The following is a 56,230-nucleotide window of genomic DNA, read 5'->3' on the forward strand; positions in this document are numbered from 1 at the left end:
CAGCGACCGTCCATAGGGACCGAAAGCTGGAGATTGCCGCGTCGCCTGCGGCTCCTCGCAATGACGAACAAGCGGATAGGAGATAGTTTATGGCGCTTCCCGACTATGAAGGCTGGGCCTGTTTCGTCGCCGTGGCCGATGGCGGCAGCTTTACCGCGGCGGCGGCCGCGCTCGGCCTGTCGAAGGCGAGCGTGTCGAAGGCGGTGACGCGGCTCGAGGCATCGCTCGGCATCACCCTGCTGCACAGGAGCTCGCGCGTCGTCGCCGTGTCGACCGCGGGCGCGGGGCTGCTCGACGAGGCGCGCGCGATGGTCGCGGCGGCGACCGCCGCGACCGAAGCGGCGCGCGGCGACCGCGTCGATCTCGCGGGCCCGATCCGTCTTGCGGCGCCGATGAGCTTCGGAATCAAGGTGCTCGGCCCGCCGCTCGCGGCCTTCCTCGACCGCCATCCCGCGGTCGAGATCGAGGTGCTGCTGAGCGACGCGCGCAATGACCCCGTCGCCGAAGGCATCGACCTCACTTTGCGCATTTCGCCGCTTGCCGATTCGAGCCTGCTCGCGCGCACGATCGCGCCGGTCGCGGCCTCGGTGATCGCGAGCCCCGCCTATCTGGAGCGGCACGGCACGCCCAGGCACCCGCTCGACCTCGCGGGCCACCGCCTGATCGGTTACGGTCACCGCCAGCGCGCGTTGCCGCTCCATTTCCATCGCAAGGGCGAGGAGGCGACGGTGCTGCCGACCGGGCCGCTCTTCGCGAACAATGGCGATGTCGCGGTACCGCTCGTTGTTGCGGGCGTCGGGATTGCGGCGCTCCCCGACTTCATCGCGGCCGACGCGCTGGCGTCGGGTGCGGTCGTGCCGATCCTGACCGACTGGTCGCTGCCGCAGTCGCACCTGCACCTGCTGTCGCCGCCGTCGCGGCTGCGTCCGGCGCGCGTGCGCGCGCTTTCGGACCATCTGGTCGATACGCTCAAGATGTCCTGCACCGGCGCGCACGAGCAGTATCTGGCGCTTCACCATGATGGAAAAGCGGGCTGAGCGACTGTTGCAAATAGAGCGCGACTCGTGGACTTCTGCGGGTTAAATCAAAATTAACCTTTTCCCTTCATTAGTTTCGTGGTTAATGTTCCGGCAGTCCTGCAACGGGGGTTGATCGGGTGACATCCTTGATGGTCATGCGATCGGTTCGCGGGATTATCGTGGGAAACAGTCAAGGGGTGCCTAATGCGCGTACTGCTGATCGAGGACGAGCCGACGACCGCGAAAGCGATCGACACGATGCTCACGACCGAAGGCTTCAACGTCTACACCACCGACTTGGGGGAAGAGGGCTTGGACCTGGGCAAGCTCTATGATTACGACATCATCCTGCTCGACCTGAACCTGCCCGACATGCACGGCTATGACGTGCTGAAAAAGCTGCGCACCGCGAAGGTGCAGACGCCGGTGCTGATCCTGTCGGGCATTTCGGAAATGGATTCGAAGGTGCGCTCGTTCGGCTTCGGCGCCGACGATTATGTCACCAAGCCGTTCCACCGCGACGAACTGGTCGCGCGCATTCATGCGGTCGTCCGCCGGTCGAAAGGCCACAGCCAGAGCGTCATCAAAACGGGCAAGCTCGCCGTCAATCTCGACACCAAGACGGTCGAGGTCGACAGCGTTCGCGTGCATCTGACCGGCAAGGAATATCAGATGCTCGAGCTGCTCAGCTTGCGCAAGGGCACGACGCTGACGAAGGAAATGTTCCTGAATCACCTTTATGGCGGCATGGACGAGCCCGAGCTGAAGATCATCGACGTCTTCATCTGCAAGCTCAGGAAGAAACTCGCGCTCGCCTGCGGCGGCGAAAATTATATCGAGACGGTCTGGGGCCGCGGTTATGTCCTTCGCGACATCGACGACGAAGGCAATGAGGTGCGCCGCGTCGCCTGACGCATGGCGCTTCGAAAGTTACCCGAGGGAACCCGGCGCGGAGCGATCCGCGCCGGTTTTCTTTTGCTCCGAATCAGCGTGACCCGGACTTGACCCCGGGCTCCCTCTTTCTGAAATTGTCTAGAAGCTCAGTTCGTCGTAGATTTTCGAAAGATCGTGGTGCCACGGCCCCTCATAGCGATCGAGCAGGTCGTGTGCGGGCGATTTGCCGCTCTTGGCAATACGGCGGAGCGGTTCGAGGAAGCCCACCTCATTATCGCCCATCGAATTGACCTCGCCGCGTGCCGCGAGGCCCGACGCCGCGATGTCGAGCACGCGGTGCGCCAGATCGCCGACATTGCCGCCGCCGGGCGCCGGGGCCTCGAGGCCTTCACTCGGCACCGCGTCGCGCAGCGCCTGCTGCTCCTCGATGCTCCAGTCCTTGACGAGGTCCCACGCCGCGTCGAGCGCGCCCTGATCGTAGAGCAGGCCGACCCACAGCGCCGGCAGTGCGCAGATGCGGTTCCACGGACCGCCGTCGGCACCGCGCATTTCGAGGAAGCTTTTGAGCCGCACTTCGGGAAACGCGGTCGACAAATGGTCGTTCCAGTCGGAGAGGTAGGGCTTCTCGCCGGGAAGCGCGGGCAGCTCGCCCTTCAGAAAGTCGCGGAAACTTTGCCCCGCGGCGTCGATATATTTGCCGTCGCGAAAGACGAAATACATCGGCACGTCGAGCATGTAGTCGACATAGCGTTCATAGCCGAAGCCGTCTTCGAACACGAAGGGCAGCATGCCGGTGCGTGCGGGGTCGGTGTCGGTCCAGATATGGCTGCGGTACGACATATAGCCGTTGGGCCGCCCCTCGGTGAAGGGTGACGAAGCGAAAAGCGCCGTAGCGAGCGGCTGGAGGGCGAGGCTGACGCGGAATTTCTGCACCATGTCGGCCTCGCTCGCATAGTCGAGGTTGGTCTGGATCGTGCAGGTGCGCAACATCATGTCGAGGCCGAGACTGCCGACGCGCGGCATATGCTCGAGCATGATCTTGTAGCGCCCCTTGGGCATGATCGGCAGCTCGGCGCGCGTCTTGTCGGGCCACATGCCAAGCCCGAGGAAGCCGAGACCGAGTTCGGCGCCGACTTCCTTCACCTGCTTCAAATGCCGGCCGGTCTCGGCGCAGGTCTGATGCAGATTTTCGAGCGGGGCGCCAGAGAGTTCCAACTGACCCGCCGGCTCCAGGCTGACCGTGCCGTCGCTGCCCGCCAGAGCGATGACCTTCCCGCCCTCGATCACCGGTTCCCAGCCGAAGCGCGTGAGCGCCATCAAAAGATCGTGGATGCCGCCGGGTTCGTCATAGGATGGGGCACGGTGGTCGGCGGTGCGATAGACGAATTTTTCGTGCTCGGTGCCGATGCGCCAGCGGTCCCTGGGCTTTTCGCCCTTGATCATGGGGTCCGCAAGTTGATCGCGGTTTTCGACGATGGGATCGTTGCTGTCGGAGGCGGTGCGCGTGCTCATGTCGCGCATTTAGACTATCCGGTATAGAATGCAATCGGGGCCGGTCGTCAGTTGATCGCGACGTCGAACAGGGTCGCCATCGACCCGCCGGGCAGCAGCGTCGCGGTGGTCGCGGCGACAGTCGTCCCTGCTGCCGACGCGCCGAACGGGTCGCCTTCGTCGGCGCCGCTCGCATTGTCGTCCTCGATCGTCGCCGCGCCCGCGCAGCTCGTGCCGCTGCGCAGCGATCCGGCGATGAAGCTGGTTCCGGGGGGCAGCGGATCGGCGACGCTGATGCCCGTCGCGGTGCCGCTGCCATTGTTGGTGACGAGGATGCAGTAGCGCATCCTCGCGCCGGGGATCGCTTTCGGATTGGCCGTGCCGTTCACCGGGTCGCTGACGATGCTGCTCGTCTTCGCGATCGTCAGATTGGCGGTCGGGCGGCAGAAGATGATGTCGTGGAGCGCCATGCCCTGTTGCCCCGGGTTGGCGGGGGCGAGGCCGTGGCTGCCATATTCGATCGTGATGCTGTCGACGGGTGTGTTGAAGGTCACGGTGACCGTGCCGTCGGCGCTGCCATCGGTCGACAGCACGTCGCCATAGGCGCTGTTCCCGATCACATAATTGGCGGAGCCGTTGGTGAGTATGGGGGTGACGGCGGCGCCGTTATAGATGCCGATGACGGTCACGCGGTCAGCGAACTGGCCCGATGCATAATCGACGTCGAACAGCCGGAATTGTGCGCCCGGCACCGCGGTCGGCAGCGTGATCGTAGTGGTGACGGTCCCCGCCTGGCTGGTGAAATCGACAAGCTCGAAAATCGAATATTGCGCCGGATTCAGCCCGCCGGTGACGACATTCTGCCGCGTCGGCGACTGGCCGCCATAGGTCGCGTTGCTCAGAAAGCTGCCGCCGTTGATCGCAATGTTGACATTCGCGCTGCCGATCGCCGTCAACGTCGCGCCGGCGCTCGTCGTGCCCGCCGGCCAGCTGACGCTGTCCCAGTCGTGCACCGTCGTGCCGACCGGGCAGACGAGCGCCGGCGGCGTCCCGGCGACGCGCGTCCCCGACACGGTAAAGCTCGCGCTGTCATAATCATCCTCTCCCGCCGCGCCGTTGCCGGGCGTCGAATCGAAGTCGAGGGCGGAGGAGGCGCTGATCTCGGCGATGTTGGTGACGCTCGCGCCCGCCGTCGCCGCGACGGTGCCGCTGATCGTCAACGTCCGCGTTGTCCCCGCGGGTATGCTCCCTACCGTCCACACGCCGGTCACGCTGTTATAGCTGCCAAAGCCCGACGCGCCCGTGAAATTGAAGCCCGGTGGCAGATTGTCCTGCACCGTCACGCCGCTGGCGGTCAGCGTCGACCCGCTCGCATTGGTGACGCTCAGCACATAGTTGATGCTCGCCCCGAACGCCGGCGCCGCGTTGCTGACCGATTTGGTCAGCGACAGGTCGGCGAAGTTCGACGGCACGCTGGTCAGGTAGAGATCGGCTCGCACGAAATTGCCATTGTCGGCCGATGGATATTGGTCGCAAATCTCGAGCCGCCAGGTCCCGGCGCTGTTCTGGCCGTTGAAGGCCGATAGCGGCGAGTTCGGGCCGAAGACATTCTGATAGGGGGGCGCGCTGGTCGAATGATTGGTGCCGTTGCCGTCGCTGTTGACGGCCTGCGCGGCGTCATCGTCGAGGTGGACGTTGAAATTATTGCCGTCGATCGAACCGGTATCGCCATCGACCAGCTGGACGCGCGTCCCGGCCGGCGATTGCAGCGTGACGCGCAGGTCGCCGCGCCAGCTGTGCGTCGCGAGCAGGCCGAGATCGACGTCGCCGACGGTATAGCCGGTACCGACGGTGAAATTGCGCACCAGCGGCGCGGTGCAGGTCGTCGCGGCATTGATCGTGCCGGTAGTGGTGTTGCTATAGGTTGTGGTGGTCTGCGCGGCGACGGGATTTGCGACAAGCGTCAACGCCAGCCAGACGAGCATGATACAGGCTCGCGCAGACTGCAAACACTGGCCCCCACGCCAGCGGTATCGGCTCTGGTCCCGCCGTTGCATGGCGCCGCTATGGAGGCGGGATAGCTAATATCGGGTTAAAATGAGCACGCTGGCGTCGATTCTGTCCGGTCGCGGGACAGTTTGTCGGATTGGTCACCCGGTCTTTATCCGGGGTCCATGCGGAGTGGGAGGAATGGATCCCGGATCAAATCCGGCATGACGAAATAAGCGAATGACCGCCCAAAGCAGCCTGCTGCAAGAAAAAGGGCGGCCGTCCCATCGGACGCCGCCCTTGATCTATTAACGAAGAGGCGAAGCTCAGGCTTCGGCCATGTCCTCGTCATATTGTTCCACAGGACCCGAATCCTGGCCCTTGGCGTCGACGTCGCGGTCGACGAATTCGATGACGGCCATCGGCGCCGCGTCCGAGGCGCGGATGCCGGCCTTGATCACGCGGGTGTAGCCGCCGTTGCGGTCCTTGTAGCGTTCGGCCAGCACGTCGAAGAGCTTCTTGAGCTGCGTGTCGTCGAGCAGGCGGCTGTTCGCGAGGCGGCGGTTGGCAAGGCCTCCGCGCTTGGCGAGCGTGACCAGCTTTTCGATATAGGGACGCAGTTCCTTCGCCTTGGCGACGGTCGTCGTGATCTGCTCATGCTTGATGAGCGAAGCCGACATATTGCGGAACAGGGCCGTGCGGTGCGCGCTCGTGCGCTGCAGCTTCCGGCCACCCGATTTATGACGCATAATTCTTTCCTTTGTTTGTCAGAGGGGCCGTGTGAGGTACCCCAAGCCAGGTCGATTGCGGGCCGACCCCTTCCCGTTGTTGGCCCCGGCCGAAGCCGGGGCGCAAAATCAGCCGAGAAGTTCCTGTTCGAGCTTCTTGGCCATTTCTTCGATGTTCTCCGGCGGCCAGCCGGGGATGTCCATGCCGAGGCGCAGGCCCATCGACGACAGCACTTCCTTGATTTCGTTCAAGGACTTGCGGCCGAAGTTCGGCGTGCGCAGCATTTCGGCTTCGGTCTTCTGAACGAGGTCACCGATATAAATGATGTTGTCGTTCTTGAGGCAGTTGGCCGAACGGACCGACAGTTCGAGCTCATCGACCTTCTTGAGAAGGAAGCGGTTGAGCTGGTTGACGTCCGACTCGTCGGCGGTGGTCGGCGACGCCGCCATGCCGATGAGGCCGCTGTCGTTCATCGCTTCTTCGAAGTGGACGAAGACCTGGAGCTGGTCCTGGAGGATGCGCGCGGCGTAAGCGACGGCGTCTTCCGGGGTGATCGTGCCGTCGGTTTCGACGGTCAGGTTCAGCTTGTCATAGTCCAGTTCCTGGCCGATGCGGGCATTGTCGACCTTGTAGGCGACCTGGCGCACCGGCGAGTAGAGCGAGTCGACCGGGATCAGGCCGATCGGCGCATCGACCGGACGGTTGGCGGTCGCGGGGACGTAACCCTTGCCGGTGTCGGCAACGAGTTCCATGTTCAGCGTCGCACCGTCGTCGAGGTGGCAGATGACGTGGTTCGGGTTCATCACCTTGATGTCGCCCGACACCATGATGTCGCCGGCCTTGACGGTCGCGGGACCGGTCGCCGAAAGCTGAAGCCGCTTCGGGCCTTCGCCTTCCATCTTGAGCGCGATCTGCTTCACGTTGAGGACGATGTCGGTGACGTCTTCACGCACGCCGGCCAGGCTCGAGAATTCGTGGAGCACATTCTCGATCTTGATCGACGTGATGGCCGCACCCTGGAGCGACGAGAGCAGCACGCGACGCAGCGCGTTGCCGAGCGTCAGGCCGAAACCGCGCTCGAGCGGTTCGGCGACGAAGGTCGCCTTGCGCTTGCCGTCGCTGCCAGCCTTGATTTCCAGGTTGCTGGGCTTCTTCAATTCCTGCCAGTTCCGGATATTGACAGTCATGGATTTCCCTTTGCTTTGGGCGGGACGGGCGGGGGTCGACCACCTGTCCAGCGAGGATTTTTGTACGGGCAACGCTCCGGCGGAGCGTGCCCGAAAGACGTCAGACGCGGCGGCGCTTGGCCGGGCGGACGCCATTGTGCGGGATCGGCGTCACGTCGCGGATCGACGTGATGTGAAAGCCCACAGCCTGCAGCGCGCGGAGCGCCGATTCACGGCCGGCACCCGGTCCCTTGACTTCGACTTCGAGCGTGCGGACGCCATGTTCAGCGGCCTTCTTGCCCGCGTCTTCGGCGCAGACCTGCGCCGCATAGGGAGTCGATTTGCGGCTACCCTTGAAGCCCATCATGCCGGCGCTCGACCAGGCAATCGCATTGCCCTGCGCGTCGGTGATGGTGATCATCGTGTTGTTGAAGGTCGCGTTGACGTGGGCGACGCCCGACGAGATGTTTTTGCGTTCGCGCCGACGAAGGCGCTGCGGTTCACGAGCCATGATGAAATCCTAACCTAAATCCTGAATGGCCGGTGGCGGACGGATCGCCGCTGTCCGGCAGGGAAAGCAAGGAAGCGCGCCGCGGGGGCGCGCTCGACCTTACTTCTTCTTGCCGGCGATCGGCTTTGCCTTGCCCTTGCGGGTGCGCGCATTGGTGTGCGTGCGCTGGCCGCGGACGGGAAGGCCCTTGCGATGACGCAGGCCGCGATAGCAGGCGAGGTCCATCAGGCGTTTGATGTTCATCGCCGTGTTGCGGCGAAGGTCGCCCTCGACCGTGTGGTCGGCGTCCAGCGTTTCGCGGATCTGCAGGACTTCGGCGTCCGACAGGTCCTGAACGCGGCGGCTGTGGTCGATGCCCAGCTTGTCGGCGATGTCGACGGCGGTCTTGCGACCGATGCCGTGGATATAGGTGAGCGCGATGATCACGCGCTTGTTGGTGGGCAGGTTGACGCCCGCGATACGTGCCATTGGTAACTTTCTCCTGCTCCACAGGGCGCGCTGGCAATCGGCCCCATCTCAAAGCGTCTGAATTTCCAACGCAAAAAACGGACCACGATGCGCACGAAGACGCTTCGCCGTCCGGTCAGGCTGTCGGAATGTTCGCGCAGTTAGGGTGAGTCGCCCCGAAAGTCAAGCAGACTGCGGTGAATGGCTTGTCCGAAGATGCGATCACGAAGGGGATGTAAGCGCGACCGCGCGATCGTTCAAGCGGGAGACGACCGCCCGATGAATCCCGGGAGCGCAGGCGATGACGCCAAAGGCCTGCGCGCGCGGGGTGTTGAACCTCAGCGTCTCGCCGAAGGCATCGGTGACGGCCGCGCCCGCCTCGGCCGCGATCAGTGCCGCGGCGGCGACATCCCACTCGAATCCCCAGCGCAAGGTCGCGACGAGGTCGGCACGGTCGTCGGCGACGAGCGCCATGCGGAGCGCAATGCTGTTCGGCTTGGTCACCATGATCAGGTCGCGGTCGATCCTGGGCAGGCTGTCGGCGGGAACGCGCGACCCGTCGAAGATCATGCGGCGGCTGGCGCGCAGCGTTTCGCCGTTCAATGTCGCGCCCTTGCCCTTTTGCGCGACCCACAGCTCGTCGAGCGCGGGGGCGTAGAGCACCCCGAGTTCGGGCGCCCCATCGACCACCAGCGCGACCGACACGCACCAGCCGGGGCGGCCACGGATGAAATCGCGCGTGCCGTCGATCGGATCGACGCACCACATCGCGCGGCACGCCAGCCGGTCTTCATTGTCGGCCGTCTCCTCGGACAGCCACCCTGCCTCGGGCACCATGGCGCCGAGCACCGCCTTCAGCCGCGCGTCGACCGCCAGGTCGACGTCGCTCACGGGATTGTCGTGCGATTTGTGCCACACGTCGACCGCCTTGCCCTCGCCGCGCCAGCGCGCCATCGCCATGTCGCCAACCTCGCGGGTCGCGGCGATCATCGCTTCGAGGTTGCGCGCGGGCATCGGCTGACGGTCCTTAGCTGCTCGCGACGGTCATGCCGTCGATGCGCAGCGTCGGCGCATTGGTGCCGTGGCGGAACTCGAGGTCGTTCGCGGGGATCAGCGCGGCGAACATGTCGATCAGATTGCCCGCGATCGTGAATTCGGCGATCGGCCCCGCGATCTGCCCCTCGCGGATCAGGAAGCCCGACGCCCCGCGGCTGTAATCGCCGGTCACCGGGTTGACGCCCTGGCCGATCAGTTCGGTGATATAGACGCCCTCGGCGATATCTTCCATCAGCGCTGCCGGGGTCACGCTGCCGGGTGCAAGGTGGAGATTGCTAGCGCCGACCCCCGATGCACCGCCGCCGCGGCTCGCATGGCCGGTCGGCGCCAGGCCGAGTTGCTTCGCCGACGCGGTGTCGAGCAGCCAGCCCGTGATTTTGCCGTCCGCGACGATGTCGCGTGCTGCGGTGGGCAGGCCTTCGCCGTCAAAGGCGCGGCTGCGCAGCCCGCGCGGTCGGTGCGGCTCGTCGCGGATGACGATGCCGCTGTCGAACAACATCCGCTCTTCCTTGCCGAGCAGGAAGCTCGTCCCGCGCGCGATCGCCGGACCGGCGATCGCGCCGAGCAGATGGCTGACGATGCTGCTGCTGATCCGGGGATCGAGGATGACCGGCAGCTTGCCGACGGGCGCCTTGCCGGGGTTCAGTCGCGCAACGGCGCGGGTGCCGGCGCGGGTCCCGATGTCGGCGACGCTTTCAAGGTCGGCCAGATGATGCGCGCTATGCCAGCCGTAATCGCGTTGCATCGCGGCGCCTTCGCCCGCGATGACGCTCGCCGACAGGCTGTGCCCGCTCGCTCCATAGCCGCCGGCAAAGCCGTGGCTCGTCGCGAGCGCGAAGCGCGTGCGGCTGTGGCTCGCGGAGCCGCCTTCGCTATTCGTGACTCCGGCGACCGCGCGCGCGGCTTCTTCGACCGCGAGCGCGGCTTCGCGCAAGGATTGCGGGTCGGCTTCGCTGCCGTCGTCAAGGTCGAGATCGGGGATTGGGCCCTTGAAGAGAAGTTCTTCGGGCGCGAGGCCCGCATAGGGGTCCTCGGGCGCTTCGCGCGCCATCGCGACGCAGCGGGTGACGAGCTTCGCCAGCTCGTCCGCGTCCATGTCGGCGGTCGACACGCTCGCGCTACGCTGCCCGACGAAGACGCGCAGCGAAATATCCTGCCCCTCCGACCGCTCGACATCTTCGAGCGTGCCGAGACGCATAGAAACCGAGGTCGCGGCGTTGCAATAATAGAGCGCGTCGGCGGCATCGGCGCCGGCTTTGGTCGCGGCGTCGCACAGCATCTGCGCGCGATCGAGGGCTTCGGAAACGGTCAGCATTGCCGCGCCCTATACGGCAGGCGGGCCAGCGTCAAACCTGGCTGCGGGCGATTAGCCGGTGATCGCGGCGATCGCGTCGGTCGCGGCGATCGCGCCGCTGATCCACAGGAAGGGCAAAGTCAGCGCGGCGAACCACAAGCGGCGAACGTCGCGGCGGAAGCGCGCGTGAAGGCCCCAGCTTGCGAGCGCCTGGCGGCTCAGATGATACCAGTGCCGTTCGGTCGATCGCGCGACCGGAAGCGCGAGCGCGAGCAGGATGATCAGCGCGACGACGATGAAGGCGGACGGCGCCCCGGCGGCGACGACGCTCATGACGAGCCAGATCTGCAGCGCGGCGAAGGCGAGGAGGGCGGTGGCGGCATGCCAGGTCATTCGGCGACCGAGGCTCCGTGCCGGTGGCACACTGACTGCCGTGCGCCTCCACAGGCGCGGTCCGAATGTTGATGCCATATTACAGCCCCCTAGGCTGGCGATTCCCAGAACCGCACGATTTGCCCCAAAAATTCCCAAGTCAAGACAGCTTGCCAGCGATTCGTTAATTTTTGCACTCGATTCGGCGCGCATTCGCAACCAAATCGCGGCGGATCGCAAAAAAAGCTGCAATATTGGCAATATGGGCCGCCGGCGGACCGGCGCGCAGGGGTTTCAGCGGCTCGCGATCAAGGTTGCGGCGGGACCGGCAGCGGCTCCGCATCGGCTTCATCGGGCGCGGCCGGGGCGGGACCCTCGCCATTGGCCTGTCGTTCGAGTTCCGCGGCCGCCTTCTGCCGCTCGGCGAGCGCGCGCTCCTCGGCGACGACCGCAGCTTCGACCTCTTCGGCCGCGGCGTCGATCCCCGCGAGGCGCTTGGCGCGCTCGTCGGCGATCATCGCCTGCCAATCGGTCTTGTCGGCCGCCTTTTCTTCGGCGCGTGCGCCCGCGAGCAGCGCCTGCGTGCAGCCGGTGAAGCCGCCGAGGCCGGTCGGCGAGCAGCTGTCGGTGCCGAAGCGGCCGACGCGTTCGAGCGCGACAACCTTGTTCGCCCACGCCTCGTTGCGGGGATCGAGCGGGTTGCCGCGCAGCATCGGCGGTACGCGATAGCGTTCGGTTTCGGGCAGGCGGTTACACACGACGATTTCGTCGGGGCTCGATTGTTCGCACTTGTCGTCGCCGTAAACGATGACCTGATTGATCTTCTCGGCCTCGACCGTGGCCTCTTGGGCCGCGACGGGCAAGGCGGCGGCGCTGCCGGCGAGGATCAGCGCGAACAGGGGGAGGCGGGTCATCTCGATCTTCCTTTGTCGTTTCGGGCGGCATGACAGCCGCTACCTGCATCCGTTATGAACGGCGCTGGCGGTTATTCTATCAGATACGTTTCGACAGCGCGATGGCTGCACGGCAACCGGCGCGAATGGCAAGGCTGAGGATCGGGTAGCCGGGGGCGCTTTCGGCGCCCGCCGCCAGTGCGGCTTCCTTATGCTCAAGCTCCTCGGCGCGAAAATCCTCGACCGCGGCGCTGAGTTCGGGGTCGCTGTCGCCCAATTCTGCGAGTTGTTGCTGGTAATGCCGGTCGATCTCGGTCTCGACCGCGGCGGTGCACGCCATGGCCGCCTTCGGCCCCATCGCAGCGGTCACCGCGCCCAGCGCGAAACCCGCGACGTTCCAGATCGGCTGGAGCGCGGTCGGGCGCACTCCGCGCCGCGCGATCATCGTGTCGAAATATTTGCGGTGCCGCTCTTCCTGCTCGGCCATATGCGCGATCTCGCGCGCCATCGGGTGGCGGTCGCCCATCACCGCGAGCTGGCCGGCATAGATGCGCGTTGCGCCATATTCGCCCGCCTGGTCGACGCGGATCATCGATGCGGTGCGTTCATTCGTCATGCCGCCGATGTGCGCCCCCGGCGCAGCAACGTCAAGACGAGCGCGGCGGCGGCGAACGAGAAGATCGCGTTGAAACCCGCAAGCGAAATGCCGAACAGCGACCATTGCACCGCATCGCAGCGGATCAGCGGCGCGTTCATGATCGAATCGAGCGTGACGGGGCCGGCGCCACCGGTCGCACAGGTCGTGATGCCTTCCCAGAATCCATATTCGACCCCGGCGTGAAAGACGCCGATCGCCCCGCTGATGGCAATAGCGACCGCGGCGAGCAGCGTTAGCGCGCGCATCGCCTTATCGTTTCGGCGCAGCAACAGTGCAAGCAGCGCGAGCAGGATCGCCGCCTGGTGCGGCCAGCGCTGCCAATAACACATCTCGCACGGGTGGAGGCCAAAGCCATATTGCGACACGAGCGCACCGCCATAGAGCAAGAGCGGCGCCGCGAACGCGGCGAGGGGCGCGGCGAGGCGCGATTTCCGCATGTCCGAAACGCCCTTAGTTGCGGCGCGCGGGCTTGGCGCCGGCTTTGCCGGCTTGCGCCATGCGCGCCGTGCCCGGTCCGATCCGCCCGATCGTCTGCAGCGCATAGTGGAGCTGGAAATCCTCGATGCCCTTTTCCTTGAGCTCCTCCGCGGTCGCAGTGAAGCGCGGATCGGCCTTTTCATCCTTTTCGATCAGGCCGTCGTCCACCTTCTTCTCGTTGATCAGATGGCGGCGCAGATCGCTTTCGCGGAACTTGGGGCGCGAGGCATAATCGGGATCGCTGAGCTGGGGCACCTGGATGTCGGGGTCGATCCCGCCTTCCTGCACGCTGCGGCCCGAGGGCGTGTAGTAACGCGCGGTGGTCAGGCGAAGCGCCGTGGTGTCGGTCAGCGGCAGCACCGTTTGCACCGATCCCTTGCCGAAGCTGCGTTCGCCCATCACGACCGCGCGGTGCTGATCCTGCAGCGCGCCCGCGACGATCTCGGAGGCCGAGGCCGATCCCGAATCGATCAGGACGACGACCGGTGCACCCCCGGCCGCGTCGCCGGGCTCGGCGAAATAGCGCTCGATGTCGCCCTTCTTGCGGCCGCGCTGCGACACGATTTCGCCGCGTTCGAGGAACAGATCGCTGATCCCGACGGCTTCGTCGAGCAGCCCGCCGGGGTTCGAACGCAGGTCGAGGATCCAGCCGCGCGGTTTTTTGCCCAGCGATTTTTCGACCGCCATCATCGCGGCCTTGAGGTCGGCCGTCGCGTCGGCCGAGAAGCTGGCGACGGTGAGCACGCCGACGTCGCCGCTGACTTCCCATTTCACGGGCTTCAGGTCGATGATCTCGCGCGTCAGCGTCATTTCGATCGGCTTATCCTGGCCCTCGCGCACGACGGTGACCTCGATCTGCGTGCCCGGGCGTCCGCGCATCTGCTCGACAGCCTCGTCGAGCGTCATGCCGAAGATCAGCTCCTTGTTGATGTGGGTGATATAATCGCCCGCCTTGATTCCCGCCTTGTCGGCCGGGGTGTCGGCGGTCGGCGCGATCACCTTGACGACGCCGTCCTCCATCGTCACCGACAGGCCCAGCCCGCCATATTCGCCGTCGGTCTGGGTGCGCAGGTTCGAAAAGCCGCGCGCGTCGAGATAGCCCGAATGCGGATCAAGGCTGGCGAGCATGCCGTTGATCGCACCTTCGATCAGCTTCGAATCCTCGACCGGTTCGACATAGTTCGATTTCACTTCGAGATAGACGTCCATGAAGCGCGCGATTTCTTCCTGTGTCTTCGAATCGACGGTCGCCATCGCGCCGGTCGCGAGCGGGACGAGCGCCAGCGTCGAAAGCGCGGCGGCCCCTTGCCACAAGGCGAAGCGGCGCTTCGGGGACGCGGTGGTTTTGGTCGAGTCGGTCATGTCAGTCTTTCACTCGGGCGAGAGCCATCCCGCCTTATAATCCCCGGCGCGCCATCATCCTATGCAAATCTGCACGGGTCAAGCGGGGCATCCCTGTGCGGGACAGCGGCCGGATGGGCGACGAACCGCTCACTCAGCCGATCATCGCGACGACATCGACGGGGCGCCCCGCCCTGCGAAGTTCGACGGTGATGCGGCTGTCGTCCGACCCGGCGCGTCCGACCGGCGCGCCGGCGTCCACGGTGTCGCCGACCCCGACCGACAGCGCGATCATCCCGGTCAGCAGCGAGACCCAGCCGCCGCCATGGTCGATGATCACGATCTTGCCATAGCCGCGATAGTCGCCGGCAAAGCCGACACGGCCGGGCGCGGGGGCGACGACCTGCCCGCCGGGACGCGCCGCGATCGTGATGCCGCGCGATCGCACGCCGCTGTCGTTGACTTCGCCGAGTCCGGCGACGATGCGCCCGACGACCGGCAGGCGATAGGCGCCGCGGGTCAACTCGGCCTCCGCGGGGGCGGGCGGCGCGGCGGCGGCGATATTGCCTTCGGGGTTGCGCGGGCGCGGGATCGGCCCTGCAAGCTGTGCGAGTTCGGCACGCACCGCGCCATCGGCTTCGAGCGAATCCATCAGATCGACGATGTCGCGCGCCTTTTCACCCAGCCCGAGCGCGCGGTCGGCTTCGAGTTGCGCGCTGCTCATCAATTCGCGCGAACGCAGCCGACCTTCGTTTTCGAGCCGGGTCAGCGCGTCGCGGCGGTGCGCGAGCTGCGCCTTGCTCGTCGAAAGCGCCTTCAGCGCCACCGCCTGCTGCCGTCGCGTCGTATCGAGCAAGGTGAGTTCGCGGCGCACGCCAGCGGTGCGGCGCTCGATCACCGGCATCGCGGCGTCGATCACCGCGCGCGCGTGGACCATGTCGGAAAGCGAGCCTGGCTGCGCGAGCACGCTGACCGGCGGCTGGCGGCTCAATTGCTGGAGCGCCGCGGCGAGTTCGAGCAGGGGTTGCTGCTGTTCGGCGAGCCGCGCGCGCTGCGCCGACAGGCGGCGGCTGACGAGCGCGACGCGCGCCTCGCCCGCGCTGATATCGGCTTCGGCCGACTGGATACGCGCGGCGAGCGCTGCGCTGCGTTTCTTCAGCCGGTCGGCTTCGCTGCTCGCGGCGGTCGCCTGTTTTTCGAGCAGCGCACTGCGCGCCATCGCTTGCGCCGACTGTTGTTTTGCCTCGATGAGCTGTTCGCGCTCGCGCGCGGCGATCACCCGCGGATCGAAAATATCGCCCTGCGCCAGCGCAAGCGCGCCGCCAGCGAAAGCGGCGGTGGCGGCAACGATGATCGCGGCGCGCCTCATTGCCGGCCCTCGCGGTGATAGGGGTGCCCCGCGACGATGCTCGTCGCGCGCCACAATTGTTCGGCGAGCATCGCGCGCGCCATCAAATGCGGCCAGGTCGCGCGGCCGAAGGCGATGACCTTGTCGGCGCCTTCGCGCTCCTCGGGCGTGAAGCCGTCGGCCGCGCCAAGGCAGAAGCGCGCCTCGCGCACCCCGCCGTCGCGCCATGTTTCGAGCAGTTTGGCAAATTCGAGCGACGACATCTGCTCGCCGCCCTCGTCGAGCAGGATGGTGCGGCTGTTGTCGGCCGCGGCGGGCATGCGCCCCCCGCTATCGGGCAGTTCCGAAATCTTCTGCGCCCAGCTCACGCGCTTCATATAGCGATCGACCAGCTCGGCCTCGGGGGACCGCCCGATGCGCCCGCGCGCGATGATGTGCAGCAACATATCCGCCGCCTAACCTTCAGGCGGCGGTTGCGTCAATTCGCTGCTGCGACCGGCGGCGCGTCGCCGAACGACCACATGCGCTCGAGGTTGTAGAAGCTACGCACCTCGGGCCGGAACAGGTGGACGATGACGTCGCCTGCGTCAATCAGCACCCAATCGGCGTTGGGCAGCCCTTCGACGCGAACGCTGCGGCCCGCTTCCTGCTTGATCCGCTGCGCCAGCTTCTCGGCGATCGCCGAGACGTGACGCGTCGACCGGCCGCTCGCGATCACCATATGGTCGGCGATACTGCTCTTGCCGGCAAGCGGGATGGAAATGGTTTCCTGGGCCTGGTCCTCGTCCAGCTGGTGGAGGATCAGCGCGTGGAGCGCGTCCACGCTGTCATTGGCGGGTGCGGCGCCGGGCGCGGCCCCCTGGGTGGCGGAGATCAAATGCGTCCTTTCTTGGTCGGTTCCACCAGCCATGAACGCGTCAGCGGGTCGCGCATCGCGCGGCCTTCATAGCGTTCGAACCAGCGGGGGTTGGCCTGCCGTATCGCAGTTGCGGATCGCACATCGGGCGAAAATCGCAGGAACACGAGGGCGGGCGGTCTCCAGTCTGTCCAATGCGTCTTCTGGTCTGCGGGCCGGACAAAGCGCCGCAGCCATCCCATCGCACGTCTTGCACGGGCGCGGTCATTATAGCCCGGACGCGCGACAACCGCAATCGGCATCAACCGCGCGATCCCCCGCCAGTCGCGCCACTGGGGCAACTGGACCAGATTGTCGGCGCCCATGATCCAGATGAACTGGCGGTCGGGGTAGCGTCGGACGAGCTTTTTCAGCGTATCGACGGTGTAACGCGTGCCCAGCTCGGCCTCGATCGCGGTCGCGCGAATGGGCGAACGCCGCGCCGCGCGCTGCGCCGATCCGAGGCGCGCAGGGAGCGAAGCCATGCCGGTCTTCGGTTTCAACGGATTGCCGGGCGACACCAGCCACCACAGTTCATCGAGCCCGAGCGCGTCGATCGCGTTCAAACTGATCGCGCGATGCCCGCCATGCGCGGGATTGAAGCTGCCGCCGAGGAGGCCGGTGGGGAGGCGCCCCGATCTGGAGGGACGAGTCAGGGCCGGACCTGTCCCGTGCCGCGCACCAGCCATTTATAGGTGGTGAGCCCTTCCAATGCGACGGGCCCGCGGGCGTGGAGGCGTCCCGTCGCAATGCCGATTTCGGCGCCGAGACCGAATTCGCCGCCATCGGCGAACTGCGTCGAAGCATTGTGCATGACGATCGCGCTGTCCACCCCGGCCAGGAAGCGTTCAGCGGTCGCGGCGTCCTCGGTGACGATCGCGTCGGTGTGGCGGCTCGAATGCGCGTCGATATGCGCGAGCGCGCCGGAAAGGCCGTTGACCATGGCGATCGACACGATCGCGTCGAGATATTCGGTGTCCCAGTCGCCGGTCGAGGCGGGTTCGACGTGCGGGCTCAGCGCCACGACGCCCTTGTCGCCGCGCACTTCGCATCCCGCCGCAATCAGCGCGTCGATGATGGCGAGCGGCGCGGGGTAGGCGCGGTCGATCAGGATCGTCTCGGTCGCGCCGCAGACGCCGGTGCGGCGCATCTTGGCGTTCACGGCCAGCTCGACCGCCTTTGCCGGGTCGGCGGCGCCGTCGATATAGAGGTGGTTGATCCCGTCGAGATGCGCGAGCACCGGGACGCGCGCCTCGTCCTGCACGCGCGCGACCAGCCCCTTGCCGCCGCGCGGAATGATGATGTCGATCAGCCCCTGCGCGCGCAGCATCGCGCCGACCGCGGCGCGGTCCTGCGTCGGGACCAGTTGGACGGCATCGGCGGGCAGTCCGGCCTCGACCAGCCCCGCCGCGAACGCCGCGTGAAGCGCGCGGTTCGACTGCACCGCCTCGCTGCCGCCGCGCAGGATCACGGCGTTGCCCGACATCAGCCCGAGCGCTGCGGCGTCGGCGGTCACATTGGGGCGGCTTTCATAGATGATGCCGACGACGCCGAGCGGCACGCGGACGCGGCTCAGCACCAACCCGTTGGGGCGTGTCACACGGTCGATCTCGCTGCCGGCCGGGTCGGGGAGCGCCGCGACCGCATCGATCGCATCGGCGATCGCGCCAAGCCGGCCCGCGTCGAGCCGCAATCGGTCGAGCATCGCGGACGAGAGGCCATTGGTCTGCCCCGCGGCCATATCCTTGGCGTTGGCGGCGAGGATCTCGGCCGAACGCGCGCGGATCGCCGCTGCCGCTGCACCCAGCGCCGCTGCCTTGTCGGCGGTCGGCATCAGCGCGAGCTTTTTTGCCGCGACGCGCGCGCGCGCGCCCATGTCGGCGATCAGGGCGGCGGCATCGCCGGGCAGGGGCGGGGCGGTCAGGGCTTCGGCGTTCATGACGCGGCCACTATCATGTTTTTCCCGACTCTCGAAAGCCCCGTTGCGTGCCGCCGCGCGCGCCTTTAGGCAGGGGGGCATGACAGGGGATATCGAGGGTATCGGGAGCGCGGTGACGGCGGGCCTCGCGGCGCGCGCGGTCGAACCGCGCCGCGGCGAGGGCGGAGCGCACGGCCAGGGGCCGCTGCGCTGCCTCAATTGCGGCACCAGCCTCGTCGGATCGCACTGCCATCATTGCGGCCAGCGCGCCGACGTGCATCGCAGTTTCGGCGCGATCGGGCATGACCTCGTCCATGCGATCTTCCATTTCGAGGGCAAGATCTGGAACACGCTGCCGCTCTTGACCTGGCGCCCCGGCGACCTGACGCGCCGTTATATCCATGGCGAACGCGCGCGCTTCATCTCGCCGCTCGCGCTGTTCCTGTTCGCGGTGTTCCTGACGTATGCGGTGCTCGCGATGGTCGGTAGCGGCGGCGGCGTCGGCGAGGAGCTCTCGAAGGCCGCGGCCGAGCAGACGCGCACCGCGGCGATCAAGGACAGCATGCAGGAGGAGGTCGACCGGGTCGACGCCGAACTGGCGAAGGCCGACCTGCCCGCCGCGCGGCGCGATGCGCTGAAGACCGAACGCGACGTGCTGCAGAAAAGCGCCGACTATCTCGGCATTTCGCGAAGCCGCAGCAAAGCCGAGCGCGATGCCGATCGTGCGGCGGGGCCGCCGGTCCTCGAAAATCCGGCCGATCAGGTCAAAACGAGCGCCGATTTCATCTCGCGCAACAAGGTCGATACGGGGGTGCCCTTCATCGATCATGGTCTGAAGAAGGCGTTCGCGAACCCTGCGCTGGTTCTCTACAAGCTCCAGGCGAACGCCTATAAATTCGCATGGGCGCTGATCCCGCTGTCGCTCCCCTTCATGTGGCTGCTCTTTCCGTTCAGCCGGCGCTTTCACACCTACGACCATTTCGTCTTCGTCACCTATTCGATTTCGTTCATGCTGCTCCTGTTCGTCGTGGTGCGATTGCTCAACCTGACGATCTTCGGCGAACTCGCGACCTTTTTCGCGATGCTCTATGTACCCTTCCACATGTACCGCCAGCTGCGCGGCGCCTATCGCTCGTCGCGGTTCGGGGCGCTTGTGCGCGCGACGCTGCTCCTCTTTTTCAGCCTGTTCGCGGTGATCTGGTTTATGCTGTTGCTGCTCGCGCTCGGGATCAGCGGCTAGCCCGGCACGAAGCTGTAACACGCAGCGGGCACAGCCGTCGGCGCGAGGCAGGAGGACAAGGCAGTGCATCAGCTGTGGAACGAAATCGATCGCCGCTTGCTCATCAAGCTCGGCACCGCGGGGCTTGCCGCGCTGTCCTTGCCCGGCGCTGCGCTCGCCGCCATGGCGCAGGGCTTCACTCACGGGGTCGCGAGCGGCGAGCCGGGAGCGAATTCGGTGCTGCTGTGGACGCGCTATGCCGCGGCCAGCGACACGGCGCTGACGATCGAGCTGTCCGACAGCGCCGATTTCGCCCGCGTCGTCGCGGGCGGCAGCGTCACCGCCAAAGCCGAGCGCGACCACACCGCAAAAATAACGGTGGACGGGCTCGAAGCCGGCCGCTGGTACTTCTACCGCTTCGTCGCGCCCGACGGGACGAAGTCGGTTACCGGCCGCACGCGCACGCTTCCCGCAGGGCCGACGCGCGCCTTCACGATCGCGCTCTTCTCCTGCTCGAACCTGCCGTTCGGCTGGTTCAACGCCTATGCCCATGCGGCGGCACGGAACGATATCGACCTCGTCGCGCATGTCGGCGACTATCTCTACGAATATCAGGTCGGCGATTATCCGTCGCCGAAGGACGCGCTGCCCGGCCGCGATATCCAGCCCACGCACGAGATGGTGAGTCTTGCCGACTACCGGCTGCGCTACGCCGCCTATCGCGCCGACGCGGACCTCCAACGCCTCCACGCGCTGTTCCCGATGATCGCCCAGTGGGACGATCATGAATTCGCGAACGACGTCTGGAAGGGCGGCGCGGAAAACCACAATGAAGGCGAGGGCGATTGGCGGGTTCGCGAAGAGGCGGCCGAGCGCGCCTATCGAGAATGGATGCCCGTCGCCGACACGCGCTGGCGCGACTATCAGGTCGGCGATCTCGCGACGATCTTCCTCCCCGAAACGCGCGTGACCGCACGCGACCGCCAGTATGAGATCGACGAGATCGTCGCGGGCGGCGGCGACCCGGCGGCGAAGCTCAAGCAATTCGCCGAAGGGGCCTATCGTGATCCTGCGCGCCAGATGATCGGCGCGCAGCAGGAGGCATGGCTGTTCGACGGCTTCGCCAGATCGACGCGCGCGGGAACGCGCTGGCAGGTCTGCGCGCAGCAGGTGGTGATGGGCAGCTTGTTCGCGCCGCCCGAGACGAAGGACTGGTTCGGTCCCGACCAGCCCGACCATGTCCGCCGCCGCGTCGAGACGGGGCAATTCGCGGCGAAGGCGGGGCTGCCGTTCAACCTCGACGCGTGGGACGGCTATCCGGCGGCGCGCTCGCGCCTGCTCGCCGCCGCGCAGCGCGCCGACGCCGACCTTGTCACGCTGACCGGCGACACGCACAATGCCTGGGCGTTCGACCTGGCGGAGGACGGGCGGCCCGCGGGGATCGAGATCGCGGGGCACAGCGTCACCTCGCCCGGCTATGAAAATTACACGAAGGGCGTCTCGGACGCGGCGCGCGTTTCGGCGCTGCGCCGTTCGTCGCCCGAACTCAAATGGGCGAATACCGAGGACCGCGGCTATGTGACGGTTCAGTTGACGCGCGAAAAGGTCACCGCGAACTGGCACAACGTCGAAACGATCCGCACCCATTCGCCCGCGCTGAAGGGCACGCACAGCATGACGGCGATGCGCGGGCGGCGAGCCTATGATGCGGCCTGATTGCGACAGTCGGGCGGCCAAGACCGGTGGGGATCGGTGACGAGGTCGATCAGGAACATTTCGCCCGACCGCGCGCCGTACCGCTGGGCAAAGAGCAGCCGGTCGCCCTTGGGTGACAGCAGCGGCCCGACCTGGAACTGATCGGGATCGGCGGGGATGCGGCCGGTTTCGATCCAGCGGTTGCCCTCGCGGCGATAACGATACAGATGCGACCGGTCGCCGCGGTCGGACACAGTGACCATCGTTTGTCCGTCGCGTGAAATCTCGGCTTCATAGTCATGGCCCGCGGTGCTGACCGGCGGGCCGACATTGGCGACGGTCCATTCACCCGGCCGGATCTCGGTCGCGACATAAATGTCGCCGCCGCCCGCGCTGCCCTTGCGGCTCGATCCGAAATATAGCCGCCCTGCGGCATCGGTTCGCGGCAGGAGCTCGGCGGCAGGCGAGTTGACGGGCTCGGGCAGGCGTTGCGGATCGCCCCACCGGCCATCGGGCGTGCGCTCGACATACCAGATGTCGAAATTATCGGTTTCGGGCGCGTGGCGCGTCGAAACATAATAAAGTCGCTTGCCGTCGGGCGCGATAGACGCATCAGCTTCGATAACGGGCAGTGGCTTTGCAAAGGATGGCGGCGTCGGCGCGCCCCACGCCCCCCCGGTGCAGCTCGATTGCATTAGTCGATAGCTGCCGAAATCCTTGTCCGCCGCAAGGTAGATCATCGTCTGTCCGTCGGGGGTGAAGGTAGGCGAGGATTCATAGCCCTCGCTTGAGATGGCGGCCGGGGTCCAAAGCATTGCGGCACCGGTTGCCGACGTGTCCGCGGCGGCGCTGCACGCGGACAGCGCGGTGGTACCAAACAGGATCGCGGCGCGGTCGATAAACGGCATGGACTTTTTCTCCGGCAAGACGCTAGCAGACGCGCGGCGCTTTTTGCCGAGCCGCGGATGCAACACCAGCGTCCGATCGGCGGCGCGGGCGCCATTATGGCGGCAGGGGAGGACAATGGACGCGATCGACCGGCAGATTGTGGCGATGCTGCGCGCCAATGCCCGTCTCCCGCTCAAGACGCTCGCCGCGACGGTCGGACTTGCGCGCAGCTCGGTGCGTGAGCGACTGTCGAAGCTCGAGGCGGCGGGAACGATCGGCGGCTATTATGCGCGCATCGTCAACGAAGGCGGGATTGCGGCGATCCTGCAGCTGCGGCTTGCGCGGACACCGTCGCCGGACATTATCGCGGCGATCACCGGCATGGCGGAGGTCGCGCGTTGCTATTCGTTGAGCGGCGAGATCGACCTGCTCGTCGAGATCGAGGCGGCCGATGCCGCGCAACTCAATGCCACGCGCGACCGGATCGCGACGATCGCGGGCGTCGAGGACACGACGACCGCGCTGATCCTGAAGCGCGACAAGGATCGCTAGGGTCCGGCCCTAGACGGCGGCGATCGCCTCGATCTCGAGCAGCCAGGCCTCGTCATAAATGTCTGCGATGATGATCGTCAGCGCGGGCGAGCAATCGCCAAGAACTTCGTGCCGGACCTTGTAGTTCGCTTCGCGATACTGGCGGTCGGACAGAAAGACGGTGACCTTGACGAGGTCTTGCAACGACATGCCGCCTGCCCGAAGCTGCGTTTCGACATTACGCCATACAAGCCGGCATTGGGACTCGAAGTCCGCAGGCACTTGGTCCTTCTCGTCGACCGGAATCTGGCCGCTGACGAACAGCCAGCGCGTCGGCGCCTCGGCCAGATGTGCTTGGGCATAGGAAACGCCGGTGGGATTGATCGCGCGGTTGGGCATGGTGGGTCTCGCAATTCCAAGGGAAGGGACGGCCAGGCCGGCCAGCGCCCCGCCGCAGAAGATACGGCGCGAGGGAAGGAGCGGAGGCGGGCCGGACGAGTTCACCGCCGCATCTAATGCGAAAACAACAGCCGGCTCCAGCGTCCGATAGGCGGCACCGCCGCCGCAACGGCGGCTTGACACCTATAACTATATGGTTATGGAAAATGCATAGCCAGAGAGTTATGTATTATGATGCAACCCATACCGGACCTCCTCTTCAAGGCGCTCGCGGATCCCAGCCGGCGTGGGCTCTTCGAACGGCTCTGTCTCGAAGGCGAGCAGACGGTCGGTGCGCTCACCGCAGGTGCGGGCATCTCGCAGCCTGCGGTTTCCAAACATCTCGGCCTGCTCAAGCAGGCGGGGCTGGTGCAGGGCCGCGGCGAAGGCCGCCAGACGCACTACAGTGCGCGGCGGGACGCGCTCGCGCCGCTCGTCGACTGGACAGGCCGCATGAACCGCTTCTGGGAAGCGCGGTTCGACGATCTCGAAGATTTGCTGGGAAGGATGGATCAATGAGTGAGAGCGACGTGCGCAGCGTGACCGTGGAGCGCGAAATCCCGCACCCGCCCGAAAAGGTCTGGCGCGCGTTGACGACGCAGCATCTGATCGAGGAATGGCTGATGAAGAACGACTTCGGTCTCGATCTCGGCCAACGCTTTCAGTTGCGCGGCGACTGGGGCCACGTCGACTGCGAGATCCTCGACATCGATCCGGGACGCAGCCTCTCCTACAGTTGGAATACCGCGCACGACGATCCGGCCTATCGCCTCGAAAGCACCGTCACCTTCACGCTCGAACCGACCCCTGCCGGTACCTTGCTGCGGATGGAGCAGGTCGGTTTCCGCCCCGACCAGAAGCAGGCCTTCGGCGGCGCGAAGGGCGGCTGGCCCATCCATCTCGAAAATCTCGAGAAGGTCGTGGCAACGCTCGACTGACAGTCAGACAGGGAGAATCTTATGAACTGGAGCCTGTGGATCCGGCAATTCCATCGCTGGGTATCGATTATCTTCTCGGCGATCGTACTCGCCATTTTCGTAATGCTCGGCGCCGGGCAGGAGCCCGCCCAGTGGGTCTATTACCTGCCGCTGCCGCCGCTCTTCCTGCTGATGTTCTCGGGCCTCTACATGTTCTTCCGGCCCTATTTCAGAAAGCGCGGCAGCGCGGCTGGTTGATCGCTCAACTATAGGGCGGCGTATCCTCGAACTCGGCGAACCACGGATAGTCGTTGGCAACGCTGACGGTGAAGTTCGCCGGACGCTTTTCGAGGAAGCTCGACACGCCCTCGGCGGCGTCGGCGCTGCGCCCGCGGGCAAAGATCGCGCGGCTGTCCCAGCGGTGCGCGCTCATCGGGTGCGGCGCGCCGAGCATGCGCCACAGCATGTGGCGGGTCAGCGCGACCGACACCGGCGCGCTATGGTCGGTCAGCTCGCGCGCCTTGGCGATCGTGGCGTCGACCAGATCGCCGGGCGTGTGGACCGATTGCACGAGACCTTTTTCATGCGCTTCGGCGGCGTCGATCAGACGACCCGAATAGCACCAGTCGACGGCATTCTGGATGCCGACGAGGCGCGGCAGGAACCAGCTCGACGCTGCTTCCGGCACGATCCCGCGCCGCGCGAAGACGAAGCCGTAGCGCGCCGTTTCGCTCGCGAGGCGCGCGTCCATCGACAATGTCATCGTCGCGCCGATGCCGACCGCGGCGCCGTTGATCGCGCCAAGCACCGGCTTCTTGCAGTCGAAAATCCGCATCGAAACGCGCCCGCCCGAATCGCGGATCAGCGGGTGTGACCAGTCGATCGTGCCGTCCTCGGCCACCGGGCTCGCCGACATGCCATCGGGCAGGATCGCCTGCTTGTCGGTGCGCTTGTCATAATCGAAGGTCGCCGCGCCTTGGCCGAGGTCGGCGCCGGCGCAATAGGCGCGGTCGCCAGACCCTGTGAAAATCACCGCGCGCACCGCGTCGTCGGCGTCGCATTCGTCGAGCGCAGCGACGATCTCGAGCATCATTTCGGTGGTGAAGGCGTTCATCCGGTCGGGCCGGTGGAGCGTCAGCAGGGCGATGCCTTCATGGCGATCGAGGCGAATCTGGTCGAAGCTCATCCATCTCTCTCCTTGATTTTGCCATAGCGTCGCAAGCGGTGGGCGGGATTGCAAGCACTTTACGTAAACGTAAAGCTGATGAGAATTGGCGGACAATGAAGCCGGGGATGACGCGCCCCTGCTTTGTCGCTATAGGCCGCCCGACCGCCCCGGCGCCGCGTCTCCACCTGAGTCGCTTGCCGGGGCCATTCATTTGGTTCCGACAGAAAGTAAGCGCCCATGGCCCGTCGCCGCCAGATCTACGAAGGCAAAGCCAAGATCCTTTACGAAGGCCCCGAACCGGGCACCTTGATCCAATATTTCAAGGACGACGCGACCGCGTTCAACGCGCAGAAGCGCGGGACGATCAACGGCAAGGGCGTGCTCAACAACCGGATTTCGGAGCATGTCTTCACGCTGCTCGGCAATATCGGCGTGCCCACCCACTTCATCCGCCGCCTCAACATGCGCGAGCAGCTGATCCGGCAGGTCGAGATCGTGCCGATCGAGGTGATCGTGCGCAATGTCGCGGCGGGCACGCTGTCGAAGCGTCTCGGGATCGAGGAAGGCACGCAGCTTCCGCGCACCCTGATCGAATATTGCTACAAGGACGACGCGCTCGGCGATCCGCTCGTCGCCGAGGAGCATATCGCCTGCTTCAACTGGTGCAGCCAGGACGAGCTCCACGACATCCAGGACATGGCGATCCGCATCAACGACTTCATGTCGGGCATGTTCGCCGCGGTCGGCATCCGCCTCGTCGACTTCAAGCTCGAGTTCGGCCGCCTTTATGAAGGCGACTTCAGCCGCATCATCCTCGCCGACGAGATCAGCCCCGACGGCTGCCGTCTGTGGGACATGACGACGAACGAAAAGCTCGACAAGGACCGCTTCCGCCGCGATCTCGGCGGCGAGGTCGAGGCCTATCAGGAAGTCGCGCGCCGGCTGGGCCTGATGCCCGAGGGCGGCGAGAATGCCGTGCTCGACCTCGAAAGCCACCGCAAGAAAAAGGGTAGCTGAGCCCATATGCACCCCGGCGAAAGCCGGGGCCCAGCTAAGCTGACAAAGAACCCCGGCTTTCGCCGGGGTTTTCATTTTTGCGTCAGATATTGATGCTCGTCGGGATCAAACTCGGCTGCAGGTAAGGGTAGGGCTGCATCCGCTCGCTATTGCGCGCCACAATCTCAGCCTCGACGCCCGCAAGCGCGGCCTTGAACCACGCCAGCGGGCCCTCGGCGCCCGTCACGCGCGGGTCCTGGAACCACAGCGGATAGGGAAAGGCGTTGCTGCGATAATCGCCGAGCGGGCGGTAGTGGACCGACCCCAACAGTTCCAGCACATTGAGCTGTTCGAGCGCGAGCGCCATCGGCGGCATCATCGCGAGCCAGCCCGCCTTGTCGTGACCGCGCTGGCCATTGGGCGCCGCCTGCCATCCCGCGCCCGTGACGGCGGGGGAAAAGGCCATGATGTCCTTTTGCGGGAAATTGACCGCGGCGTGCTGCGCGCTCGCGGTGAAGATCACCATCGCGCAGATTTCGACAAGCCGCGCGCGGGTCGTGACGGGGCCGAAGCCCTTGATCTTCGCTTCGCCCGCGAGGCACGCTGCCCAGGCGGCGAGCTCGGTATCGGCTACGACGTCGGCGTCATGCGCATAATAAAGATCGATATATTGCCGCGCCCATTCGTGGATCGCGTCCCACACAAGCAGTGCGTCGTCGCGATAGGGATAATCGGCGAGCGCCGAGTCGACGCCCACGCCGCGTTCTGCAAAGTCGGCGTGCGGCATCTTGCCGTAAAAGTCGAATGCCAGCCGCGCATCGACGGCAGCGAGCTGGCTCGACGCGATCGAGCCCGCGAAAATATGGTCGATCGGGCCGTCCGCTGCGATCAGCGACGTTGCCGCCTGTTCGTTGATGAACAAGGTGCCCTCGAAATGCGGGACAAGCAGCGCCCAGACCGGATGGACTTCGGCAAGATGGCGGTGCGTCGCGACCGCGAACGCCTCGATCACCAGATGGGTGCGCGCGAGATGCGCGAACAGCTCGTGATAATTGCCGTCGGCGACCTGCACGATGAATTTCGCCATTTCCCATCCCCATAGCTTGTCGAAGGTCGGCGAGGGGGTGAAGATCGGCCAGTCGGCGGGGTCCTGCCCGCACTGGATCGCTACCGGCACCGCCGACGAGCCGCCCGGGGGCACCGCGAACAGAGCCATCGGCTGCCAGGCATATTTGGCAAGGCTGCCGTAAGTGCCTGGGTCGAGGACCTCGAGCGGCTTGTAGTCGAGCATGAACAGGCGCCTGTCGGCCAAGGCCGCCGCCAGCGTATCGCCATTGACGACCGCGGCATATTGGGCGCCGCTCAGCGGGAAGTTCGCGGGCAGCGCATCGCCGGCCGCGGCGATCAGCATGCAGTTCGGCCCCTGCACGCGCAGCCGCGCGAACTCGGCATCGTCTTGAAACATATAGCTGACGCCCGGAACCGGCAGCGTAGCGAACAGCGCGCGATACGCCTCGACGCTCCGCGGCGTCTTGCTGCCGAGGCTGGTGGCCTCTTCGACCTTCATCAGATCCTCAAGCCGCTCCTTATAGCCTTTGAGCAACGCGATATGCGCGTCGCGCTCGGCGGCGGCGACGGCATTCTCGACGTCGCCGACGATGTGTTCGAAGATATTGCCGCCGGTGTGGACGCCATGCTCGGCCGCGACCTTGGCGGTCGACGCTTCGATCGCGTCGCATTCGGTGAGCGCGGCTTCATAGGTGGCGCGCGAGCTGTCGAGTTCGCTCCCCAACTCCCCCGCGTCGACGCCGGCAAGCTTCACCGTCAAAGCGTTCCGAACAATGCCCAGCCCGACGCCGATCAGGATCACGAACCAGGCGATCGTCGGCTCGTCATTCTTCGGAACGGTCGTGGCGAGCGGCACGCCGGGCAGGGTCGGGACGTCCGTCGTCCATGTGTAAACGGACTGGGTAGCGGCCAGCTGCGCCGCGCGCGCCGCCTGTTGCGCGGGCGTATCGTCCTGCGGAAGCGTCGGGGAGGCGGACGGCATCGGCACCGCCGGCGCGGCGCCGGATGGTTCGAGTTGCGGCATCGGGTAAGACATGGCGTGGCCTCCTGTCGGGCGCGAAACTAGGGGTCCGCTTGTCGGCGAACATGGTTAATATTTCGCAAGTCATCTGGCTCGGACGCGCGCCTAGGCCCGTGATAAGACAAGATTTCGTTCCTTAACCCCTGCTTTACCCGGCCTTGCTATCCCGCCCCCATGACGGGGGTCTATCATACACTGCAGATGCGGTTCTTTCCGCCGATTCCGGACGCGATCAGGGACGATATCGCGTTGCTGCGCGCCAATCGCGTCGAAACGCTGACGCCGATGCTGTTCCTGATGCTGGCGGCGACGACGCCGACCGCCATCTATGCCGGGGTCGACAGCGTGCATCCGGTGATCCGCATCGGCTTTCCCGTGATCCTCGCGGTCGTCGGCATCCTCGGCTTCCTGTTCCTGCGCCACAATCGCGGCCGCAGGATGAGCCCGCGCCGCGCGCGGCGCGTCATTCGCGAGGCGAGCTGGGTGTCGGGCATCACCGGCGCGATGTGCAGCCTGTGGACGGTGGCCAACTGGCTCGCGGCGCCGCCTGAGACGCACAGCTATTATGCGATGATCATGGCGATGGGGTCGCTCGCGACCGCTTACTGCCTGTCGTCGATCCGCTTCGCGACCTTCCTCAACCTCGGTGTCGGGCTCGGACCGGTGTCGGTGCTAATGCTGACCTCGGGCAATCCGCCCGAAATCGCGGCGGGCACTAGCCTCGTCATCGCGACCCTGTTTCTGCTGCGCATGGTGGTGCAGCAGCACGGGCAGGTGATCGACCTGCTCGAATTGCAGCGCCAGATGCGCGAACTCGCGCACACCGACCCGCTCACCGGCCTCGCCAACCGCCGCGAATTCGACCTGCGGCTCGACGAGGAAATCGCCAAGGCCGACGCGACGACCCCGTTCGCGATCGCGCTGCTCGACCTCAACGGGTTCAAGCCGATCAACGATCAGCACGGCCATGCGATCGGCGACGGCGTCCTGTGCGAGCTTGCCGCGCGGCTGCGCCGCAGCTGCGGCAGCCACGCGATCGTCGCGCGTCAGGGCGGCGACGAATTCGCCATCCTCGTGCCCGCCGGCTCGCCGTTGCTCGGCACGGCGCTCGCCGACCATATCCTCGCCGCGCTGGCGGCACCGTACCGCATAGACGGGCGGTCGATCGGCGTCGGTGCGGGCGTCGGCACCGCGAGCTGGCCCGAACATGGCACAACCGCGCGCGACCTGTTCGAAGTCGCCGACCGCGCGCTCTATGCGGCGAAGGCCGCCAATCGCGCCCATATGTCGTCTGTCGAAAGCGTCGACCGGGTCGCGTGACGACGGCTTGACCGTCCGCGGGGTGGCGGCCACATCGGGACCATGACCAAAAACCTCGTTCGGCGCGCCTCGACCGCGCTGTCGCCACTCGTCCTCCTCATCGCCACGACTGCTCCGGCTTATGCCGGGGAAGCGTCCGCGAAGGCGGCGGCGACCACGACAGTCAACCCGCAGGATGCGGCGGCAAACGCATGGAATTTCGTCGCCAGCGACATTCCGGTCGACCCGAACATCGTCTTTGGCGTGCTGCCGAACGGGATGAAATATGCGCTGCTGAAAAACAGCACGCCCAAGGACAGCGTCGTGCTCCGCATGCGCTTCGACGTCGGCAGCTTCGCCGAAGCCGACGACCAACGCGGCCTCGCCCATTTCCTCGAACATATGGCGTTCAACGGTTCGACCCATGTGCCCGAGGGTGAGATGATCAAGCTGCTCGAACGCAAGGGGCTGGCGTTCGGCGCCGACACCAATGCCTCGACCGGGTTCGACGAGACGGTCTACAAGCTCGACCTGCCGGGTGCGTCGGACGATTTGATCGACACCGGGCTGATGCTGATGCGCGAGGCGGCGAGCGAGCTGACGATCGATCCCGCCGCAGTCGACCGCGAGCGCGGCATCATCCTCTCCGAACGCCGCGCGCGCGATACCTACCAACTGCGCAGCCTGATCGACCAGCTCGACTTCCAGATGAAGGGGATGACGGTGGCAAGCCGCATCCCCGTCGGCACCGAAGAGGTGATCCGCACCGCGCCCGCGGCGCGGCTTCGCGACCTTTACGACCGCTATTACCGGCCCGAGCGCGCGACGCTGGTGATGGTCGGCGATTTCGACCCTGCGGCGGTCGAGGCGAAGATCAAGGCGCGCTTTGCGGACTGGAAGGGGCGCGGCCCCGCGGGCGCCGATCCCGATATCGGCAATGTCGACTATGCCCGTCCCGCCGCCGCCGACGATTTCGTCGATCCCGCGATCCAGGATTCGGTGACGATCGCGCGCTTCAAGCCATGGGTGGACGAGCGCGATACCAAGGCGAAGCGCGCCCGCAAGCTGGCCGAGGATGTCGGTGAGGCGATCGTCAGCCGCCGGCTCGCGAAGATCGCGCTCCGGGAAGATTCGCCGATCCTCACCGGCTATTTCAGCGACGCCGAGGGGTGGAAGATTTTCGATCAGGTCACCGTCGGCGCGGTCGCGAAGGAAGGCGCGTGGAAAGAGGCGCTCGCGCTCATCGAGCAGGAACAACGCCGCGCGATCGAACATGGCTTTACCCAGGCCGAGGTCGATGAGCAGCTCGCGATCCGCCGCACCGCGTTCCGGAATGCCGTCGCGGGCGTGACGACGCGGCGCAGCGAGACGCTCGCCGACGCGCTGGTCGCGGCGGCCGAGGGCGATTTCGTCTTCACACGCCCCGAAACCTCGCAGGCGCTGTTCGAGGCCGTCGCGCCGTCGCTCGACGCCGCCGCGGTCACCGCCGCCTTTCGCAAGCGGATGGAGGGGCTCAGCCCGCCGCTCGCGCGTGTGACAACGAAAAAACCGGTGGAGGGCGGCACCGCGGCGATCCTCGCCGACCTCCAGGCATCAGCCAAGGTCGCGGTCGCCGCGCCTGCCGAGGCCGCGACCGCCGCCTTCGCTTACGATGATTTCGGCACGCCAGGAAAAATCGTCAGCGACGAACGCGTCGAGGACCTCAATATCCGCCGCATCCGCTTCGCCAACAATGTGATGCTCAACATCAAGACGACCGATTTTCAGAAGGACAAGGTCATGGTGTCGCTGCGCGTCGACGGCGGCAACCTGCTCGCGACGAAGGGCGATCCGACGAAGGTGTCGCTCGCGGGTTCGCTGATGCTCGGCGGGCTGGAAGCGCACAGCTATGACGAACTGCGCTCGATCCTCGCGGGCAAGACCATCAGCCCCGTCTTCGGCAATGCCACCGACAGCTTTGGCGGCAGCGCGGTGACCTCGCCCGAGGATTTCGCGCTGCAGGCGAAGCTGATGGCCGCCTATTTGATCCATCCCGGCTATCGCGCCGACGGGCTCGCGCTGATCCGCCGCGTGCTGCCGCAGCAATATGCCGCGAACGACGCGACCCCGGCGGCGGTGATCGGCCGCGATGCGGGCGGCATTCTCGCCAACGACGATCCGCGGTCGCAGACGCCGCCGCTCGACAAGGTGATGGCGCTCGACTGGGCGCAGCTCGAACCCGCGATCGCCGACAGCTTCGCGCACGGCGCGATCGAGATCGGCGTCGTCGGCGACATCGGCGAACAGGCGGCGATCGACGCGATCGCGGCGACCTTCGGCGCCTTGCCCGAGCGGCGCGCCGCCTTCGACCCGCGCGCCGACGCGCGCGTCCGCGAATATGCGACCGACCGCAGCGAACGCACGTTGATCCACAAGGGGCCGGCCGAGCAGGCGGAACTGCGCGTTTATTGGCCCGCGCGCGATGATAGCGACCTCGCCGAGGCGATGCGCCTGAACCTTCTCGCGCGCGTGATGCAGCTCAAGCTGACCGAGGAGCTGCGCGAGCGGCTCGGCGAAAGCTACAGCCCCGGCGCGGCGGCAAGCCTGTCGGACGAATTTCCGGGCTATGGCCACATCTTTGCCGCGAGCAATGTCGATTATAAGGATTTGGCGACGACCCGCGCGGCGATTTTCGCCATAGCGAAGGAATTCCGCGATACGCCGGTCGACGCGGACCTGCTCGACCGCGCACGCCGGCCGCTGGTCGAGGCGATGGTGAAATCGCGGCGCGAGAACAGCTATTGGCTGAACTATGTCGCGGAGGCGGCAACGCACGCCGACCGCCTCGACCGCAGCCGCAACGGCATCGCCGAGGTCGAAGCGGCGACCCCGGCCGAGTTGCAGACGCTCGCGCGCCGCTACCTCGCCGACGACAAGGCGCTGGTGATCAAGGCGGTCAGCGACAAGGCGGGGCGCTGATCCCGGCGTTTCGCGCGTCCCAAACCCGACTATGCCCTTGGAACCGCCGCCAAATACGGGCATCGTCGGTGAACGGATCGACACACGCCGACGCGGCGTCCCGATTCCGGTGGTCAAGACAGGGAGCAGCAAGATGACGACGGGTTCGCACGAGAAGAATTTCATCGCCCGGGGGTTTGTTCTCGCCGGGGCGCTGGCGCTCGCGGGCTGCGCCGGGATGGGCGGTAAATCGACGAGCACGTTGCCCCCGGCCGACGCCTATGCCCCGCTTGTCGATTCGAAGGGCGCCGATCGCGGCCGCGCCGATATCTATCGCGACACGTCGGGCCTGCGTATCGAACTTGTCGCGCGCGGTTTCGGCCCCGGCACCTATGGCATGCACGTGCACGCCGTCGGCCAGTGCACGCCGCCCGACTTCGCGAGCGCGGGCCCGCACTGGAACCCGACCGGCGCGCAGCACGGGCGCGAAAATCCGATGGGCGCGCACCATGGCGACCTACCCAACCTCGTGATCGAACCCGACCAGATCGGCCGCGCGACCTTGCGTCTCGTCGGGTCGCGCTTCGAAGGCGACGGCGGGCTGCTCGACGCCGATGGTGCCGCTTTCGTCATCCATGCCGGGCCCGACGATTACAAGACCGACCCCAGCGGCAACAGCGGCGGCCGCGTCGCCTGCGGCGTGATCGTTCGCGGCAGCGGCGACTGACGCCGCCGCCTGCGCGCCGGGTCTAGGCCGGCGCGCCCGCCGCGCGAGCCCGCTCGGCGATCGTCGCTTCGGCCTGCGGTACCGCGCGATAGGCATAGAGCAGCAGCGCGACCGCGATCGGCGCGACTCCGATCAGCGACAATATGCCCGTGCGCAGGTCGCCGACGGGCTTGCCGTCGACGATCGTGCCCGCGAGGTCCGAAATCTGCCCGACCAGATAGGGGCCGAAGGACAGGCCGACGAGCGTCGTGCCGAGGAAGAAGGCGGCGGTTGCCGTGCCGCGCATCCGCGGCAGAACCAGATCCTGCGTCGTCGCCGCCGCCGCGCCGAGGGCTGCCGCGCCGAACATGCCGGCCAGGAAGTTCATGACATAGAAGATCGTACCGCTCTCGGTCGTATAGCCGATCCAGATCGGGATGATCGGCGCGATGACGCCGAACAGGATCATGAGGATGCGCCCCGCGGGATTGCGGGCGCGCAATGCGTCGGCGAGGCGGCCGCCGATGATCACCCCGACGAAGCCGGCGAGCGCGCCATTGGCGCCGAGGATGAAGGCGAGCTCCTGCTTGGGCAGCCCCAGCACGATCTCGGCATAGGGGGCCGACCAGAAGGCGAGCCCGTACGCCGCGAGCGCGACGAGGCCATAGCCCAGCGTCGTGCAGATGAACGCCGGCGTGCCCCAGATCAGCCGGAAGGTCGCGGGATCGTGCGCGCGGAGCGCGCACGCCCAGGAAAAGACTGCATAATAGCCGAGCGCGACCGCCGACCATTGCGGGAAATTGCCGGTCAGCGCGATCATCCACCAGGCGAAGGCGGCGATTGCGGCGGCGAAACCGGCATTGATCGCCAACGCCGCGGGGCCGCGTCTCGCCGCTCCGAGCAGCGTCAGCGGCGGCACGATCATTGCCAGATCCTTGCCGAACTCGCGGAAGGGCGTCGGCGAACTCGGGCTCGGCGTCCCGTCCATCGCCCCGCGTACGGGCTCGCGCAAGCTGGCGACCCACAGCGCGAGCAGCAGCCCGGGGATGCCGACCGCGAGGAAGGCTGCCTGCCAGCCGACGAGACCCATCGGGCCGCCCGCCGGATAGGACCGGTTCCAAGCCTCGACGATCAGCGCGCCGATGAACAGCGACACGCCGCCGCCCAGATAGAGCCCCGACGAATAGATGGCGAGCGCGGTCGCCTTCTGTTTTTTGGGGAAATAGTCCGAAATCAGCGAATAGGCGGTGGGGCTCGCGGTCGCTTCGCCGACGCCGACGCCCATGCGCGCGAGCGTCAGGGTCAGCTGGTTGTAGGCCATGCCCGACAATGCGGTCATCGCCGACCATAAAGTCAGCCCGATCGACAGCAGCTTCACGCGGTTCCAATTGTCGGCGAGGCGGCCGAGCGGGATGCCGAACAGCGCATAAAAGACCGCGAAGGCGGCGCCGCCGAGGAAGCCCATGTCGCCGTCGGACAGGCCGAGGTCGGCCTTGATATCGACCGCGAGGATACTGATGATCTGCCGGTCGATGAAATTGAGGATATAGACGACGACGAGCACCGACAGGACGTACCAGCTGTAACCCGTGGCTTTGGGCTCGGCGGCGGCGGGCGCACCGGACATGTCATTTTCGCTGGCGGTATCAGCCATCTGGCAACCTTCTCCCTGACCCTCTATCTGTTATGCGTCATGGCTAGCAGAGCCGCGCCACGGCGCAAGTTGAAAGTCGGTTCAACTTTATGGAGCGATATCGGCTATATGCGTGAAGATCGAAAAGTTGCGAAACCGGCGATCCTCTTCCTCTGCCTCGGCAACATCTGCCGCTCGCCCCTCGCCGAAGCCGCCGCCCGTGCGGCCTTCGCGCACGCCGGCATCGACGCGGTGCTCGATTCGGCGGGGACGGGCGACTGGCACGTCGGCCACGCCCCCGACGACCGCGCGCAGGCCGAGGCGCTGCGCCGCGGCATCGACATATCGGACCTGCGCGCGCGCCAATTGTCATCGGACGATTTCTATCGCTTTGACCTGATCCTTGCGGCCGACCAGACGAATCTGCGCGACGCGCGGGCGATCCGCCCTGGGGATGCGACCGCCGATCTCAGGCTGATGCTCGACCTCATCCCCGGACGCGGCGGTGAGGGCGTCACCGACCCCTATTATGGCAAGGACGACGGCTTTGCGACGACGTGGGATGATGTCGCTGGGGTCGCCGCGGCGCTCGTCGCGGAATTTTCTTCCAGCGGATAACGTACGACGGGGTGATAGCGCGAGCCGCCGTGGCCCATCTCGCTTTCGTACAGCGTGACATGGCCGAATTCGAACGGCGGGCTCGCGAGATCGCTGTTCATCGCCAAGAATGGGGCGACCGGCCCCGACCCGCGGTTGAGCCGCGCCAGCGTGATATGCGGCAGAAAGGCGCGCGATTCGGGTGAGACGCCAACGCGCGCGAGCAACTGATCGACCTTGCGGTGCAGCGCGGCGAGCGGCTCATGCGGCTCGACACCCGCCCAGACCATATGCGGGCGACCCTGCCGCTCGAACAGGCCTGCCCCGGCGATGCGCGCACCGATTGCGGGGGCATGGAGCGCCCCGAGCGCCGCGGCGATATCTTCCGCCAAGTGATGATCGACCTCGCCGATGAAGCGCAGCGTCAGGTGCAATTGCTCGTCGCTCTGCCAGCGCGCGCCCGAAATGCCGTGCATCGCGGCGATCAAAAGTTGGCGGACCGGACGCGGCGGGCGCAGCGCGACGAAGAGGCGGTGCGTGGACATGCCGGGCAGCATAAGCGGCGATGTTTCGGACCGCGACCCCTAACTGTTCGCGGCATAATTGTTGCTGGAATATTGCTGATGTCCGGTTTCGCTTGAAACCCGCGGGGAAACTCCCGATATTGCTGCTTACGGCCGGTATGGGCTGGCCGGTTATGGAGATGAAAAATGGCGAATTGGAACGACCCCAATATGGCGGCTTCCGGTTTCGGGGCCGGCGCGAACGCAATGGACCAGGCCGTCGATGCCGGCCTGCGGTCGTACATGCTGTCGGTTTACAATTATATGGGCTCGGGCGTGCTGCTGACCGGCATCGTCGCGATGCTGGCGTTCAACTCGGGCTTTACCGCCTCGCTGATCGGCAGCCCGCTGATGTGGGTGGTGATGCTCGCGCCGCTGGCCTTCGTGCTGGTGCTGAGCTTTGGCATCAACAAGCTGTCGACCGGCGCCGCGCAGGCGCTGTTCTGGGTCTACGCCGCGGTGATGGGCCTGTCGATGTCGACGATCTTTCTGGCCTTCACCGCCTCGTCGATCGCGACCACTTTCTTCGCGACCGCGGCGGCCTTCCTCGGTCTCAGCCTCTATGGTTATACGACCAAAAAGGATTTGTCGGGCTTCGGCACCTTCCTGATCATGGGTGTCGTCGGCATCCTCGTCGCGATGCTGATCAACATGTTCGTGCAGTCGACCGCGCTCAGCCTTGCGATCAGCGTGATCGGCGTGCTGCTCTTTGCGGGCCTCACCGCCTATGACACGCAGAAGATCAAGAGCATGTATTTCTATGTCCGCGGGACCGACTTTGTCGGCAAGTCGGTGATCATGGGCGCGCTGACGCTCTATCTCGACTTCGTCAACATGTTCACCTTCCTGCTCAACCTGATGGGCAACCGCGAATAAGCGGACGGACAGGATCAAGTTACAACGGAGCCCGGCGGAGCGATTCGCCGGGCTCTTTTTTTGGCGAGCGGGGCGACAGGGGCTTTCGCCCATATCTCGCGTCGGGGGCCGCGTGACGGCTCGCCCGGCCAAGCCGCAGTTCGACGAACCACGTGTATTATTCGAACAAAACCCCTTGCCAAGCATGCGCTACAAATGTAGCACGCTACAAATGTAGCGCATGAGGTGATTCGAAATGCTGTCCAGTCTACCCCCGCGGGAACGCGAGATCGTCGATATCCTGTACGAGCGCGGTGCTTCCACGGTCACCGAGATCGGCGACGCGCTCGCCGATCCGCTGTCGGGTTCGGCGATCCGCGCGATGCTGAAGCGGCTCGAGACCAAGGGCTTTGTCGTGCGCGAGGCGTCCGAACGCGGCTTCGTCTATGCGCCGAGCGTGTCGGACAAGACCGCGCGCAAATCGGCGCTGAGCCAGGTCGTGCGCGTCTTCTTCAACGGATCGGCGACCAGCGCAGCCGCGGCGCTGCTCGGCATGCAGGACGAGATGACGGGCGACGAACTCGACGAACTTGAAAAAATGATCGCCAAGGCGCGCGAAGGGAGAGGGTGATGCTGACCGCCGCCATGTTGCTGGGCCTCGCCTGGAAATCCGTCGTCGTCGCGGGCGTGACGCTCGGGCTGCTCCGCCTCGCGCGGGCACGTTCGGCGGGCGAGCGGTCGATGATCGCGCATGCCGGGCTCGCGGCGCTGCTCGCCTTGCCCGCCGCGATCCTTTCGCTGCCGCAATGGGCCCCGCTGCCCGCGAGCTGGTTCGCCGCGCCGGCGGTGGAGATGGTGACAACCGGGGGATCGGCGATCGATCCGGCCCCCGCCACGACTTCAGTCCCTGTCGTGGTGGATACGGCCGGATCGACGCCGATCGTAATGGCATGGAGCGACCTTGCCCCCTTTCTCTACCTTGTCCCGCTCGCGTTGCTGTCGGGAGTGATGGCGCTGGCGGTGGTGCGGCTGTTCGCGATGCGCCGCCGCGCGGAGATATTGGTCGAAGGATCGTGGCTGTCGGCGCTCGCGGAGGCGCAGCGGCGCATGGGGTTCAAGCATGGCACCGCGCTGCTGGTCAGCAACGAGCTGCGCTCGCCGATCAGCTGGGGCGTGCTGCGCCCGACGATCGTGCTGAGCCCGAAGGCCGTCGCGGCGGCGGGCGAAGCCGAGGCGATCATCGCGCACGAGCTGGCGCATGTTGCGCGGCTCGACTGGGCAAAGCTGCTTGGTGCGCGCGTTGCCTGTGCGGTCTTCTGGTTCAATCCCCTGGTGTGGATGCTGGCGCGCGAAAGCCATCAATTGCGTGAGGAAGCCGCCGACGACGCGGTGCTGATGGCCGATATCGACGGTCCCGATTATGCGACCCTGCTCGTCGGTGCGGCGCGCCACGACAATCAGGGGACGCTGCTCGCCGCGCATGGCGTCGCGCCGGGCAAGGACAGCCTCAAACGGCGGATCACGCGTGTGCTCGACGGCAGCCTCCGGCGCGGCCCCGCGAGCGCAAGCTGGATATTGATGAGCCTCGTCGTACTGGCCGGCGTCACCGCGCCGCTCGCCGCCTTCTCGGCGACGGCCAAGCCCGAGGCGGCGACCGGCGTCCACACGGTTGCCGCCTCGACCACCACGAAGACGGCCGTGACTTCGCAGGCGGTTGCGGTTGCGAAAAACGCTGCGGTCGAGGGGAGTGCGACGGCGACGTCAAAGCCGCTGACCGCCGAACAGCTGGTAGGGATGCGCGCGGTCGGCGTGACTCCCGAATATGTCGAGAAGCTGCGCGAGAATGGCGGGTCGATGGATGCCGACGACATCATCTCGGCCAAGGCAAGCGGGATCGATCCTGCCTACATCAGGCAGATGCGCGCCATCATTCCCGGCGCCGGTTTCGACGATCTGGTGGGCGCTCGCCATGTCGGGGTCGATGCGGCATTCGCACGCGACATGCGCTCGCACTTTCCGGGGGTCGGCATCGACGATCTGATCGCGCTGAAGGCGATGGGGGTCGACTGCGATTTCGTCACCGAGATGAAGAGATCGGGCGTGAAGATGCGCGACGCCGACGACGCAATCGAACTGCGCGCGACGGGCGGGGTCCGCCCGGTGGCGAGGGCTCGCGCCGCGGCGACGCCGCAGCCGGTCGCGAGGGCCGTCCGCGGCGGCGACGTCGCCGTCGTCGACATGGAACGCGGCGTGATCGAGGCGCGCCGCGCCGACGGCCGCACCGCCCGGATCGAATTCCCGGCAATGCCCCAGCCTCCGGCGCCGCCGCCGTCCCCGGACGACTGACGCCCGACCGTTCATCCGAACGCGCCGACGATTAATCGAAACCTTGTTTGAAAAATGCCGCTGCGGCGGCGAGCGATGACGCTCGCCTGGCGCACGGAGGGAGGAGTGCACCAAATGAAGGCTTTGTATTTTGCAGGCGGCGCCGCGTTGCTGTCGATCTTCGCCTGTTCGGCGCCGACCGCCGCCGCCGATCCGCTGGTGCTGACCGATGTGCGCTGGGTTGCCGAGCCCGCGAGCGGAAAGAAAGGCGCCCCGCGCATTCGCATCCAGCACAGGAAGTCGAGCAGCGACCAGACGTTCGACGGCTCGCGGTCCTATTTTGCGAAAGCCGAAGTTGCGCTCTCGCGCGAGACGCCGGGGCCGGTCCGCTTTGAGGTCGCGCACGACGCCGGCACCTTGTCGTGCACCGGCACGCTGACCCGCGCTTTCGACGGGGGTGGCGAATGCCGCTTTACCTCCGATCCGGCGTTCGAAAGGGCGCTGGGCGAACGCGGCCTCGCGCCCGAGCAGCGTTCGAGCTTGCTCGCGATGCTGCTTGTCGACGCGTCGATCGAACTCGCCGACGGGCTGACGCGCGAAGGCGTGCGACCGAAGGACGCCGATGACCTGATCGCCGCCGCCGCGCTCGATGTGCGGCCCGAATATGTGCGCGACCTCAGGTCCGAGGCGCTCGTGCTGACCGATGTCGAGGATGCGATCGCTTGCAAGGCGCTGGGCGTTGACGGCGCTTATGTCCGCGGGCTCGCCGCGGCGGGATACCGGAAGCTGACCGCCGACGAGGTGGTCGGCATGAAGGCGCTGGGCGTGACGGGCGAATATGCGCAGGCGATGAACCGCGCGGCGGGGGGACAATCCAAGTGAAACGATGGACCAGCTTTGCGGCGATTGCGGGCGCGCTTTCCACGCCGGCGCTTGCACAGGAAGCGGCCGCGCCGAGCGGCGACACGCCGCCACCCGCAGCGACCGAGGTTGCTCCCACCGCCACCACCCCCGCACGGCAAGTCTATACCCCCGCCGACTTCGCGCGCTACGCGCCCGTCAACGCTTATGACATGCTTGCCCAGGTTCCGAGTTTCCAGATCCGCGACAATGAACTGTTGCGCGGGCTGGGGCAGGCCACGGGCAACGTTCTGTTCAATGGCGAGCGGCCGTCGAACAAGGCCGACGACATGTATACGCAGCTGTCGCGCATTCCTGCCGGCAATGTGGAACGGATCGAGATCGCCGATGGCGCGACGCTCGATATCCCCGGATTGTCGGGGCAGGTCGCCAATATCGTCTATCGCGCCGACAGTTTTTCGGGGCAATTTTCGTGGAAGCCGCAGTTTCGGCCGCATTACACCGATCCGCTGTTCACCCGCGGCGACGTGTCGGTGCGCGGGCGGTCGGGCGATGTCGAATATGAGGCATCGCTGAATAACGACGATTCGGCGCGTAGCGGCGCGGGCGGCCCGACGCTGATCTATGACAGCGCGGGCAATATCATCGAGCGGCGCAAGGATATATGGCACACCCATTATGACACGCCGAAGCTGTCGGGACGCATCACCTGGGATCCGGCGGGCGACACCGTCGCCAATCTCGGCGGCCATTATCAGCGCAAATATGACCGCTATTACGAGGACGGCGTGCGTACGGGGCCGGGGCTGCCCGACAGCGTCCGCACCGTGCGCGACAATGCCGATAGCTGGAATTACGAACTCAGCGGCGACTGGCAGTTCGGCCTTGGCCCCGGAAAGCTCAAGCTGATCGGACTGCGCCGCTTCAGCCATGAACCATATTCGTCGGAAGTGGTATCGACCCCGGATGACGGCCCCCCTGCGATCGGCGATCGTTTTGCGCAGGTGGGCGACCTCGGCGAGACGATCGGGCGCGGCGAATATCAGTGGCGGATGTTCGGAGGCGATTGGCAATTGTCGGGCGAGGCGGCGTTCAACACGCTCGATAATGTCGCTTTTATCGGCGTGCTCGATCCTTCGGGCGACTTCGTCGAACAGCCGTTCGCCGGCGGCACCGGCGGGGTGAGCGAGGATCGCTACGAAGGACTTTTGAGCTTTGGCCGCAAGCTGACCGGCAAGCTCAATTTCCAGATCGTCGCGGGTGCCGAGCACTCGACGATAACGCAGACAGGGGCAAACGGCCTGACGCGCAGCTTTTTCCGGCCCAAGGGGTCGATCTCGCTTGCCTGGACGCCGTCCGCCGATTTCGACGTTTCGGTGAAGCTCAGGCGGCGGGTTCTCCAGCTTTCCTTCTATGACTTTCTTGCCCGCGCCTTCCTCAACGACGGCAACCAGAATGAGAGCAACAACGACCTGCGCCCGCAACAGGACTGGACCTATGAGGGCGAGATCAACAAGAAGCTCGGCCCATGGGGATCGACGAAACTGATCTTCATCTATCGCGATGTCGAGGATCGCGTTGATGTGATCCCGGTCGGCGAAACCGGCGAGGCGGTCGGCAATATCGCGAAGGCCAAAGCGGGGGCGATCGACTGGACCTCGACCTTCAATCTCGATCCCGCGGGGCTCAAGGGAGTGCGCCTCACCACGCGCCTGCTGCTTCAGAAAAGCTCGCTGCGCGATCCGTTCACCGGCGAAAAGCGCCAATGGAGCGGTTTCACCGACTCTGTCGTCGAGCTCGGCCTGCGTCACGATATCCCCGCGAGCGACTGGGCGTGGGGTGGCGACCTCGAATATGCCCATTACCAGCCCAATTATCGCCGGAACCAGACCGACAAGGTCTGGGAAGGGCCGGTATGGGCGTCGCTGTTCGTCGAGAACAAGGATGTGTTCGGCCTCACCGTCCGCGCCCAGGTTTCGAACATGGTCAATGCGCGATCGAAACGCGACCGCATCGTCTATACCGGGGTACGCGGCGATAGTCCGGTTTCCTTCATCGAACAGCGCGACCGGCTGATCGGGCCGATCTTCGCCTTTTCGGTGCGCGGGACATTCTGATCGTTTAGGACAATCCGGTGACGACGCGCCGCATCAAAATCTATTTCGACGGGGGCTGCCGGCCCAATCCCGGGCGGATGGAAACCGCCGTCGTGACCGGCGGTGCGGCGGTGGTCGTGCGCGACGCGGGGATAGGCAGCAGCATGGATGCCGAGTGGCTCGCGCTGATCGCAGCGCTTCGGCTGGCGCAGGACATGCGGCTGACCGATTTCATCCTGCTCGGCGACGCGGCGGCGGTCGTGGCGCAAGCGAACGGCACGGTGCGCGCGCGTGGCGAAGCGGCGGAGCATCTCGCCCATTTCCTGGCACTCACCGGCGACGGGCCGGTGCCCGCCGTGCGCCATATCAAGCGAACACAGAATCTGGCAGGAATCGCGCTCGCGCGCGGACGATAGCGCACCGAAAGACTGTCCACGCGCATCACTTGTTGTTAAGTGCTGGTCGCCTATCCTTGGCCACCCAATGGAAGACCAGCGCGTTGAAGCCGACCCATCCCTTGCCTGTCCATCACAGCTGGCCGCTCTACGAGCGTGAGCGCTTTTTCGAGCTGGGGCGGCTGCACCGCTGCGAAACGCTCGATCCGATCCCCGACGTTGTGGATGTCGCCGCGCGGTTGGCGCCAGCAGCCGTCCGCGTCGGGCAATGGGAATGCGACCTCACCGACAAGGACCGGCTGAGCTGGTCGGAGGAAGTCCATGACATTTTCGGTATCCCGCGCGGCGCGGCGGTGGCGCGCGGCGAGGCCGTCGCGCTCTATGCCGAGGGATCGCGCGCGGCGATGGAGAAACTCCGCGCCTATGCGATCCGCCATCGGCGCGGCTTTACCCTCGACGTCGAAATCTGCCCGGCGCAGGCGCCGCGCCGCTGGATGCGGCTGATCGCGGCGCCGGTGTGTGAGGGTGATCGGATCGTCCGGTTGCAGGGTCTGAAATTTCTCGTTCCGGATTCGGCTGGTCCCGAATTTTGAACCGATCGATCAACCGAGCCTGAGAAACAACCGTTCTGGCAGTATTGACTGCCGCTTTCGTTGACGCGTCTGCGGCTTCGACGCAGTCGATCATGGGACCAGACGTTGAGGGCGCCGAAGGGCCAGCACGCCTGATCCTTCCATTCATTCCCGAAGGCATTTGCCCCGCATATGAAGTTTTTTAATCGCTTTGCGTCGGCCGCGCACAATATGGCTATCGATCTGGGTACCGTGAACACCGTCGTTTATGTGCGCGACAAGGGCATCGTGTTGAACGAACCGTCGGTGGTTGCGCTGGAAACGCGCGATGGCGTCCGCCGGGTCAAGGTCGTCGGCAATGAAGCCAAGCTGATGATGGGCAAGACCCCCGACAATATCCAGGCGATCCGCCCCTTGCGCGACGGCGTGATCGCCGACATCGACGTAGCCGAACAGATGCTGAAGCATTTCATGGACAAGGCGCAGGGCGGCCCCAGCCGCTTCGTCCAGCGCAGCCACGTCGTGATCTGCGTCCCGGCGGGCTCGACGATGGTCGAGCGCCGCGCGATCCGCGACGCCGCGAGCAATGCCGGCGCGGCGTCGGTGCAGTTGATCGAGGAATCGCTCGCCGCCGCGATCGGCGCCGGCTTGCAGGTCGCCGAGCCGCGCGGGGCGATGGTCGTCGACATCGGCGGCGGCACGACCGAAGTTGCGGTCCTGTCGCTGAGCGGCATCGCCTACAGCAATTCGGTGCGCGTCGGCGGCGACAAGATGGACGACATGATTTCGTCGTTTATCCGCCGCAAGCATAATCTGATGATCGGCGAAATGACCGCCGAGCGCGTCAAGCTGACGATCGGCTGCGCGACGCCGCCCGCGGGCGACGGCATGGTGATGGGGGTCAAGGGCCGCGACCTGGTGACCGGCCGTCCGGCCGAGGTGCGGGTGACCGAGGCCGAAATCGCCGAGGCGCTCGCGGAGCCGGTCGGACAGATCGTCGGCGCGGTGCGCGCGGCGCTCGAACAGACGCCGCCCGAACTCTCGGCCGACATCATCGACGAGGGTATCACGCTGACCGGCGGCGGCGCGCTGCTGCGCCGTATGGACGAAGCGATCGCGCGCGCGACCGGGCTGCCCGTCGTGGTTGCCGACGATGCGCTGATCTGCGTCGCGATGGGCGCCGGGCGTGCGTTCGAGGACCGCACCTATCACGGCGTGCTGATCGCGGCCTGACGCCGGTCAGGCGCAGGCGTCGATCGCGGCGAGGTGGCGCGCCTTTGCGGCGTCATCGAGAAACGAACCGGTGAAGCTGTTGCGCGCGAGTGTGACAAGCTCGGCCTTCGACAGGTCGAGCGCGTCGGCGACCGCCTGGTAGTTGGCGTTCACATAGCCGCCGAAATAGCTGGGGTCGTCGCTGTTCACCGTTGCCTTGATGCCCGCGTCGAGCATGACCTTCAGCGGATGGCGCGCGATGTCGTCGACGACGCAGAGCTTCAGGTTCGAGAGTGGGCAGACGGTGAGTGTGATACCCCCGGCCGCAAGGCGCGCGACCAGCGCGGGGTCCTCGAGGCTGCGGTTGCCGTGGTCGATGCGGTCGACTTTCAGCAGGTCGAGCGCCTCGACAATATATTCGGGCGGTCCCTCCTCGCCGGCATGTGCGACGATCTTGAGCCCAAGGCGGCGAGCGCGCGCGAAGACGCGTTCGAACTTCGACGGCGGATGGCCGACTTCGGACGAGTCGAGCCCGACGCCGTCGATACGGCCCAGATACGGCAGCGCGGCGTCGAGCGTCGCTTCGGCCTCGGCTTCGCTGAGGTGGCGGAGGAAGCACAGGATGAGCTTCGACGTCATCCCGTAGCCGGCCTCGGCATCGTCGAGCGCCCGCGCGATGCCGGCGATGACGGTTTCGATGGCGACGCCGCGCGCTGTGTGGCCCTGCGGGTCAAAGAAGATTTCGATGTGCCGGACATTGTCCGCATTCGCACGCGCGCAATAGGCGGCGGTCAGGTCGTAAAAATCCTGCTCGCCATGAAGGACGCCCATCCCCTGATAATAGATATCGAGAAAATCTTGCAGGTTCGAGAAGGCGTAGGCGGCGCGCACGTCCTCGACGCTGGCAAAGGGAATCACGACATTGTTGCGCTGCGCCAGTTCGAACATCAGCTCGGGTTCGAGCGAGCCTTCGATATGGAGGTGCAGTTCGGCCTTGGGCAGGCGAGCGATGAAGGCGGCGCGCTCGTCGCGCGAAGCGAAGCCGTCAGGCACGGGGCACCTCCTCTTCCAGCCCGAGGATGATCGCCGCCTCGGGCTTGTGGCGGCGGATTTCCTCGACCGTCAGCCCGTCGATCTCGTGCGGGAAGATCAGCCACCGGTCGGTTTCGTGGACGAAGAAATCGGGGCGGAGGTCGGTAACGTTGCGCCCCGGTTTGAACCACACCGTCGCGATGCGGATGTCGCGCGGCATATTGTGGCGGCAGCGCGCCTTGAGTTCCGCTATGAAGGCGCGGATGCTGCGGCCGCTGTCGAAGACATCGTCGATGATGAGCAGCCGGTCCTCGGGATTCAGCGTGTCGATCAGATAGCCGAGGGCAAAGACTTTTACCTGCGGGTCCTGTCTGTCGATGCCTTTATAGGAGGAGGTGCGGATCGCGATATGGTCGCAGTGGTGGCCGTGATAGTCGAGCAGTTCCTGCACCGCGATCCCGACCGGCGCCCCGCCGCGCCAGATGCCGACGAGGTGCGTCGGTTTGAAGTCGCTGGCCACCACCTGCATGCCGAGGCGCAGCGAGTCGGCGAGCAGATCGTTCGCGCTGATGAAGATTTTGTCGTCGCTCATGAGGCGGGAGTAATCCTCGGCGCGGGAAGCCGCAAGACGCGGCGGTTTCGGGGTGGGGATCTGACCCTTGTGCACCCCGGCGAAAGCCGGGGCCGAGTGCGTAAAGGCGCAACGCTAGCGCGGGAATTCTGGACCCCGGCTTTCGCCGGGGCACATATCTCTATCGGCGACCTCCGGCCGAAACCCGCCGCCTCCGCGCATCACGCCCTATTTCCGCGATGCGGCGCTCCGGTCGCGAATGGCCTTGAACTCGCTGCCCGCTTTCCACTCGGGCCAGCGCGCCGAGCGCGCCAACTCATCGCCGATCCGGTAGAAAACATCGATGTCCTGAACCGCGCCATCGAGGTTCCAGTCCGCCCCCCAAGCGTCGCATGCCTGATGATAGCATTTGCCCGTATAGGCATCGACCCACTTCTGGCCGGCCTCCTTGCCGCCGTCGACAAGGTCCGACGCGCCGGCGATGCCCATCATCAGGAGGACGGGAACGCCGCGCTTGGCAAGGCTGAAATGGTCGGCGCGATAGAAGAGCCCGCGTTCGGGCAGACTCTCGATGCTGACCGTGCGGCCCTGCGTGGCTGCGACGCGCGCGAGATCGTCTTCGAGCGTGCCCTGCCCCTTGCCGACGAGGACGACGTCCCTGGCGCGGCCGGCGGTCTGGAGGATGTCGAGACCGAGGTTGGCGACGGTCTTTTCGAGCGGGAAGATGGGCTTTTCGGCATAGGCTTCGGACCCCAGCAGGCCGCGCTCTTCGGCGGTCCAGAAGGCGAAGGCGATCGTGCGGTCGGGCGGCGGCGCGGCCTTGAAATTACGGGCGATCTCGAACAGTCCCGCGACGCCGAGCGCGTCGTCGTTCGCGCCCGCGCGATAGATGCGGCCCTGCTCGTCGGGCGGACCCTCTCCGTATGCGTCCCAGTGCGCGCCATAGACGACGACTTCGTCGGGGCGTTTCGTGCCGGAAATCTTCGCCAGCACATTCTGGCTCTGCACCACCTCCTGCGTCACGGGGATCGCGGCGTCGAAAGTCGCGCCGAGGTCGATGGGCTTGAAATCCTTGCGGCGCGCTGTGACGCGCAATTTCTCCAGATCCTGCCCGGCATCGGCGAATAATCTTGTCGCGGTCTCGCCCGAGATCCAACCCTGAAGCGCGAGGCTCGTCACCTTTTCGGGCGGGACGACAAGGCCGTAATTTTCGCCGCCGCCGCTTTTGACGACGTTCCAGCCATAGCCGACGCCCTCGCTGTCGTGGACGATCAGCGCCGCGACCGCGCCGCGGCGGGCGGCCTCCTCGAACTTGTAGGTCCAGCGGCCGTAATAGGTCATCGTCCGGCCGCCGAACTTGCCGAACGGGTCCTCACCCTTTGCCGCGACGAAATCGGGGTCGTTGATCAGGAACACCGCGACCTTGCCCTTCAAATCCTGTCCCTTGAAATCGTCCCAGCCGCGCTCGGGCGCGCTGACGCCGTAACCGACGAAGACCATCGACGCGTTCGCGACCACCGCGCGCTCCTTCGGCTGGAGCGTCGAGACATAGATGTCGGTGCCGAAGGTCAGCGGCGTCGCAGCGCCCTTGCGGTCGAAGGCGAGCGTTTCGGGCGTGCCGAGGCGGGTGTGGAGCAAGGGCACGGGCTGAGTCCAGCCGCCGTCGACCCCTGCGGGTTCGAGCCCCATCGCCTCCAGCCGGCCGATCAGATAACCGACCGTGCGTTCCTCGCCGACCGTACCGGGCGCGCGGCCCTGGAACTGGTCCGAGGCGAGGGTGCGCACGGTTTCGGTCAGGTTGGCGGCGTCGATGCCCGATTGAGCCGAGACGGGCGCGGCGACGGCGGCGAGGAGAAGGGCGGCGGCGAAGCGTTTTTGCATGGGAACTTTCCGATTGTCGGCGTTTGGGACAGGCGCGGGAAGGCAGCTCAGGGTTCTGACCCTAGGCGATTGTCGGCGCCACTTGAAGCACATAGGCGTGTTTGAGCGCAAGAAACGGGGCGCGGCGACCGGCGCGTGGCGCCATGATTGCGGCATGACGACACAGCCCAAAATCATGCCGCCGCCCTGTGCAGACGATGCCGCCGACCCGATGATCGCGCTCGACCGCGAAGGTTGGGCCGTTCTGCCGGGGCTGCTCGATGCGGCGGCGTGCGACGGCCTCGCCGCGCTTTATGACGCGCCGGCGGGTTTCCGCAGCCATGTCCATATGGCGCGGCACGGTTTCGGGCGCGGTGAGTATCGCTATTTCGCCTATCCGCTGCCGCCGCTGGTCGCGGCGCTGCGCGGGATGCTCTATGCGCGGCTCGCGCCGATCGCGAACCGCTGGCACGAGCGGATGGGGATGGCGGCGCGCTTTCCGGCGGACCACGCCGAATTCCTCGCGCGGTGCCATGATGCGGGGCAAAGGCGGCCGACGCCCCTGCTGCTGCGATATGGCGCGGACGACTATAATTGCCTGCACCAGGATTTATATGGCGAGCATGTCTTTCCGCTGCAGGTCGCGGTGCTGCTGTCGGCGCCGGAAGAGGATTTCACCGGCGGCGAGTTCGTGCTGACCGAACAAAGGCCGCGGATGCAATCGAGGGCGGCGGTCGTGCCGCTCGCGAAGGGCGACGCGGTGGTCTTCGCGGTGAACGCGCGACCCGTGCGGGGCACGCGCGGCGACTATCGCGTGATGATGCGCCACGGGGTGAGCCGCCTCCGGTCGGGGCGGCGGCACACGCTGGGGGTGATCTTCCACGACGCGGCGTGAAGGGGCTGGCTTGGTCCCTCACGCTTTCAATGTCGGAAACGACCGCTCCCTACCACGACACTGACATGGCGTTATTCCCCCGCAGGCCGCGTCCAGCCTTTCCGGTATTTCTCGAACCAGGCGAGGATTGCGGCGGCTTTGGCGGCCGATTGCGACGGGCGCGCGGCGATGCCGCCATGGCTGGCGCCGGGCACCTTGACCAGCGCCGTGGGCACGCCGCGGAGGCGAAGCGCGGTGTAATATTGTTCGGATTCGCTGACCGGCGTGCGGTAATCCTCGGCTCCGACGACCACCATCGTCGGCGTTTCGACATTGCCGACGAGCGACAGCGGCGAGCGCGACCAGTAAAGTTCGGGATTCTCCCACGGCTGCGCGCCGAGCCAGTAGCGGCCGAAAAATGCGGGGCCGTCGGCGGTGAGCGCCTGCGTCGTCCAGTTGATCACCGGCTTTTGCGTGACCGCGGCCTTGAACCGGTTGGTCTTGCCGACGATCCAGCTCGTCAGCACGCCGCCGCCCGAACCGCCGGTGACGAACAGGGCGTTCGGGTCGGCAACGCCGAGTTCGATTGCGCGATCGACGATGCTGATCAGATCGAAATAGTCGTTGCCCGGATAGGCCTTGTCGATCTCGTTCGCAAAGGCCGCGCCATAGCTGGTCGAGCCGCGCGGATTCGCCGAGAGCACGGCATAGCCCGCGGCGGCATAGAGCTGGTTGTCGGTCGCGAAATGCGGGCCATAGGCGGCGAAGGGCCCGCCGTGAATTTCGAGGATCAGCGGCACGCGCTGGCCTTCGACATGGCCGGGCGGCAGCGTCAGCCAGCCCTCGATCGTCTTGCCGTCGTGACTGGAGGCGGCGGTGATCTTGCGGACCGCGCCGAATGATTTCACTTCGCGAAGCGAGCGGTTGAGGTCGGTGAGCATCCGCGTCGATCCGCCGCGCGCAAGCTGCACTTCGGCGGGACGCGTCGGTGTGCCGCCGGTGAAGGCGATCGCGCCGCCGTCCGATACCGAGAAACTGCCGCCGGTATAGGGGCGGTCGAGCCCGCCGCCCGAAAGGCCGGTCGCGGCGCCGCGCACCGATCCGTCGAGGCCGATGCGCGCGACCTTCGTTTCGCCATGGTCGTCATATTGCGCATATACCGACTTGCCGTCCGCGGCCCATTCGATCGCATCGACGCCATGGTCCCAATCGGCGGTCAGGCTGCGCGCGCCCGAACCGTCGCGGTTCATGACATAGAGCTGCGTGTTCTCGTATGCGCGCAAGGCGTCGTCGAAGCCGAGATAGGCGATCTTGCCGCCATCGGGCGAGACGAGCGGGTTGGCGTCGGGGCCGTTGCGGTCGGTGAGCGCGGTGACGCCGCCGCCGGCCACATCGAGCGCATAGATTTCGCTTTCGACCGGATCACTCTCCCAGTCGGGGCGCCGGTTCGCGGCGAAATAGAGCGTGCGGCCGTCGCGCGACCAGCTCAGCGGGCCGCCGTCGTGATAGGGGCCGAAGGTGAGCTGGCGCGGCGAGCCGCCGGCCGCGGGGACGAGAAAGATCTTTTCGAAGCCGGGCTCGACATAGCCTTCGCCGTCGGCGCGATAGGTGAGGAGGTCGCGAATTTCGAGCGGCTCGGCCCATTTCGCGCCCTCGGGCTTGTTCGCGGGGGCGCTGCCGAACTTTGGCCCTTCGTCCTTGACGAGCATCGTATAGGCGATCGAACGGCCGTCGGGCGACCAGGCGATGCTCGACGGGCTGGTGGGCAGGCCCGTGAGGCGAACCGCCTCGCCGCCGTCCATCCAGCGCACCCACAGCTGTGCGCTGCCGCCCTCGGTCGAGGCGAAGGCGATGCGCTTGCCGTCGGGTGACCAGCGCGGCGAAAAGGCGCCGTCGCCCTGCCCGGCGACGGGGGTTTCCTCGCCGGTCTGCGTGTCGATCAGCCAGATCGAGCTCACCGCGCGGTCGGTCATGATGTCGTTCGCGCGGCGGACATAGGCGATGTGGCGGCCGTCGGGGCTGATCTGCGGATCGGCGGCGATGGCGAGGTCGAAAAGGTCGGCGCCGGTGAAGCGGCGGTTGGGGGCGAGCCTCGCGCTGCCGACGGCGGAGCCGGACATGGCGGCGGGCGTTTCGGCCGGGGCGGCGGTTTCGGCGGGCGGCGCGGCGGGCGGCTGGTCCTCCTGCGCAAGCGTGATCTGCGAGGTGAGGGCGAGAAGGCTCGCCCCGAACAATGCCAGTTTGCGCATGAAATGCTTCCCCTTTTTTGCGACGGGGGTGGTCTGAACTTTTCGGGGATGCGGGTCAACCGGCCTTCGCCGGGACGACGATGTGCACCATAGGGTCCCGGCGGCTGGACATCATGGCGCGCCAGGTTAAGCCGATATTTCATGCCCCTTGGCTGCATCATCACAGGTGAAGGAAGAAACATGGATTTTTCGCGGTTGCAGGCGACGAGCAAGATCGGCGACGACTGGATCTATCCCCAGCCGCCCTGCCTGAATTTCGGCTGGCTCGAGGTCGACCGCGATCCCGCGCACCGCATCTATTGGGAGGAATATGGCAATCCCGCGGGTGAGCCGGTGATGTTCCTCCACGGCGGCCCCGGCGGCGCCTGCGCGCCCGTCATGGCGCGCTTCTTCGACCCGAAGCGCTACCGCGTGATCCTGTTCGACCAGCGCGGTTGCGGCAGGAGCGAGCCCAATGTCGCCTCGGCGGGCCCCGCGGTGGCGCTCGCGAAAAACACCACCGCCGACCTGATCGGCGATATCGAGAAATTGCGCGAAAAACTCGAGGTCGCTGGGCCGATGCATGTCTTCGGCGGCAGCTGGGGCAGCACGCTGGCGATGGCCTATGGAATCGCGCATCCGGCGCATTGCGCGACCCTGATCCTGCGCGGCATCTTCCTCGGCGCGTCCGAAGACCTGCTCTATCTCTATCAGGGCAATGCCGCGACATGGGCGGACGATCCCTACGGCCTGACCGAGCCCGGTGCCTATATGAAGTATCCGGGCGAATGGGCCGAGCTGCTGTCGGTGCTGACGCCGGAGGAGCGCGGCGACGTGATGAAATCCTACAAGGCGATTTTCGATATGGTCCCGGCGAACGAGGCCGAGAAGGAGCGCCAGCTGAAGGCGGCGCTGACCTGGTCCTTGTGGGAAGGTGTCATCTCGAACATGATCCCCGAGACGGCGGACACGGGCAAGTTCGGCGAAGCCGATTTCGCGCTCTGCTTCGCGCAGATCGAGGCGCATTATTTCGCCAATGGGCTGTTCCTTCCGGCGGGGCATTTCTTCGACAATATCGACGTGCTGGCGTCGATCCCCATCCATATCGTCCATGGCCGCTTCGACGAGGTGTGCCCGCTGACGCAGGCGTCGCGGCTTGTCGCGGCGTTGCGCGGGGCGGGGTCGGAGCCCGTCACCTACGTCGTGACCAACGCGGGGCATAGCGCGATGGAGCGCGAGAATGCGCTGGCGCTGACCGCGGTGATGGGCGGATTGGACCCGATCAGCGGGTGACGAAGCCGTCCGGCTGGTAAAAACGCGGAAATTTCCTTTATATTTGAATGCCTGGAAGGGGGCTTTCATGGATTTCGAATTTTATTCACACACACGATAGTGAATATTGACTCGCGTGAGAATCTTGCCGATAAGCTGAGCCCTGATCGGCGGCAACGACCGCTGACGGGAGGGAGAGTTTGATATGAAGGCTCAGCTTTTTGCGTCCGCCTCGGCGGTCGTTCTGTTCGCGTCGCCCGTTTCGGCCATGGCCCAGGAGGCCGAAGCGCCGCCCACGGATAGCATAGCGCAGGACCAGCAGCGCGATGACCGCGACATCATCGTCACCGCGACCCGCCGCACCGCCCGGTTGCAAGACGTGCCGCTCAGCGTCACCGCGTTCGGGCAGGAGGAACTCAACGACCTCGGTATCGTGGGGTTCGAGGGCATCGCCCAGAATACGCCGGGCATCGTCGTCAACCGGCCGACACAGAATTTCAACAATTTCACCGCGCGCGGGATCAACACCAACGGCTATTCGGCCGGCCTGCAGAGCGCGGTTGCCATCTATGTCGATGAGCTGCCGATTTCGGCGAATGGCAATTCGACGATCCTCGACCCCAATCTGTACGACGTCGAGCGCGTCGAATTCCTGCGCGGGCCGCAGGGGACGCTGTTCGGATCGAACTCGCTCGCGGGCGCGATGCGGATCATCACGAAGAGCCCCGACCTCGACGATTTCGAAGCGTCGGCGAGCGTCGATCTCGGCCTCACCGGGTCGAGTTCGGTGCGCCAGCGCTATAATGCGATGGTCAACCTGCCGATCATGAAGGACGAGATCGGGCTACGCGTCACGGGCTATTATCGCAACGAGGAAGGCTGGGTCGACAATATCGGCACCGGCGTCGAGGATGCGAACAGCCTCGAGGCGTTCGGCGGGCGCGCGATCCTGCTCCTCCAGCCGAGCGACCGGATGAAGGTCAAACTGCTCGCGTCATACGAGAACAGCAAGCCCGCCGATTCGGGGCTGACCAACCCGCTGCTCGGCAAGTTCGTGCGCAATTCGGACCGCCCCGACCTGTTCCAGGGCAAGCTCACCAATTATAATCTGACGATCAACTACGAGTTCGACTTTGCCGAGCTGATCAGCTCGACGACGCTGTCGGACTATGACGCGTCCTTCTATGTCGACCTCGCGGGCACCTTTGCGCAGGCCTTTCCCTTCGCGCTCGACGCATATGGCTATGACGATCTGTTCGTGCAGGAAACGCGGCTGGTGTCGCGTCACGACGGGCCGATCGAATGGGTCGCGGGCTTTTTCTATTACGACAAGCGCCGCAGCGTCGATTTCGCCTATCGTTCGAGCCTCGAATATCTGACCGAGAATAATCTGACCGGGCTGCCCGACGAATATTACCAGCGGTTCAACAGCTATACCGACCAGAAAGAGATCGCCGGCTTCGGCGAAGTGACCGGACGCTTCAGCGACCGTTTCTGGGTCACGGGCGGGCTGCGCTACGGCAGCACCGAGGTGCAGAGCTTCACCCGCGGCGGCGGATACAACAGCAATTATCTGACCATCGCCTTCCTCGGTCTGGAGAATATCCCGCTCACCGTCACGCCGATCGCTTATGCCGAAGGGCTGAAGGTCAAGGACGACCGCCTGTCGTGGAAGGCGAGCGTGTCGTGGAAGCCCGTCGACAGCCTGACCACCTATGCGACCGTTTCGACGGGGTTCCGCACGCCCGTCGTCAATGCGCGCGCCGGGCTGGTCAGCGCGATCGACCCGAACGACCTGATCATCCCCGACGGCGCGAAATCGGACAGCGTCACCAATTACGAACTCGGGCTGAAGGGACGCTGGCTCGGCGGCGATCTCGTCGCCAATATCGCCGCCTATTATATCGACTGGAAGGATATTCAGGTCCAGGCGAACCGCGTGTCGGATTCGATCCAGTTCGCGACCAACATCGGCGGCGCCGAAAGCTATGGCCTCGAGTTCGAGTTCATCGCGCGGCCGGTGCAGGGATTGAGCCTCGCGCTCAACGGTTCTTTCAACCGCGCGAAGGTGACCGACCTGACCCCGGGCGAAGCCGCGATTTCGGGCGCCGAGCTCGGGACGCGTCTCGCCTCGCCGCGCTTCCAGGGGTCGGGCACGCTGCGTTACGACTTCCCGATCGGCGGCGCCGACACCGCCTATGCCGCGGTCAATGTGTCGCACGCGGGGGCATTCCCGAACCAGTTCCCCAATGTGCCGGGCAATCCCAATGCCGTCGCCCCGACCTATGACTTCACCGAGGCGTGGACCAATGTGAACCTTTATGCCGGGGCAAAGCTGGGGGCGATCGACCTCGGCGCCTATGTCGAAAATCTCTTCGACGACAGCAAGGTCACCTATGTCCATCCCGAGGCGTTCCTCGACGGCCGTTACGCCCGGATGCGTCCGCGCACGATCGGCGTCCGCGCCAATTATCGCTTCTGATCGGGCCGGTGAGATGAACGGTCCGATGATCCGCCGCCTGTCACGCGTCGCGCTCGCCGTCTCCGCCCTCTGCGCGGCGCCGGCAGCGGCGGCGGGGCCGATGGTCGATTCGCCCGCGGGCAAGGTCGAGGGTAGCGAAACGAAAGGCATACGTGCCTTCAAGGGCATCCCCTTTGCCGCGCCGCCGGTCGGCAAGCTGCGCTGGGCGCCGCCGCAGCCGGCGGAGGGCTGGGACGGCACGCGCGACGCGACCAAATTCGGCGCCGCGTGCATGCAGCCGGGCCCGCGCGGCCCCAGCATCTATGCCTGGGACCTGCCGGCGATGAGCGAGGATTGCCTGTCGCTCAACATCTGGGCGCCGAAGGATGTGAAGGATGCGCCGGTGTTCGTGTGGATCCACGGCGGCGCGCTGACCGGCGGGTCGGGCGGCGATCCGATCTATGACGGCAGCGCGCTCGCCGAGCGCGGCATCGTCGTTGTGTCGATCAACTACCGGCTCGGTGCGCTCGGCTGGCTCGCGCATCCGGCGCTGAGCGCGGAATCGGCCGACGGCGTGTCGGGCAACTACGGGCTGCTCGACCAGGTCGCGGCGCTCGAATGGGTCAAGCGCAACATCGGCGCCTTTGGCGGCAGCGCGGGCAATGTGACGATCGCGGGTGAATCGGCGGGCGCGCTCAGCGTCATGTATCTGATGACCGCGCCGGCCGCGCGCGGCCTGTTCCACAAGGCGGTCGCGCAGAGCGCCTATATGGTCTCGGCGCCGGGGCTGCGCGAGCGGCTCAGCGGCATGGTCCCGGCCGAGGCGCAGGGGACCGACCTGGCGGCGAAGCTCGGCGCCGCCGACCTCGCGGCGCTGCGCGCGATGCCCGCGAAGGAGATCGCCGAAAAGGCGCCGGCGACGGGCTATTTCCCTTTCCCCGTCGTCGACGGCAAGAGGGTGCCGCGCCAGCTCGTCGACAGCTTTGACCGGAACGAGCAGGCGCCGGTGCCGATCCTCGCTGGCTTCAACGCCGGCGAAATCCGCTCGCTGCGCTTCCTGCTGCCCAAGCCGCCCGCCGATGCCGCGGCCTATGAAGCCGCGATCCGCGCCAATTACGGCGAATTTGCCGACGCCTTCCTTGCGCGCTATCCGGCGAAGACTATCGAGGAAAGCATGCTCGCCGCGACGCGCGACGCGATGTACGGCTGGACCTCCGAACGGCTGGTGTCGAACCAGGCGGCGTTGGGGCAAGGCGCCTATCTCTATTATTTCGACCATGGCTATCCGGCGACCGTCGAGTGGAAGCTCCACGCCTTCCACGCCGCCGAGCTGCCCTATATTTTCGGCACCGCGGGCAAGACGCCGCCGCTGTGGCCCAAAATCCCGGACGACTTGGCCGAGCGCAAGCTAGCCGGTGCGATGGGCGATTATTGGGCGAGTT

At 66.0% G+C, this 56,230-nt stretch carries 53 protein-coding genes (1 of these 53 only partly in view); 25 read left to right on the forward strand and 28 right to left on the reverse strand.

The annotated features are described in order from the left end of the window. The first annotated feature begins 89 nt into the window (after positions 1-89). Both HDC29_RS02940 and ctrA read left to right on the forward strand, forming a co-directional pair. Positions 90-1,037, forward strand: a complete 948-nt coding sequence (locus tag HDC29_RS02940; protein ID WP_179494222.1) for a LysR family transcriptional regulator — start codon at positions 90-92, stop codon at positions 1,035-1,037. A 186-nt stretch (positions 1,038-1,223) separates the two neighbouring features. After that, positions 1,224-1,931, forward strand: a complete 708-nt coding sequence (gene ctrA / locus HDC29_RS02945) for a response regulator transcription factor CtrA (RefSeq protein WP_058457016.1) — start codon at positions 1,224-1,226, stop codon at positions 1,929-1,931. 120 nt (positions 1,932-2,051) lie between these two features. Here the strand turns inward: ctrA and HDC29_RS02950 are convergent, their stop codons facing one another. From HDC29_RS02950 to HDC29_RS03035, 18 genes are all read right to left on the reverse strand, one after another. After that, the gene (locus HDC29_RS02950) at positions 2,052-3,425 is read right to left on the reverse strand and encodes a glutamate--cysteine ligase (protein WP_179497165.1); all 1,374 of its coding nucleotides are present in this window, start codon (positions 3,423-3,425) and stop codon (positions 2,052-2,054) included. A gap of 47 nt (positions 3,426-3,472) precedes the next feature. Then, positions 3,473-5,389 carry a proprotein convertase P-domain-containing protein gene (locus tag HDC29_RS02955; RefSeq protein WP_179494223.1) on the reverse strand — a complete coding sequence of 639 codons (1,917 nt, stop codon included), beginning with the start codon at positions 5,387-5,389 and terminating at the stop codon, positions 3,473-3,475. Between the two features lie 330 nt (positions 5,390-5,719). Next, a complete protein-coding gene (rplQ, locus tag HDC29_RS02960; RefSeq protein WP_179494225.1) occupies positions 5,720-6,142 on the reverse strand; it encodes a 50S ribosomal protein L17 in 423 nt (140 codons plus the stop codon). 108 nt (positions 6,143-6,250) lie between these two features. Continuing rightward, positions 6,251-7,309 (reverse strand): DNA-directed RNA polymerase subunit alpha, encoded by a 1,059-nt coding sequence (locus tag HDC29_RS02965; protein ID WP_179494227.1) that lies wholly within the window; start codon positions 7,307-7,309, stop codon positions 6,251-6,253. 100 nt (positions 7,310-7,409) lie between these two features. Further along, complete coding sequence (rpsK, locus tag HDC29_RS02970; protein WP_003040416.1) at positions 7,410-7,799, reverse strand: 30S ribosomal protein S11; 390 nt, start codon at positions 7,797-7,799, stop codon at positions 7,410-7,412. Positions 7,800-7,898: 99 nt separating this feature from the next. Further along, a complete protein-coding gene (rpsM, locus tag HDC29_RS02975) occupies positions 7,899-8,267 on the reverse strand; it encodes a 30S ribosomal protein S13 (protein WP_037553668.1) in 369 nt (122 codons plus the stop codon). Between the two features lie 201 nt (positions 8,268-8,468). Beyond that, positions 8,469-9,260 carry an inositol monophosphatase family protein gene (locus HDC29_RS02980; RefSeq protein WP_179494229.1) on the reverse strand — a complete coding sequence of 264 codons (792 nt, stop codon included), beginning with the start codon at positions 9,258-9,260 and terminating at the stop codon, positions 8,469-8,471. 13 nt (positions 9,261-9,273) lie between these two features. Next, complete coding sequence (locus HDC29_RS02985; RefSeq protein WP_179494231.1) at positions 9,274-10,617, reverse strand: TldD/PmbA family protein; 1,344 nt, start codon at positions 10,615-10,617, stop codon at positions 9,274-9,276. A gap of 51 nt (positions 10,618-10,668) precedes the next feature. After that, a complete protein-coding gene (locus HDC29_RS02990; RefSeq protein ID WP_257018009.1) occupies positions 10,669-10,989 on the reverse strand; it encodes a hypothetical protein in 321 nt (106 codons plus the stop codon). 287 nt (positions 10,990-11,276) lie between these two features. Next, positions 11,277-11,882 (reverse strand): hypothetical protein, encoded by a 606-nt coding sequence (locus tag HDC29_RS02995; protein WP_179494235.1) that lies wholly within the window; start codon positions 11,880-11,882, stop codon positions 11,277-11,279. 79 nt (positions 11,883-11,961) lie between these two features. Then, positions 11,962-12,477, reverse strand: coding sequence for a demethoxyubiquinone hydroxylase family protein (locus HDC29_RS03000; protein ID WP_179494237.1), 516 nt, complete (start codon positions 12,475-12,477; stop codon positions 11,962-11,964). Beyond that, positions 12,474-12,956: a disulfide bond formation protein B gene (locus HDC29_RS03005; protein ID WP_179494239.1), complete on the reverse strand. Its 483-nt coding sequence runs from the start codon at positions 12,954-12,956 to the stop codon at positions 12,474-12,476. Before HDC29_RS03005 ends, HDC29_RS03000 begins: the two co-directional genes overlap by 4 nt. Positions 12,957-12,969: 13 nt before the next feature. Continuing rightward, positions 12,970-14,358, reverse strand: a complete 1,389-nt coding sequence (locus HDC29_RS03010) for a S41 family peptidase (protein ID WP_179494241.1) — start codon at positions 14,356-14,358, stop codon at positions 12,970-12,972. A gap of 133 nt (positions 14,359-14,491) precedes the next feature. Continuing rightward, positions 14,492-15,706, reverse strand: a complete 1,215-nt coding sequence (locus HDC29_RS03015) for a murein hydrolase activator EnvC (protein WP_179494243.1) — start codon at positions 15,704-15,706, stop codon at positions 14,492-14,494. After that, positions 15,703-16,131, reverse strand: a complete 429-nt coding sequence (locus tag HDC29_RS03020) for a 23S rRNA (pseudouridine(1915)-N(3))-methyltransferase RlmH (protein WP_179494245.1) — start codon at positions 16,129-16,131, stop codon at positions 15,703-15,705. The genes HDC29_RS03015 and HDC29_RS03020 overlap by 4 nt, the downstream gene beginning before the upstream one ends. A gap of 32 nt (positions 16,132-16,163) precedes the next feature. Next, positions 16,164-16,595 (reverse strand): ribosome silencing factor, encoded by a 432-nt coding sequence (gene rsfS, locus HDC29_RS03025; protein ID WP_373562747.1) that lies wholly within the window; start codon positions 16,593-16,595, stop codon positions 16,164-16,166. Next, positions 16,559-17,269: a nicotinate-nucleotide adenylyltransferase gene (locus HDC29_RS03030; RefSeq protein ID WP_257018010.1), complete on the reverse strand. Its 711-nt coding sequence runs from the start codon at positions 17,267-17,269 to the stop codon at positions 16,559-16,561. Before HDC29_RS03030 ends, rsfS begins: the two co-directional genes overlap by 37 nt. Then, positions 17,233-18,519, reverse strand: a complete 1,287-nt coding sequence (locus HDC29_RS03035) for a glutamate-5-semialdehyde dehydrogenase (RefSeq protein WP_179494249.1) — start codon at positions 18,517-18,519, stop codon at positions 17,233-17,235. Before HDC29_RS03035 ends, HDC29_RS03030 begins: the two co-directional genes overlap by 37 nt. 79 nt (positions 18,520-18,598) lie before the next feature. Here HDC29_RS03035 and HDC29_RS03040 point away from each other — a divergent pair, with 79 nt between their 5' ends. Both HDC29_RS03040 and HDC29_RS03045 read left to right on the forward strand, forming a co-directional pair. Then, a complete protein-coding gene (locus HDC29_RS03040; protein ID WP_179494251.1) occupies positions 18,599-19,738 on the forward strand; it encodes a DUF3667 domain-containing protein in 1,140 nt (379 codons plus the stop codon). 63 nt (positions 19,739-19,801) lie between these two features. Further along, positions 19,802-21,433 (forward strand): alkaline phosphatase, encoded by a 1,632-nt coding sequence (locus tag HDC29_RS03045; RefSeq protein ID WP_373562748.1) that lies wholly within the window; start codon positions 19,802-19,804, stop codon positions 21,431-21,433. Here HDC29_RS03045 and HDC29_RS03050 read toward each other — a convergent pair. Beyond that, positions 21,418-22,320 (reverse strand): PD40 domain-containing protein, encoded by a 903-nt coding sequence (locus tag HDC29_RS03050; RefSeq protein ID WP_179494253.1) that lies wholly within the window; start codon positions 22,318-22,320, stop codon positions 21,418-21,420. The two genes, HDC29_RS03045 and HDC29_RS03050, sit on opposite strands and share 16 nt — an antisense overlap. A gap of 115 nt (positions 22,321-22,435) precedes the next feature. Between HDC29_RS03050 and HDC29_RS03055 the strand changes: the two genes are divergently transcribed. After that, complete coding sequence (locus HDC29_RS03055; protein WP_179494255.1) at positions 22,436-22,852, forward strand: Lrp/AsnC family transcriptional regulator; 417 nt, start codon at positions 22,436-22,438, stop codon at positions 22,850-22,852. 9 nt (positions 22,853-22,861) lie between these two features. Here the strand turns inward: HDC29_RS03055 and HDC29_RS03060 are convergent, their stop codons facing one another. Next, positions 22,862-23,413 (reverse strand): RidA family protein, encoded by a 552-nt coding sequence (locus HDC29_RS03060; protein WP_218844289.1) that lies wholly within the window; start codon positions 23,411-23,413, stop codon positions 22,862-22,864. Between the two features lie 48 nt (positions 23,414-23,461). On the opposite strand from HDC29_RS03060, the gene HDC29_RS03065 reads away from it, so the two are divergent. From HDC29_RS03065 to HDC29_RS03075, 3 genes are read left to right on the forward strand one after another with little or no spacing between them, the layout of a single operon-like run. Beyond that, positions 23,462-23,788 (forward strand): helix-turn-helix transcriptional regulator, encoded by a 327-nt coding sequence (locus tag HDC29_RS03065; RefSeq protein WP_218844290.1) that lies wholly within the window; start codon positions 23,462-23,464, stop codon positions 23,786-23,788. Beyond that, complete coding sequence (locus tag HDC29_RS03070; protein WP_179494257.1) at positions 23,785-24,207, forward strand: SRPBCC domain-containing protein; 423 nt, start codon at positions 23,785-23,787, stop codon at positions 24,205-24,207. The genes HDC29_RS03065 and HDC29_RS03070 overlap by 4 nt, the downstream gene beginning before the upstream one ends. Before the next feature lie 21 nt (positions 24,208-24,228). Further along, a complete protein-coding gene (locus tag HDC29_RS03075) occupies positions 24,229-24,444 on the forward strand; it encodes a hypothetical protein (protein WP_179494259.1) in 216 nt (71 codons plus the stop codon). Positions 24,445-24,448: 4 nt separating this feature from the next. Here the strand turns inward: HDC29_RS03075 and HDC29_RS03080 are convergent, their stop codons facing one another. After that, positions 24,449-25,372, reverse strand: a complete 924-nt coding sequence (locus tag HDC29_RS03080; RefSeq protein ID WP_179494261.1) for a crotonase/enoyl-CoA hydratase family protein — start codon at positions 25,370-25,372, stop codon at positions 24,449-24,451. Positions 25,373-25,591: 219 nt separating this feature from the next. On the opposite strand from HDC29_RS03080, the gene purC reads away from it, so the two are divergent. Continuing rightward, positions 25,592-26,371 (forward strand): phosphoribosylaminoimidazolesuccinocarboxamide synthase, encoded by a 780-nt coding sequence (gene purC / locus HDC29_RS03085; RefSeq protein ID WP_037553641.1) that lies wholly within the window; start codon positions 25,592-25,594, stop codon positions 26,369-26,371. 82 nt (positions 26,372-26,453) lie between these two features. Here the strand turns inward: purC and HDC29_RS03090 are convergent, their stop codons facing one another. Further along, positions 26,454-28,454 (reverse strand): lipoxygenase family protein, encoded by a 2,001-nt coding sequence (locus tag HDC29_RS03090; RefSeq protein ID WP_179494264.1) that lies wholly within the window; start codon positions 28,452-28,454, stop codon positions 26,454-26,456. A 186-nt stretch (positions 28,455-28,640) separates the two neighbouring features. On the opposite strand from HDC29_RS03090, the gene HDC29_RS03095 reads away from it, so the two are divergent. From HDC29_RS03095 to HDC29_RS03105, 3 genes are all read left to right on the forward strand, one after another. Then, the gene (locus HDC29_RS03095) at positions 28,641-29,759 is read left to right on the forward strand and encodes a diguanylate cyclase (protein ID WP_257018011.1); all 1,119 of its coding nucleotides are present in this window, start codon (positions 28,641-28,643) and stop codon (positions 29,757-29,759) included. A 42-nt stretch (positions 29,760-29,801) separates the two neighbouring features. After that, entirely contained in the window at positions 29,802-32,696 is a 2,895-nt protein-coding gene (locus HDC29_RS03100) for a pitrilysin family protein (RefSeq protein WP_179494266.1), read from the forward strand. A gap of 133 nt (positions 32,697-32,829) precedes the next feature. After that, the gene (locus HDC29_RS03105) at positions 32,830-33,402 is read left to right on the forward strand and encodes a superoxide dismutase family protein (RefSeq protein ID WP_257018012.1); all 573 of its coding nucleotides are present in this window, start codon (positions 32,830-32,832) and stop codon (positions 33,400-33,402) included. A 22-nt stretch (positions 33,403-33,424) separates the two neighbouring features. Here the strand turns inward: HDC29_RS03105 and HDC29_RS03110 are convergent, their stop codons facing one another. Beyond that, entirely contained in the window at positions 33,425-35,035 is a 1,611-nt protein-coding gene (locus HDC29_RS03110; RefSeq protein ID WP_179494270.1) for an MFS transporter, read from the reverse strand. A gap of 108 nt (positions 35,036-35,143) precedes the next feature. Between HDC29_RS03110 and HDC29_RS03115 the strand changes: the two genes are divergently transcribed. Continuing rightward, positions 35,144-35,632 (forward strand): low molecular weight protein-tyrosine-phosphatase, encoded by a 489-nt coding sequence (locus HDC29_RS03115; protein ID WP_179494272.1) that lies wholly within the window; start codon positions 35,144-35,146, stop codon positions 35,630-35,632. Here the strand turns inward: HDC29_RS03115 and thpR are convergent. Beyond that, positions 35,542-36,156, reverse strand: coding sequence for an RNA 2',3'-cyclic phosphodiesterase (thpR, locus tag HDC29_RS03120; RefSeq protein ID WP_179494274.1), 615 nt, complete (start codon positions 36,154-36,156; stop codon positions 35,542-35,544). The genes HDC29_RS03115 and thpR overlap by 91 nt on opposite strands. A 165-nt stretch (positions 36,157-36,321) precedes the next feature. On the opposite strand from thpR, the gene HDC29_RS03125 reads away from it, so the two are divergent. The 8 genes from HDC29_RS03125 to HDC29_RS03160 all read left to right on the forward strand — a co-directional run bounded on the left by HDC29_RS03125 (position 36,322) and on the right by HDC29_RS03160 (position 44,511). Then, complete coding sequence (locus tag HDC29_RS03125; protein ID WP_179494276.1) at positions 36,322-37,050, forward strand: Bax inhibitor-1/YccA family protein; 729 nt, start codon at positions 36,322-36,324, stop codon at positions 37,048-37,050. 235 nt (positions 37,051-37,285) lie between these two features. Beyond that, positions 37,286-37,660: a BlaI/MecI/CopY family transcriptional regulator gene (locus tag HDC29_RS03130; RefSeq protein WP_179494278.1), complete on the forward strand. Its 375-nt coding sequence runs from the start codon at positions 37,286-37,288 to the stop codon at positions 37,658-37,660. Next, positions 37,660-39,375 (forward strand): M56 family metallopeptidase, encoded by a 1,716-nt coding sequence (locus tag HDC29_RS03135; protein ID WP_179494280.1) that lies wholly within the window; start codon positions 37,660-37,662, stop codon positions 39,373-39,375. The genes HDC29_RS03130 and HDC29_RS03135 overlap by 1 nt, the downstream gene beginning before the upstream one ends. Positions 39,376-39,489: 114 nt before the next feature. Beyond that, positions 39,490-40,236 (forward strand): hypothetical protein, encoded by a 747-nt coding sequence (locus tag HDC29_RS03140; RefSeq protein WP_179494282.1) that lies wholly within the window; start codon positions 39,490-39,492, stop codon positions 40,234-40,236. After that, positions 40,233-42,332, forward strand: coding sequence for a TonB-dependent receptor plug domain-containing protein (locus HDC29_RS03145; protein WP_373562749.1), 2,100 nt, complete (start codon positions 40,233-40,235; stop codon positions 42,330-42,332). The genes HDC29_RS03140 and HDC29_RS03145 overlap by 4 nt, the downstream gene beginning before the upstream one ends. A gap of 17 nt (positions 42,333-42,349) precedes the next feature. Further along, a complete protein-coding gene (locus HDC29_RS03150) occupies positions 42,350-42,727 on the forward strand; it encodes a reverse transcriptase-like protein (RefSeq protein WP_373562750.1) in 378 nt (125 codons plus the stop codon). 83 nt (positions 42,728-42,810) lie between these two features. Further along, positions 42,811-43,299, forward strand: coding sequence for a hypothetical protein (locus tag HDC29_RS03155; protein WP_179494284.1), 489 nt, complete (start codon positions 42,811-42,813; stop codon positions 43,297-43,299). Between the two features lie 171 nt (positions 43,300-43,470). Continuing rightward, positions 43,471-44,511: a rod shape-determining protein gene (locus tag HDC29_RS03160; RefSeq protein ID WP_179494286.1), complete on the forward strand. Its 1,041-nt coding sequence runs from the start codon at positions 43,471-43,473 to the stop codon at positions 44,509-44,511. 6 nt (positions 44,512-44,517) lie between these two features. Here the strand turns inward: HDC29_RS03160 and HDC29_RS03165 are convergent, their stop codons facing one another. The 3 genes from HDC29_RS03165 to HDC29_RS03175 all read right to left on the reverse strand — a co-directional run bounded on the left by HDC29_RS03165 (position 44,518) and on the right by HDC29_RS03175 (position 47,974). Beyond that, positions 44,518-45,543, reverse strand: coding sequence for an adenosine deaminase (locus HDC29_RS03165; protein ID WP_179494288.1), 1,026 nt, complete (start codon positions 45,541-45,543; stop codon positions 44,518-44,520). After that, on the reverse strand, positions 45,536-46,114 hold the full coding sequence (locus HDC29_RS03170) for a phosphoribosyltransferase (protein WP_179494290.1): 579 nt from the start codon (positions 46,112-46,114) through the stop codon (positions 45,536-45,538). The genes HDC29_RS03165 and HDC29_RS03170 overlap by 8 nt, the downstream gene beginning before the upstream one ends. A gap of 207 nt (positions 46,115-46,321) precedes the next feature. After that, positions 46,322-47,974 (reverse strand): M20/M25/M40 family metallo-hydrolase, encoded by a 1,653-nt coding sequence (locus tag HDC29_RS03175; protein WP_179494292.1) that lies wholly within the window; start codon positions 47,972-47,974, stop codon positions 46,322-46,324. 175 nt (positions 47,975-48,149) lie between these two features. On the opposite strand from HDC29_RS03175, the gene HDC29_RS03180 reads away from it, so the two are divergent. Further along, entirely contained in the window at positions 48,150-48,848 is a 699-nt protein-coding gene (locus tag HDC29_RS03180; RefSeq protein ID WP_179497188.1) for a 2OG-Fe(II) oxygenase, read from the forward strand. Between the two features lie 71 nt (positions 48,849-48,919). Here the strand turns inward: HDC29_RS03180 and HDC29_RS03185 are convergent, their stop codons facing one another. After that, complete coding sequence (locus HDC29_RS03185) at positions 48,920-51,076, reverse strand: S9 family peptidase (RefSeq protein WP_179494294.1); 2,157 nt, start codon at positions 51,074-51,076, stop codon at positions 48,920-48,922. Between the two features lie 180 nt (positions 51,077-51,256). On the opposite strand from HDC29_RS03185, the gene pip reads away from it, so the two are divergent. The 3 genes from pip to HDC29_RS03200 form a co-directional block, all read left to right on the forward strand. After that, entirely contained in the window at positions 51,257-52,348 is a 1,092-nt protein-coding gene (gene pip / locus HDC29_RS03190; RefSeq protein ID WP_179494296.1) for a prolyl aminopeptidase, read from the forward strand. A 184-nt stretch (positions 52,349-52,532) separates the two neighbouring features. Beyond that, complete coding sequence (locus tag HDC29_RS03195) at positions 52,533-54,809, forward strand: TonB-dependent receptor (protein ID WP_179494298.1); 2,277 nt, start codon at positions 52,533-52,535, stop codon at positions 54,807-54,809. Between the two features lie 25 nt (positions 54,810-54,834). Continuing rightward, on the forward strand, positions 54,835-56,230 hold the 5' portion of the coding sequence (locus tag HDC29_RS03200; RefSeq protein WP_179494301.1) for a carboxylesterase/lipase family protein. Its footprint extends 239 nt past the window's final position; 1,396 of the gene's 1,635 nt are visible here — the first part of the coding sequence; the start codon lies at positions 54,835-54,837; the stop codon falls past the right edge of the window.

It is taken from the genome of Sphingopyxis sp. JAI108 (assembly GCF_013410105.1).
Taxonomy (GTDB): Bacteria; Pseudomonadota; Alphaproteobacteria; order Sphingomonadales; family Sphingomonadaceae; genus Sphingopyxis; species Sphingopyxis chilensis.

What these genes read in the sequence shown, in the direction of transcription:
- HDC29_RS02940 (WP_179494222.1), top strand. Translation starts at nt 90, where the DNA reads ATGGCGCTTCCCGACTATGAAGGCTGGGCCTGTTTCGTCGCCGTGGCC.
- ctrA (WP_058457016.1), top strand. Translation starts at nt 1,224, where the DNA reads ATGCGCGTACTGCTGATCGAGGACGAGCCGACGACCGCGAAAGCGATC.
- HDC29_RS02950 (WP_179497165.1), bottom strand. Translation starts at nt 3,425, where the DNA reads ATGAGCACGCGCACCGCCTCCGACAGCAACGATCCCATCGTCGAAAAC.
- HDC29_RS02955 (WP_179494223.1), bottom strand. Translation starts at nt 5,389, where the DNA reads ATGCTCGTCTGGCTGGCGTTGACGCTTGTCGCAAATCCCGTCGCCGCG.
- rplQ (WP_179494225.1), bottom strand. Translation starts at nt 6,142, where the DNA reads ATGCGTCATAAATCGGGTGGCCGGAAGCTGCAGCGCACGAGCGCGCAC.
- HDC29_RS02965 (WP_179494227.1), bottom strand. Translation starts at nt 7,309, where the DNA reads ATGACTGTCAATATCCGGAACTGGCAGGAATTGAAGAAGCCCAGCAAC.
- rpsK (WP_003040416.1), bottom strand. Translation starts at nt 7,799, where the DNA reads ATGGCTCGTGAACCGCAGCGCCTTCGTCGGCGCGAACGCAAAAACATC.
- rpsM (WP_037553668.1), bottom strand. Translation starts at nt 8,267, where the DNA reads ATGGCACGTATCGCGGGCGTCAACCTGCCCACCAACAAGCGCGTGATC.
- HDC29_RS02980 (WP_179494229.1), bottom strand. Translation starts at nt 9,260, where the DNA reads ATGCCCGCGCGCAACCTCGAAGCGATGATCGCCGCGACCCGCGAGGTT.
- HDC29_RS02985 (WP_179494231.1), bottom strand. Translation starts at nt 10,617, where the DNA reads ATGCTGACCGTTTCCGAAGCCCTCGATCGCGCGCAGATGCTGTGCGAC.
- HDC29_RS02990 (WP_257018009.1), bottom strand. Translation starts at nt 10,989, where the DNA reads ATGACCTGGCATGCCGCCACCGCCCTCCTCGCCTTCGCCGCGCTGCAG.
- HDC29_RS02995 (WP_179494235.1), bottom strand. Translation starts at nt 11,882, where the DNA reads ATGACCCGCCTCCCCCTGTTCGCGCTGATCCTCGCCGGCAGCGCCGCC.
- HDC29_RS03000 (WP_179494237.1), bottom strand. Translation starts at nt 12,477, where the DNA reads ATGACGAATGAACGCACCGCATCGATGATCCGCGTCGACCAGGCGGGC.
- HDC29_RS03005 (WP_179494239.1), bottom strand. Translation starts at nt 12,956, where the DNA reads ATGCGGAAATCGCGCCTCGCCGCGCCCCTCGCCGCGTTCGCGGCGCCG.
- HDC29_RS03010 (WP_179494241.1), bottom strand. Translation starts at nt 14,358, where the DNA reads ATGACCGACTCGACCAAAACCACCGCGTCCCCGAAGCGCCGCTTCGCC.
- HDC29_RS03015 (WP_179494243.1), bottom strand. Translation starts at nt 15,706, where the DNA reads ATGAGGCGCGCCGCGATCATCGTTGCCGCCACCGCCGCTTTCGCTGGC.
- HDC29_RS03020 (WP_179494245.1), bottom strand. Translation starts at nt 16,131, where the DNA reads ATGTTGCTGCACATCATCGCGCGCGGGCGCATCGGGCGGTCCCCCGAG.
- rsfS (WP_373562747.1), bottom strand. Translation starts at nt 16,595, where the DNA reads ATGGCTGGTGGAACCGACCAAGAAAGGACGCATTTGATCTCCGCCACC.
- HDC29_RS03030 (WP_257018010.1), bottom strand. Translation starts at nt 17,269, where the DNA reads ATGGCTGGTGCGCGGCACGGGACAGGTCCGGCCCTGACTCGTCCCTCC.
- HDC29_RS03035 (WP_179494249.1), bottom strand. Translation starts at nt 18,519, where the DNA reads ATGAACGCCGAAGCCCTGACCGCCCCGCCCCTGCCCGGCGATGCCGCC.
- HDC29_RS03040 (WP_179494251.1), top strand. Translation starts at nt 18,599, where the DNA reads ATGACAGGGGATATCGAGGGTATCGGGAGCGCGGTGACGGCGGGCCTC.
- HDC29_RS03050 (WP_179494253.1), bottom strand. Translation starts at nt 22,320, where the DNA reads ATGCCGTTTATCGACCGCGCCGCGATCCTGTTTGGTACCACCGCGCTG.
- HDC29_RS03055 (WP_179494255.1), top strand. Translation starts at nt 22,436, where the DNA reads ATGGACGCGATCGACCGGCAGATTGTGGCGATGCTGCGCGCCAATGCC.
- HDC29_RS03065 (WP_218844290.1), top strand. Translation starts at nt 23,462, where the DNA reads ATGATGCAACCCATACCGGACCTCCTCTTCAAGGCGCTCGCGGATCCC.
- HDC29_RS03070 (WP_179494257.1), top strand. Translation starts at nt 23,785, where the DNA reads ATGAGTGAGAGCGACGTGCGCAGCGTGACCGTGGAGCGCGAAATCCCG.
- HDC29_RS03075 (WP_179494259.1), top strand. Translation starts at nt 24,229, where the DNA reads ATGAACTGGAGCCTGTGGATCCGGCAATTCCATCGCTGGGTATCGATT.
- HDC29_RS03080 (WP_179494261.1), bottom strand. Translation starts at nt 25,372, where the DNA reads ATGAGCTTCGACCAGATTCGCCTCGATCGCCATGAAGGCATCGCCCTG.
- purC (WP_037553641.1), top strand. Translation starts at nt 25,592, where the DNA reads ATGGCCCGTCGCCGCCAGATCTACGAAGGCAAAGCCAAGATCCTTTAC.
- HDC29_RS03090 (WP_179494264.1), bottom strand. Translation starts at nt 28,454, where the DNA reads ATGTCTTACCCGATGCCGCAACTCGAACCATCCGGCGCCGCGCCGGCG.
- HDC29_RS03095 (WP_257018011.1), top strand. Translation starts at nt 28,641, where the DNA reads ATGCGGTTCTTTCCGCCGATTCCGGACGCGATCAGGGACGATATCGCG.
- HDC29_RS03100 (WP_179494266.1), top strand. Translation starts at nt 29,802, where the DNA reads ATGACCAAAAACCTCGTTCGGCGCGCCTCGACCGCGCTGTCGCCACTC.
- HDC29_RS03105 (WP_257018012.1), top strand. Translation starts at nt 32,830, where the DNA reads ATGACGACGGGTTCGCACGAGAAGAATTTCATCGCCCGGGGGTTTGTT.
- HDC29_RS03110 (WP_179494270.1), bottom strand. Translation starts at nt 35,035, where the DNA reads ATGGCTGATACCGCCAGCGAAAATGACATGTCCGGTGCGCCCGCCGCC.
- HDC29_RS03115 (WP_179494272.1), top strand. Translation starts at nt 35,144, where the DNA reads ATGCGTGAAGATCGAAAAGTTGCGAAACCGGCGATCCTCTTCCTCTGC.
- thpR (WP_179494274.1), bottom strand. Translation starts at nt 36,156, where the DNA reads ATGTCCACGCACCGCCTCTTCGTCGCGCTGCGCCCGCCGCGTCCGGTC.
- HDC29_RS03125 (WP_179494276.1), top strand. Translation starts at nt 36,322, where the DNA reads ATGGCGAATTGGAACGACCCCAATATGGCGGCTTCCGGTTTCGGGGCC.
- HDC29_RS03130 (WP_179494278.1), top strand. Translation starts at nt 37,286, where the DNA reads ATGCTGTCCAGTCTACCCCCGCGGGAACGCGAGATCGTCGATATCCTG.
- HDC29_RS03135 (WP_179494280.1), top strand. Translation starts at nt 37,660, where the DNA reads ATGCTGACCGCCGCCATGTTGCTGGGCCTCGCCTGGAAATCCGTCGTC.
- HDC29_RS03140 (WP_179494282.1), top strand. Translation starts at nt 39,490, where the DNA reads ATGAAGGCTTTGTATTTTGCAGGCGGCGCCGCGTTGCTGTCGATCTTC.
- HDC29_RS03160 (WP_179494286.1), top strand. Translation starts at nt 43,471, where the DNA reads ATGAAGTTTTTTAATCGCTTTGCGTCGGCCGCGCACAATATGGCTATC.
- HDC29_RS03170 (WP_179494290.1), bottom strand. Translation starts at nt 46,114, where the DNA reads ATGAGCGACGACAAAATCTTCATCAGCGCGAACGATCTGCTCGCCGAC.
- HDC29_RS03175 (WP_179494292.1), bottom strand. Translation starts at nt 47,974, where the DNA reads ATGCAAAAACGCTTCGCCGCCGCCCTTCTCCTCGCCGCCGTCGCCGCG.
- HDC29_RS03180 (WP_179497188.1), top strand. Translation starts at nt 48,150, where the DNA reads ATGCCGCCGCCCTGTGCAGACGATGCCGCCGACCCGATGATCGCGCTC.
- HDC29_RS03185 (WP_179494294.1), bottom strand. Translation starts at nt 51,076, where the DNA reads ATGCGCAAACTGGCATTGTTCGGGGCGAGCCTTCTCGCCCTCACCTCG.
- pip (WP_179494296.1), top strand. Translation starts at nt 51,257, where the DNA reads ATGGATTTTTCGCGGTTGCAGGCGACGAGCAAGATCGGCGACGACTGG.
- HDC29_RS03195 (WP_179494298.1), top strand. Translation starts at nt 52,533, where the DNA reads ATGAAGGCTCAGCTTTTTGCGTCCGCCTCGGCGGTCGTTCTGTTCGCG.